Source organism: Pedococcus sp. P2_E2 (genome assembly GCF_056403955.1).
Map to the genome: position 1 here is coordinate 1 of NZ_JBFUEM010000004.1, position 57,026 is coordinate 57,026.

Below are 57,026 nucleotides of genomic sequence, written 5' to 3' on the forward strand. Positions count from 1 at the left end.
GGCCACTCGCAGTCCATCGAGGCGTCAATCAAGTCAGGGGATGAAAAATGACCAAGCAGCTCGCAAAGCTCCACACCACCATCTTCCACGCCCGCACGTCTGAGCGTGGTGCCACGGCCGTCGAGTACGGCCTCCTGGTCGCCTTGATCGCGGCCGTCATCGTCGCTGTCGTCGCCACCCTCGGTGGCAAGATCAACGACGCGTTCACAACCGTCAACACCGCAGTCTGAGGAAGTCGACGTGATGAGGATCAGCCGTCAGCATTTCGTGGAGCGTGGCGCAACCGCCGTCGAGTACGGCTTGCTGATGGCCCTCATTGCCGCCGTCATCGTGGCAACCGTCGCCCTGACCGGCGACAAGGTGTTGGCCCTGTTCACCTCGGTCAACTGGTGGTTGTGACAACCATGCACAACGTCAAGCGAGGTCGAGAGCGGGGAGCGGCTGCGGTGGAAATGGCCATCGTGCTCCCCGTCCTCATCGCGCTCGTTTTCGGAATCATCGACTTCTCCCGCATCTTCAGCGGCATCATCGCCGCGCAGCAGGGTGCCCGCGAGGGTGTGCGGCTCGCCGCCCTCGCCCCGAACTACACGAGTGCCCAGGCCAAGTCCCGGGCCGAGCTCGCTGGGGCCAACCCGATGGCCGGCAACATGACCGCCGTCGTCACGATGTGTCCCAATGCCAACGACTACGCGGCAGTAGCCGTGACGTTCCACTTCAGCGGCATCTTGTGGCAGGGCGGCGCAGGCAAGGACTACACCGAGACGGCCCAGATGAGATGCGGAGGCTGAGGATGCGACACACCCCACGCTGGTTGAGTGCGCGCCGCGAACGCGGCGCCGTCGCCATCATCGTCGTCGTCCTGTTCGGGACCGGTGTCCTGCTCGGCTGTGCCGCCCTGACGGTCGACCTCGGTCACATGAAGAGCGAGCGGCAACAGCTCCAGAACGGCGCAGATGCAGTGGCACTTTCGGTGGCCATCGACTGTGCCAAGCTGGCCAGCTGCCTCGCCGGTGACGCCACCAAGCGCCAGAACCTGGCCAACGGCAACGCCATGGACGGCACGACCTCGATCTCCCGTGCTGACGGCAACCCGGCCATCTGCGGCACAGCAACGGGCCTGCCCACCTGTCCCGCGCTGACGACGTCGCTCACCGACTGCGTCGCTCCCGCCACCATGCCCGCGAAGTGGGTGCGTGCCTACACCCGCACCCGTGAGGTCGGCGGTGGCACGATCCTGCCCTACTCCTTCGCCAAGGCGCTGAGTGGCCAGTCGAGCGGTGTCGAGGTGCAGGCCTGCTCCCAGGTGGGATTCACGGCAGGGTACGACCCGCTGAAGGTCATCCCCATCATCCAGTCGCTCTGTGCCTGGCAGGCCGCGACGAGCGGCGGCACGTCGTTCCCTCCGTTGCCGCCGTACACCCCGGCCGCCAGCCTGGGCGCCAACCCACTGCCCAAGATCCCGAGCGTCGTCGACTCCGCCCAGGTGGCCACGATCCAGATCATGACCGACCCCACAGCCGGCTCAGCGAACTGCGGCAAGTCCGGGCCGGGCCAGTACACCCCCGGTAACTTCGGGTGGCTCGACCAGGCGGGCGACTCGAACAGCACGTGTGTCGCGGAGGGTCTGAACGGAGTCATCGGAGGGACTGGCGGCGTGTCCTCCAGCCAGGGGTGCGCTGACATCCTGCCCCTCAAGGTGGGTTCGATCGTCTACATCCCGATCGCCCAGTCGAGCTCGGGTACCGGCCAGGGCACCACGTACACGCTCGCGGGCATCGCCGGCTTCTACCTGGCCGGCGTGGACTTCGAGGGCAACGCGGCCAACAAGCTCTTCAACGGCTACGACCCGGTCATCACGGACTCGAGCGGCAACGTCACGGTCGGCTGCACCAAGGACAGCCAGGGCTGCCTGTGGGGCTGGTACGTTGCGCCCCTTCTCCCTGGCGGCACTCCGGACCCGTCCGGTGGCAACGCCGGCCCCAAGACGATCAGCCTCCTCGGCTGACCACACCACGCCTCCCCGGCTGGACACCCCACGCCTTCTCGGCTGAACACCCAACGATCGAAACGAAAGACAGGCCCTCATCATGGGACGCAGGTTCCTCGCCATCATCGTCGCCGCAGTCGTGGCCCTCGTCGGGGTCGTCTCCGTCATGCTGTACGTGCGTGGCGCCGACGCCAGGGCGGTCTCGGCCCAGCAGCCAACGCTGGTCTACTACGCCAAGAAGGTCGTTCCTGCGGGCACGACGTTGAAGGACGCCAACCGCGAGGGACTGATCGAGCAGACCACCGTGGCTGCCAAGGGCGCGCCGGCAGGAGCCCTCAGCCAGGTGACCGACGCGAACAGCCCGTTGATCGCCCTCAGCGACATCCAGGCCGGTGAGTTCATCACCTCCGCCCGCTTCGGTGTGACCCCCGTGGGCGAGAAGGCCATCGAGGTGCCGGCCGGGAAGGTGGCCGTCTCCGTCGAGCTCAGCGACCCGGCTCGCGTCGGCACGTTCGTCACGCCCGGCACCCACATCGCCATCTTCACCTCCTACAAGATCAAGGCGATCGGCGACGACTCCAAGTCCAAGGCCCTCAACGAGGCCGACGTCCAGGGAACCAGCCTGCTGCTCCCCGATGTCCTCGTCATCGGCATGGGGCAGACGGCCCTCAACCCGGGCAACGCCAAGCAGGACTCGGCAACCGACAAGGGCACCGCAGAGTCGACGGCCCCGAGCTTCCTCGTCACCGTGGGTGTGACGCCGGCCGAGGCGGCCAGGCTGATCCACGGGATCAACAACGGCAACCTCTACGCCGCCCTCCGCGGCAGCGACCTCAAGATGGACGGCCTCAAGATCGTCACCGACCTCAACCTCTTCGACCTCTCCGGCGCCCTGCGATGACGATCCTCTGGGACACCGACCCCACGGCGCCGGACCGGCTCGGCTTTGCCGTCGGCGGGAACCTGGTCCGCGTCGAGAACGCTGCCGCCGTCAACCGCGCCATGCTGGACCACCCCGATGACCGCCTGATCGTCATCGGCCCAGAGGTCGACATGCCGGCTGCCTGCGACCTCGCCGAGCAGTGCCGGGTCGAGCGTCCGGACCTCGGGGTGATCCTGCTCCGTCGCCGGGTGGACGTGACGGTTCTCGCCCAGGCGCTGCGCGCCGGCGTCCGGGAGGTCCTCGCAGCTGACGACCTCACCGGCCTTGCCGATGCAGCCCGGCGCAGTCGGGACTTGTCGCAGAAGGTCACGGGCTACAGCACCGACGCAACCCGCGAGGGTCGGATCATCACCGTCTTCTCGGCCAAGGGTGGGGTCGGCAAGACCACCTTCTCGACCAACCTCGGCGCCTACCTCGCGTCCACGGGGGCCAAGGTGCTCGTGGTGGATCTCGACCTTGCCTTCGGCGACGTCGGGATCAGCCTCCAGATGCTCCCGCAGAACTCCATCTCCGACCTGATCAGCATGGCCGGCCACCTGGACGAGGCGGGCCTGAGGTCGATCGTGACGCACCACGAGTCCGGCCTCGATGCCGCGTGCGCGCCGGCCGAGCCCAGCGACGCCGACAGGGTGCCCGGCACCCTGATCGCCGAGGCGCTGCGCGTCGCGCGTCGCGCCTACGACTACGTCGTGATCGACACGCCACCGGCCTTCACCGAGCACGTCCTGGCCGCGTTCGACAACAGCGACCTGCTGGTGCTGATCGCGACCCTGGACATCCCGGCGGTCAAGAACCTGCGCCTCACCCTCGACACGCTCGACCTCCTGGGCAACCCGAAGGACTCGCGACTGGTCGTGCTCAACCGCTCGGACGCCAAGGTCGGCCTGCGGGCGGAAGACGTCGTCACCGCCATCAAGCAGGAGATTGCCGTGAGCGTGCCCAGCAGCACCGCGGTGCCGGCGTCGGTCAACCGTGGCGTGGCCATCGTCCTCGACGACCCCAAGCACCCCGTCAGCGTCGCGTTCCGCCACCTGGCCGACGAGTACCTGCGCCAGCGGGACGGAGCCGGCGTGCTGTCGGACGAAGGCGGCGCCGGGCAGCCCAAGCGCCGCAACGAGCGCTGGTCCCTTTCACGTGGAGGTAAGCGATGAGCCTCGCCGACCGGCTGGAGAGTGTCCGTCGCGGCCAGCAGCAGCAGAGCGCCGCGGCTTCGCACAACGCACCGGCAGCCCACGGCGAGAAGCTCCGCATCGCTGACCCGTTCGCAGCAGTCAAGGCCAGCGTGCACCAGGCCCTGCTCGACTCCCTGGGGCCCCAGCTCTACGACCCGCACCTGGACCAGAGCGAGCTCGAGAGCAAGGTCCGCCACACCCTGCAGGAGGTGATGGACTCCGAGGAGACCCCGCTCTCGCTGGCAGACCGCACCCGCATCGCGCAGGAGGTGGCCGACGAGATCCTGGGTCACGGTCCCCTGGAGCCACTGCTCCGCGACAGCGAGATCACCGAGATCATGGTCAACGGACCTGACCGGATCTACGTCGAGCGGGCTGGCAAGCTCTACCCCGTCGAGGCCCACTTCAGCAGCGAGGCGCACCTGCGCCGCACGATCGACAAGATCGTCGCTCGCGTCGGCCGACGCGTGGACGAGGCCAGCCCACTGGTCGACGCCCGACTGCCTGACGGCTCCCGTGTCAACGCCGTGATCTCGCCGATCGCCATCGACGGCGCGATGCTGACGATCCGAAAGTTCTCCACGGACCCGTTCACGGACAAGGACCTGATCGCGTTCGGGACGTTCACCCCTCGGGTGCGCGACTTCCTGATCGCCTGCGTCAAGGGTCGCCGGAACATCGTGATCTCGGGAGGTACCGGCTCGGGCAAGACGACGCTGCTCAACGTGATCTCCTCGTTCATCCCCGACGACGAGCGGATCATCACGATCGAGGACGCCGCCGAGCTGCAGCTGAAGCAGGACCACGTCCTGCGGCTGGAGGCGCGACCGTCCAACGTCGAGGGTCGCGGCGAGATCGCCATCCGCGAGCTCGTCAAGAACTCCCTGCGTATGCGTCCTGACCGCATCGTCGTCGGTGAGGTCCGTGACGGCGCCGCGCTGGACATGCTCCAGGCCATGAACACCGGTCACGATGGTTCCATCACGACCGTTCACGCCAACACCCCGCGCGACAGCCTCTCCCGACTGGAGACCATGGTGCTCATGGCGGGCGTCGACCTGCCGGTGCGTGCCATCCGCGAGCAGGTTGCCGGCGCCGTGGACCTGATCATCCAGCAGGCTCGTATGAAGGACGGATCCCGCCGGATCGTCGCCATCACCGAGGTTGCCGGCATGGAGACCGACGTCATCACCATGCAGGACCTGTTCACCTTCGACTACAGCGCGGGACGGGACGAACAGGGCCGGTTCCGGGGCTCGCTGGTCAGCACCGGACTCCGTCCCAAGTTCACCCAGGACCTCGTGGACCAGGGCATCACCCTGGCGGCGGACATCTTCGTGAGGGGCATGTAGGTGCGCATCAACATCCGTCCGACGGTGACGTTGGGCATCGCGGCGGTGGCCCTCGTGGGCCTGACCGTCACGGCGACGTCCGCCGGTGCGGCCCAGGACAACCCGGCGTCGGTCAGCTCGACCAAGGTCACCGGAATGACGGTCTCCGGGGTGCTCACCGTGCGTGGCGCCAAGGGCACCGGCTCGATCGAGGCCGCGAGTCTCAAGGCCACGCTCGCGGGACGTGAGGTGCCGATCACCGTGGTGCCGGTCGCCGCCACCAAGCGGGCGACGATGCTGGTCGTCGACACCAGCGGGTCCATGGGTGAGACCGGGATGGAGACCGTTCGTTCGGCGGTGAGTGCCTTCCTCGCCGAGGCGCCCAAGGATGTCGCCGTCGGGCTGGTGTCGTTCGCCGGCACCGCAGGTGTCGACGTCGCGCCGACCCTCAACCGCGCGACGGTCCAGAAGTCCGTCAATGCCCTCCGCTCACGCGGCGAGACGACGCTCTACGACGCCGTGGCGATCGCGGCCCGCGCCATGGGGCCCTACGCCGACCGCAGCATCATCCTGCTCAGTGATGGTGGCGACACCGCCAGCTCCAAGGCGACCAAGGCGTCCGCGACGGCAGCCCTGCGGGCCAGCGGAGTGCGCGCCGAAGTCGTCGGCTTCAAGACGGGGGAGAGCGACAACACCGTCCTCGCCGGTTTCGCGTCCGCAGGTGGCGGAACGGTGGCCGCCGCGGGCAATGCCGCGGCGGTGCGTGCTGCCTTCGACGCTGCCGCGAAGGCGCTGGACTCCCAGGTGAACTTCACCGTGGACGGCAAGGGCATCGCCAGCGCGAAGCAGGACCTCGTCCTGACCGGAGTCGCCGACGGCAAGCCCTTCACAGCCAACGCTGCCCTCGACTTCGGGGCACCTGCACCGGTCGTGCAGCAGACCCCCACCTCCGATGCCGCTCCTGCCGCTCAGGCCGCTGCCCCGAAGTTCTCCGGTCCCGGTGGCCTCTCGCCGCTGCTGATGGCGGGGTTGGTCGCGATCTTCGTCGGCATCATCGGCCTGGCGATGGCGTTCGTCATGAGGACCCCGACCGGCGGTCGGCGCAGCCGGGTCGCCGGCATCGAGCAGTACGTCGCGGGGCCGACCGTCATGTCCGCCACCGCCGCCAAGGCGTCCCCCAGTGCACTGTCCGAGGGTCTGGTGAGCCTGGGCGAGCGCGTCATGGAGGGTCGTGACTCGACCACGAAGACCATGTCGCTGATCACCCGCGCAGACCTGCCGCTGAGGGCAGGGGAGTGGTGGGTCCTGCGGCTGGTCGCCCTGGTGGTGGCCATCAGTGGCTCGGTGATCCTCTTCCGTGGGGGCACCATCGCGACCATCCTGGCGATCGTCCTCGGCTTCGTCGTGGGGTACTTCCTGCCGGCTTTCGTGTTGCGCTTCCTGGCCAAGCGTCGGGCGAAGAAGTTCGAGAACCAGCTCCCCGACCTGCTGATGCTGGCAGCGAGCAGCCTGGGCACCGGGTTCTCCCTGGCCCAGGCGGTCGATGCCATCGCCAAGGACGCCTCCGAGCCGTCGGCCAAGGAGTTCTCCAGGGCGCTCGCGGAGACGCGCATCGGCTCGGAGATCAGCGACGCGCTCGAGCGGGTGGGCGAGCGGATGGACAGCGAGAACATGCGCTGGACCGCCCTGGCCATCAACATCCAGCGTCAGGTCGGCGGAAACCTCGCCGAGACGCTCAGGACGACGGCCAAGACCCTCAGGGAGCGCGAAGAGCTCAAGCGGCACGTCCGGGCGCTGTCGGCGGAAGGCCGCTTGTCGGCATACATCCTGATCGGTCTTCCCATCGGCCTCTTCTTCTACATGCTCAAGGTCAACTACCTGTACGTGTCCCTGCTCTGGACGAAGCCGATGGGCTGGGCCATGTCGGCAGTGGGGCTGACCGCCATGGCGATCGGCGTCTTCTGGATGAAAAAAGTCGTGGACGTGGAGGTCTGAGGATGCTGCTCATCATTGGAGTTGGAGCCGTCTTCATGGCCCTCATGACCCTGGTGCTCGCCTTTTCCCTGGGGAGCGGCCAGACCACCGGTGTCGCGCGATCGCTCGCCATCATCGAACGTCAGCTCGACCCGCACGAGGTGGCCCGCGAGGAGCTGCCTGCCATGGAGCGGCTGGCGCTGCCCATGCTGGCCCAGACGCGCCGGCTGGCTCAGCGACTGTCTCCGTCGGGCACGACCGACCGGATCCACCGTCGCCTCGACCTCGCAGGCAACCCCCCAGCGTGGACCCCCGAGCGCATCATGGGCGCCAAGGGGCTCGGGCTCTTCATCGGCGCGCTGCTCGGCCTGGCCATCGGACACCTGACCCTGCGAGGCCTCGGGTTCGCCGCAGGTGGCGGCGCCTTCATGTTCTTCCTCCCCGACATCCTGGTCTACAACATGGGCTTGAAGCGCCAGAACGAGCTGCGGATGGGCCTGGCCAACGCGCTGGACATGCTCACGGTGTGCGTCGAAGCGGGTCAAGGCTTCGACGCGGCCCTGCTCCAGGTCGCTCGCTCGGCCGAGGGTCCGGTCGCCGGCGAGTTCGCCCGCGTCCTGTCCGAGATCCAGATCGGCAAGTCACGTGGCGATGCGTTCAGCTCCCTTGCCCAACGCACGTCGGTGCCGGAGGTGAAGACCTTCATCACGTCGCTCGTGCAGGCCGACCGGTTGGGTCTGCCGATCGCCTCGGTGTTGCGCGAGCAGTCGGTGCAGATGCGCCTGATCCGACGTCAGCTGGCCGAGGAGAAGGCCCAGAAGGTGCCCGTCAAGATCCTCTTCCCCATGCTCTTCTGCATCTTCCCGGCCCTCATGATCGTGGTCATCGGCCCCGGCATCATGCGCATGATGGACGCGTTCGCCGGGAAGTTCTGAGGCAGGCGCTCGCCTTCCGACACGCCAACAGGCGGCATTGCTGAGACTGCTCAGCGGTGCCGCCTGTCGTGTGAGGTGACTCGGCTCAGCGGCCGCCGCGGCCGATCGACTCGGACTTGACCAGTCCCAGGCGCAGGGCCGACATCACGGCCGAGGCACGGTTGTGGGCGCCCAGCTTCTCGTAGACCTTCGACACGTGCGTCTTGACCGTCGACTCGCTCATGTAGAGCTTCTTGGCCACGGCGGCGATCGAGTCGCCGGCGACCAGCCGGTCCAGCACCTCGGCCTCGCGGGGCGTCAGCCGCGGCTTGTCACTGGAGTCGCGACGACGCAGGGCTTCGGCCAGGCCGGTCGCCATGAAGGCGTCCGGTGCCACGGCGGCGCGACGGACTGCGGCGATGACCTCGTCCGACGGGGCGGACTTCAGGACCAGGGCCGACGCACCGAGGTCGAGGGCCTCGAGCAGCGTCTCGTCGTCGTTGTGCATCGTCAGGACGACGATGCCCAGTCGTGGGGACGCCTCGCGCGCCGCCCTGGCCATGACCAGGCCGGAGCCGTCGGGCATGGACACGTCCACGACGAGGACGTGGATCAGGCTCTGGGCCAGCACGGTGCGGCCTTCGGCGATGCCACCGGCCTGCCCGACCACGGACAGGTCCGGCTCGCTGTCGATCATCCTGCAGACGGCTTCGCGGACCAGGGTGTGGTCATCGATCACCACGACGTTGATGGTCATGAGGGCTGGGGGATCCTTTCGTTGGACAGCGTGGCGGAAGGGGCTGCGCCGCGGGCCCGCATGCGCATGCGGAGGGAGACTCCGTCTCCCGCATAGGGCTCGACGGAGATCTCGCCACCCAGGCCGTTGAGGGGGTGGTCGGCGAAGTCGCGTTCGGTCAGTGAGGTCGTGCCGTCGTGCGACATCCAGAGCTCCACCCTGGGTGCCGCGACGTTGAGGCGCACCTCGACGGTCTGCGCGTTGAGGGAGTGCCGGGCATCGGCCAGCATCCGCAGGAAGAGTCGGTAGATGAGCACCTCGGTGTGCGCTGGCAGGCGGAAACCGGTCTCGCTCAGGTGCATTCGCGTCGTGACTCCTGACGACGAGCCGAAGTTCTGGAGTCGGGCACCGATCATCGCGCCCAGTCCGGTGTCGGGACGCACCGCGATCCGCAGGTCGCCGATGTGCAGTCGCAGGTCGGCCAGCACGCGGGACACATCGACTCGGAGCGCGTCCAGCTCCTCGGCCAGGGGCGACCCCTGGGCGCGCGCGTTGCGACGCACCGCGTCGATGCCGAAGCCGAGCGCCACCATCTCCTGGGCGATCCCGTCGTGCATCTCGCGCGCGAGGCGCTCGCGCTCCTCCAGGCCGGCGCGCTCGCGCAACCCGGCGAACAGCACGGAGAGGTCGATGTTGGCCGCGTGCCGGCTGGCAACCGCGCCCGCCGCGGCGAGGTCCTCCTCCGTGAAGGGCGTGACCAGGGGCCGGTCCGCGACCATCAGCCCGAGCCGGTGGCCGTCGCCGTCGTGGAGCGGGACGACGATGACCGAGCGGGCCACCAGGTCGTCCTTCCACTGCGCGAGGGTGGGCACGCCCTGGTGCCACGCCGGTGCGAGGACCGAGTCCCGTTCCATCGGGTCGGGCCAGGGGGTGCGGTCCGCCCCACGGATCGCGAGCGGCACGGCGGGGTCGTCGCCGTAGCCCACCAGGATGGCGCTGCGTGCCGCGCGCATCTGGTTGCTGAGGTCCTGGAGGGCCATCTCGGCCGAACCGGGGGCGTCGAAGCCGGTGTCGAGGGTGTCGGCGAGCTCGTGCAGGCGCCGCAGCAGCAGGCTGGCCTCAGCCGCGACGTTCGGGTCGACGGGTAGCGCCACGCCCTCCATCCGGTGCGACCAGGCTCCCAGCAGCCCGAAGACGAGGGCGACCATGGCAGCGAGCAGGATGGCCTGGCCCTCGGCCAGGTCCAGCCGGGCCAGCCACCACGCGGTCGCGAGGCCGGAGGCCAGGCCGACGGCCGAGATCTCCAGGGCGCCCCGCCGACCCAGTCGCAGCCCAGCGTGGAACGCGGGGACGAGGATCAGGATCTTCGACCAGGGCCCGGTGTAACCCATCGCGAGCCCGGCCACCACGGCACCAGCGACGAGCAGCCCGGTCATCTGGATGCGGCGGGTGGCAGTGTCCTTGGGACTGAGCACAGGCAGGGCCGAGGCCGCGAGGTCGAGCGTGACGGTCAGGAGGATCCAGGGAAGGCCTCCGAGGATGTCGTTGCTGACCGACGCGAACATGGCAGCCACGAGCGCGATGCCGATGCGAATCCGGGTGGAGACGGCGAGATGGGGCAACCACCGCATACCCGCCTCCCGTCTCGCGTCCCCGGCACCCAGCAGTTGTCCACAGGCCAAGGCCCAGACTAGTCGTGTCCACAGGCTTCTGCCTCCGAATCGACGCCAACACACCGCGCCGCCACGATGGGGGACATGGCGCCGCCCACCCCTGTGCCTGGGGCGATGAGGGCCCTCACGGACCTGGCCCTGCCGGTCAGCTGCGCGGCCTGCGGCCAGCCTGACGACGCTGTATGCCGCGGGTGCCTGGAAGCGCTCGAGCGGAGCCTCTGGTTCGGGGGCCCGCGACAGGTCCATCCGGACCCCTGCCCCTCCGGCTTCCCGCCTGTCTCAGCGAGTGGTCCGTACGGTGGGCCGCTCGCCGCAGTCGTGACGGCCTACAAGGACGACGGTCGGCGCGACTGCGGGCTGTTGCTCGGGGAGCTCCTCGGCCGGGCCCTCGATGCCGCTGTCAGCGCCTGCCGGTCAGGGGTCGAGGTCCTGGTGCGCCACAACGGTCCACTCCTGGTCGTGCCCGTCCCCTCGTCCCGGACCTCCGTACGCGCTCGGGGCGACGCGCCACTGGTGTCCGTGGCCGCCCACGCGGTCAGTGGCTTCGCCGCCGACGAGGCCGTCGTGGCCCCGGCGCTGCGACTCCGGCGCCGGGTCGCCGACCAGGCCGGGCTCGGCGCGCGCGAGAGGGCGGTCAACCTCGAGCGCTCCATGGCCGTGCGGCGGCACTGGGCGCAGGTGGTCGAGGGTGCCGTGTGCGTCGTGGTCGACGACGTGCTCACCACGGGAGCGACGCTTGTCGAGGCGGCCCGGGCGCTGCGCTCGGCCGGCGCGGCGACGGTCGTCGCCGCGACGATCTGTGCCACCCAGCGGCGGAACCCGACGCCCAGCCAGCGCACCACCAACWCCCGGTAAAGGCTCAGCCAATCCCTGTGTCGCAATCGCCCGGCGTGGTCTAAGTTCGACGTATGGCCCCCCTGGCCCCCGTGCACGTCACGCAAACAGGGCGCCTCGGACGCGGTCCGACGGGCGCCCTCTGGCAGGGAGCGGAGCCCGCACCGCCGACGTCCGAGTCCCCGACGTGGGCGACCACCGGGTTGCTTCCCCTCGTGTCGTCAGAGCGTGGGTGGTGCCGCGGCTGAACCCGGGCCACGCCGCCCGATTCGAACTCCCGCCGAAAACCATGGAGGACACCGTGGAGATTGTCGTCACCGGACGCCACATGCAGGTCTCAGACCGATTCCGTGACCACCTCGACGAAAAGCTGGCCAAGATCCCACAGCTCGCGCCGCGCGTGCAGCGCGTCGACGTGATCGTGAGCCACGAGTCGAACAAGCGCCAGGCCAAGGCCTGCGAACGGGTCGAGATCACCTGTCACGTGAAGGGCCCGATCGTGCGGGCCGAGGCATGTCTTGACGACAAGTACGCAGCGCTCGACGTGGCGCTGGACAAGCTGATGGAACGGCTGAGGCGGGCCCAGGACCGCAAGCGCGTGCACCGCGGGAGGCACGCGCCCGAGTCGGTGTCCGCCGCCACGGCGCGGATCCAGGAGCCGGCGCAGGGCGGGGGCGAGGACCACGTCCACGAGGTCGGTGGTGAAGGGGACCCCTTCGGCGCCCAGGGCAACTCGCCCGTGGAGATCCGCGAGAAGATCCACGCGACCGTGCCGATGGCACTGGACCAGGCGGTCCGCGAGATGGAGCTCGTCGGGCACGACTTCTACCTCTACCACGACGAGGAGACCGACCAGCCGAGCGTCGTTTACCGCCGCAGGGGTTGGTCCTACGGCGTCATCCACCTCGACGTCACCGACGACGAGGGTGTCGCCCGCAAGGTTTCCTGATTCCCACGCTCGACGACGCCGGGCGAGCCCTCGCGGCTTTCGCCCGGCGTCGTGGCACCGTCATGACAGTATGTGGCTCGTGACGAATGGGAATGGTGGTGTGACGAGCGGGGCGGACCCGATCAGGGTCGTCATCGCCGATGACCACGTCCTCTACCGCCGTGGCCTGCAGATGGTCGTCTCGCAGGACCACGACATCGAGATCGTCGGCGAGGCCGGCGACGGCAAGGAAGCGGTGGACCGCACCGTCGAGCTGCTGCCCGACGTCGTCCTCATGGACGTCCGGATGCCGCACACCTCGGGCATCCAGGCCTGCCAGACCATCAAGGCGCTCGTGCCGTCGACCAAGATCATCATGCTGACGATGTCCGACGAGGAGTCCGACCTCTACGAAGCGGTCAAGGCAGGAGCCAACGGCTACCTCCTGAAGGACGTCCCGGGCGAGGAGATCGCCGACGGGGTGCGCGCGGTCTACAACGGCGACTCGCTCATCTCGCCCTCGATGGCCTCCAAGCTGCTCGCGGAGTTCGCCCAGATGAGCAAGCGCCAGGGGGAGCGACCCACCGGGGTCGGGGCGCCTCGGCTCACCGACCGCGAGCTCGAGGTCCTGCGGCTCGTGGCGCGGGGGATGGCCAACAAGGAGATCGCGCACCAGCTGTTCATCTCCGAGAACACCGTGAAGAACCACGTGCGCAACATCCTCGAGAAGCTCCAGCTCCACTCGCGCATGGAGGCGGCTATGTATGCCGTCCGCGAGAACCTCCTCGAACCCGGCGAGTGACCAGCGGCGCACGTGCTGTGACGACACCTCCGTCCCTGCGGCTGACGCGCGCCCAGGCGCGCCGGATCGCCTTGGCAGCACAGGGATTCACCGACCCCAGGCCCGCCCCGGGGGCGGCCACGATGCGTCACGTGCAGAAGGTCATCGACCGGGTGCAGATCGTCCAGATCGACAGCGTCAACGTCCTCACGCGCAGCCAGTACCTGCCCTTCTTCTCGCGGCTGGGTCCCTATGACACCGCGCTCCTCGACCGGGCGCGCGACCGGTCGCCCCGACGGCTCGTCGAGTACTGGGCCCACGAGGCCAGCCTCATCCCGCCCTCGACGTGGCCGTTGCTCGACTTCCGCATGCAGCGCGTGCTGCACGACGCGTGGGGTGGCATGCAGCGGGTGGCCCGGGAGCACCCCGAGCTGGTCGCGGCCGTGCTCGCCGAGGTCACGGCTCGCGGACCGCTCACCTCACGCCAGCTGGAGGCAGCCCTCGAGCACGACCTGCCGCGCCAGCGCGACGAGTGGGGCTGGAACTGGTCGTTGGTCAAGAGCGCCCTCGAGCACCTCTTCTGGGCGGGACAGGTCAGCTCCGCGGGCCGGACCAGCCAGTTCGAGCGACGGTATGCCGCCGTCGACCGCGTGCTGCCCGGCCACCTCGCGGCAGCGGCCGCGGACCCGGCAGGCCGACCGCCGCACGACGTCGCCTTCAAGGAGCTGATGCTGATCGCCGCCCGCGCCCACGGCGTCGGCACCGAGCAGTGCCTGAGGGACTACTTCCGGCTCAAACCGCACCAGTCCCGCCCGGCTCTGGATGCGCTCGTCGCGGAGGGGACGCTCGTTCCGGCGACCATCGAGGGGTGGAAGCGACCGGCCTACCTGCACGTGAAGGCGCGTCGCCCCCGCACGGTGAGTGCCCAGGCGTTGCTCAGCCCGTTCGACTCGCTGATCTGGCAGCGCGATCGCACGGCGGCGATCTTCGGGATGGACTTCCGCCTCGAGATCTACGTGCCGGCGCCGATGCGGGTGCACGGCTACTACGTGCTGCCGTTCCTGTTCGGCGAAGAGCTCGTCGCGCGGTGCGACCTGAAGGCAGACCGCGCCGACGGAGTGCTGCGGCTGCAGGCGGTGCACTGGGAGCCGGGGGCGCCGCCGGAGGCGCGTCCCGCCCTCGACGACGAGCTCGCCCTGATGGCCGGCTGGCTCGGGCTGGCCCGCGTCGCCTGACGCGGGGGCTCTCGCCAAGGGCCGACGCTGGCGGGATCCGGCGGACGGTTGTCCGGAAAGCGGTGTCCACGGGAACCTTCTGGCAGATATCCTGCGGCGGTGACGATTCCTGCCGCGACTGAGGCCACGACAGCACCCCGACGTCCGCAGGTGCACCGCGCCTGGTGGGTGGCCGCCGTGATCCTGGGAGCCCTCGTGGCCGCGGCAGGGTTCCGCTCCTCGACCGGCGCTCTCCTCGAGCCCCTCGAGTCCGAGTTCGGATGGTCTCGCGCCACCACCTCGGGGGCGGTCACCGCGAACCTGGTGATCTACGGCCTCACCGCACCCTTCGCGGCGGCGCTCATGGAGCGGTTCGGCCTGCGCCGGGTCGTCAGCCTCGCGCTGGTCCTGGTCGCAGTCGGCAGCGGTCTCACGACGGTGATGACCGCGCCGTGGCAGCTGTGGCTGCTGTGGGGTGTCTTCGTCGGGGTCGGTGCCGGTGCGATGGCGCTGGTCCTGGGTGCCGTCGTGGCGAACCGGTGGTTCGTCGAGTCGCGGCGGGGGCTGGTGACCGGCATCTTCTCCGCGGCGGGGGCAGCCGGACAGCTGGTCTTCCTACCGGGCATCGCGGCGCTCGCAGCCGGTCCCGGCTGGCGGTATGCCGCGCTCGTGGTCACCGGCGCCGCGCTCCTCCTCGTGCCCTTGGTGGTGTTCGTCGTCCGTGACAGGCCTGCCGACCTCGGCCTGCGCCCGGTGGGCGCGCAGCCGGGCGACGTGCTCGACGAGCCGGCCACGCGGCATACCGGGGCACACGTCGGACCGGCGGCCCTCGCCATCCGCACCCTGAGGGCCAGCGTGCGGTCACGGACCTTCTGGATCCTGTTCGGCACCTTCTGGATCTGTGGCTGGTCGACCAACGGTCTGATCGGCACCCACTTCATCCCCGCCGCCCACGACCACGGCATGCCACAGACGACGGCTGCCAGCCTGCTCGCCCTCGTCGGGGTCTTCGACCTCGTCGGCACCATCGCGTCCGGCTGGCTCACGGACAAGGTCGACCCGCGGCTGCTGCTGTGCGGCTACTACGGCTTCCGGGGGCTGGCGCTGCTGTTCGTCCCCGCCCTGCTGGGTCCGGACATCCACCCCAACCTGTTCATCTTCATCGTCTTCTACGGCCTCGACTGGGTGGCCACGGTCCCGCCGACGATCTCCTTGTGTCGCAGGCACTTCGGCGTCGCGCGCTCGGGCGTCGTGTTCGGCTGGGTCTTCGCCGCACACATGGTCGGGGCCGGCGTCGCGGCGAGCTACGCCGGCTGGGTGCGGCAGAGCACCGGCGACTACTTCACGGCCTGGCTCACGGCCGGCGGCCTCTGCCTGTTCGCGGCGCTGGCCTGCCTGGCCATCGGGAAGTCGCCGGAGCGCGGCTCGTGGAGCTCCGAGGGTGAGGACGCCGAGGTCGCCGCCATCGCCTGACCCGCGCGACGCTGCGCGCGCAGCGGCCCCGGTCGGGGCGAGCCGGACGAGTCAACCGAAGGTAGGAGCCGGGTCCGCATCCTCCGCGCGACCTCCTCAGCCTTGCTACCGTGCCGCGGGAAGCCTCCGCCTCCGGATGGCCCATGGTCTCGAAATCGGCTGCAGTGGAAGGGGCAAGGATGACCACCCGGATCGCCGATTCCGCCGATGTGGCCGACACGGCTCGCATCGGTGACTCGACCTCGGTCTGGGACCTCGCCCAAGTGCGCGAGGGTGCGACGCTGGGCAGCGGTTGCATCATCGGTCGAGGGGCCTACATCGGACCTGGGGTCAGCCTGGGCTCGAACTGCAAGGTGCAGAACTTCGCGTTGGTCTACGAGCCGGCTGTCCTCGAGGACGGCGTCTTCATCGGGCCGGCGGCCACCTTGACCAACGACCGGTATCCGCGGGCCGTCAACCCGGATGGTTCCATCAAGGTGGCTGCTGACTGGCAGCCGGTCGGGGTGCTCTGCCGAACCGGCGCCTCCGTCGGTGCGGGGGCCGTCTGCGTCGCCCCCCTCGTCGTGGGGCGGTGGGCGGTCGTGGCGGCCGGCGCCGTGGTGACGCGGGACGTGCCCGACTTCGCGCTCGTCGCCGGGACCCCCGCTCAGCGCGTGCGCTGGGTGGGACGAGGAGGCGTTCCGCTGGTGGAGGAGGGCGGTGGCGAGTGGGTCTGTCCGCAGACCGGTGAACGCTTCACCGAGTCCGAGGGGATGCTGAGGGAGCGTCAGCCTGATGAATGAGTTCATCCCCGTGGCCCGGCCGGCCATCGGCGACGAAGAGTGTGAGGCAGTCGAGCGGGTCATGCGCAGTGGGATGCTCGCCCAAGGCCCTGAGGTGGCAGCGTTCGAACGCGAGTTCTCCGAGCACTTCCAGCTCCACCGGGCCTGTGTCGCGGTCAACTCGGGCACGTCCGGGCTGCACCTCGGACTGCTGGCAGCCGGGGTCACGGCAGGAGACGAGGTGATCGTCCCGTCCTTCACGTTCGCCGCCACTGCCAATGCCGTCGCCCTCACCGGTGCGACCCCCGTCTTCGCGGACATCCGACCGGACGACTTCTGTCTGGATCCCGAGGCCGTCGAGCACCTCATCACCGGGCGGACCAAGGGCATCATGCCCGTCCACCTCTACGGCCACCCCGCGCCGATGGCCGAACTGCTGGAGGTTGCCGATCGCCATGGTGTGTCGATCTTCGAGGACGCCGCCCAAGCTCACGGCGCGTCCCTCCACGGACGGCCGGTCGGGGCGTTCGGCGAGATGGCCGTGTTCTCCCTCTACCCGACGAAGAACATGACGTCCGGCGAGGGAGGCATGGTCTCGGTTGCCTCACCGACCGTGGAGCGCCGGCTGCGCCTCTATCGAAACCAGGGAATGGAAATGCCCTACCGCAACGAGATCGTGGGGTTCAACGCCCGGATGACCGACATCCATGCGGCCATCGGGCGCGTGCAGCTGCGGAAGGTCGCCGCGTGGACCGAGCAGCGACAACATCATGCGTCGTACCTCACGGAGCACCTGGAAGGTGTGGTCACCCCGGCGCGCGCTTCGGGGGCGGTGCACGTCTACCACCAGTACACCGTCCGTATTCCTGAGGACCGCGATGGGTTCGCGGCGGCCCTGCGTGAGGAGTACGCAGTCGGGAGTGGCGCCTTCTATCCGGTGCCGACCCATCGCCTTGCACCTTTTCGCGGCGGATCGGATCTTCCCCACACGGACGCCGCGGCGCGCGAGTGCCTGTCCCTGCCGGTGCACCCCGCGCTCTCACCGGACGACCTGGAGCGGATCGTCACAGGCGTCAATACCCTGGCCAGGGCGGGCGCCTGACATGGCCGACCTCCGCGCAGGGCTCATCGGGCTCGGGATGATGGGCCGCCACCACGCCCGCGTGCTCCGGAGCCTTGACGGCGTCGAGCTGGTCGCGGTCCTGGACCACGGCGGAGACCAGTACTCGGCCGCCGGCGACCTGTCGGTCCTCACGGACATCGAACGCCTGCTGACCGAACGCCTGGACTACTGCGTCGTCGCGGTGCCCACGTCCTTCCACGAGGAGATCGGCGTGAGGCTCGCGGCTGCCGGCGTGCACGCACTCATCGAGAAGCCGCTCGCCGAGGACGTGCCGTCTGCCATGCGCATCGCCGCGGCCTTCAGGGAGGCTGGTCTGATCGGTGCAGTCGGGCACATCGAGCGCTACAACCCGGCCCTGCAGCAGGCGCGGGCCAGGCTTGAGGCCGGAGAGCTCGGAGACGTCTACCAGATCGCCACCCGGCGCCAGGGGCCGTTTCCGACGCGCATCGTGGACGTGGGGGTGGTGCAGGACCTGGGCAGCCACGACATCGACCTGACCGCCTGGGTGACGCAGCGCGAGTACGTCTCGGTGTCGGCGCGCACCGCGCACCAGAGCGGCGGCCAGCACGAGGACCTCGTGGCCGTGCTCGCCCAGCTGTCGGACGGCACGGTCGCGAACCACCTGGTGAACTGGCTGTCACCCCTCAAGGAACGGGTCACGATCATCACCGGCGAGCGAGGGACCTTCGTCGCGGACACCCTCGCCGCCGACCTCACGTTCTACGCCAACGGAGAGAACCCGCAGGTGTCGTGGGATGCGATTGCCAACTTCCGAGGTGTGTCCGAGGGTGACGTGATCCGCTACGCCATCGCCAAGCCCGAGCCCCTCCGGGTCGAGCACGAGAGCTTCCGCGATGCGGTGCTCGGCAAGAGCCACAACATCGTGACCCTGGACGAGGGCGTCAACACGGTGCGCGTTGCCGCGGCCTGCCTCGAGTCCGCCGAGACGAAGACCACCGTCCACCTCACCTGACGCGCCGCGAGAGGGTGGCAAACCGATCCTTCCCTGGGGGGAGGCGACGGTTTGCCACCCTCTCGACGCGAGCCGGCTGGAGCCGTCAGTGCAGCCCGCGCAGCCGCAGGACGACACCGGCGTGGTCGGAGGGCCACAGGCCGGTGGCCGCGTCACGGTCGCGCACCTCGTTGCCGGTGACGGTGCCGCGGTCCACCGCCGAACCACCCGCCGCGGTCCGGGCGAACACCATGTCGATCCGGTGGTCGAAGCCGGCCGCGGTAGCGTCGGTGACACCCTCGGACAGTCCCGAGGTGCAGCCGTCGTCCCGGGCGTCCACCGGGCAGCTGCCCGGCCGCCAGCGCAGCCACTCGTCGGTGAACCCGTTGGCCACGACGAAGTCGTACGGGCCCGAGTGGGGCGTGCCGAGCGGGTCGGTGCGCTTGACGCTGTGGTCGAGCGGGTCGGAGTTGCAGTCGCAGACCACCACGGTCGGCTTGTTCGAGGGCGCGGCCGGACCGGCCAGGAGCTCGTGGGCCTGCCCCAACGCGATGTCGGAGCTGGCCGACTCGAGGTGGGTGTTGACGACGCGCACCACGGTCGACCCCGACCGCACGTCTGCCCAGTTGTAGCCGCGGATGAACACGAACGGCACTCCGCCGACGCTGACCGAGAGGCGGGTGACGTACTGCCCACCTCCGCTGGCCTGCACGGTCAGGCCGGGGTCGACCCGCACGAGCATCGCGTCACGCATGGTCAGCCGGACGTCGCGTGCGTTGGTCATCGTGCCGTTGAACGGGCTGCCCCTGAAGGCGGGGCCCTCCACGTCGGACTCCTGCTGCACGTTGGCCACGCGGTACTGCGCGCCCGTCGCCGCGAGGTCGCTGGTGAACGTCGCCAGGAAGTCGTAGTCGGGGTTGCTCGCGTTCGCGGTGCCGATGGCCCCGAGCTCCAGGGGTCCGCTGCGCCACAGGGCCACCTCCTGCAGGCCCACCACGTCCGGGCGCTGCGAGGCGATCTCGGCGGCCAACAGCTTGCTGCGCACGGGGAAGCTGGTCTGGTCGACCACGGCGCGCAGCTCGTCGTTGGAGTTGCCGAAGGCCACCAGGGCCGCGGCCCCCGTCTTGCCTGCCGTGGCCACCAGGGGCCGGTTGATGTCCCCACCGAGGTAGAGGTTCCGTGTCATCACGGTCAACGGCCGGCCCGGGGCCGCATCCGGGGGAGCGGCCACGGCCGGGGTCGCCACGAAGGCTGCGAGCGCGCTCGCGAGCGCTGCCGTTGCCGCCCAGGCGACAGCCCGGAGAGCGGGACGGGACGGGTGGATGGACATCGTTGGCCTCCCTGCGTCAGGTGTGTGGGCTCATGCTGGTCACTGGCCCACGCCGCGGCAAGGGTCCAATGGCGTAGTTCCGCCGACGGGAGCGCGCCACCAGCCCGGTCATGCAGCCGGCGGGACCACTCACGACCAGCGTTGACAGTCGTGCTTGGCTGGGGCCATGACGGACGCCGTGATCACGGACAACCCCTCCAAGCACCGCTACGAAGCCCACATCGACGGCGTGCTCGCGGGCTTTGCGGCCTACCGGTTCAAGCGCGACCACATCGTCTTCACCCACACCGAGGTGGACGACGCGTTCGCCGGGGAGGGCGTCGGCGCGGCGCTGGCGAAGGGAGCGCTCGACGACGTCCGCGCCAGGGCGGAGCACGACGTCGTGGCGCTCTGCCCGTTCATCTCCGCCTGGATCGCCCGCCACCCCGACTACCAGGACCTCGTGGCGCCCTAGCGGGCCGGTCGGAACCGCGGAGGGGCCCGGCACGTTCGGCCCTGGGGAGCGTTCCCCAGCCCGCGCGTCCACGTCGTCGCGTCGACTCGACTAGCCTAGGTCGGGCCGTTGCCACCCGGATGTCCACGGCTGCGAAACTTCAGGAGATATTGCGTGTCCAAGATCGTCGAAAAGCTGCTGCGTGCCGGTGAGGGCCGCATCCTCAAGAAGCTCCACGGGATCGCCGCCCAGGTGAACTCGATCGAGGAGGACTTCGCCGCCCTCACCGATGCCGAGCTGCGGGCGGAGACCGACGTCTTCCGCAAGCGCCTCGCCGATGGCGAGACGCTCGACGACCTGCTGCCCGAGGCCTTCGCCGCGGTCCGTGAGGCGTCCAAGCGCACCCTCGGCAAGCGCCACTTCGACGTGCAGCTGATGGGTGGCGCCGCGCTCCACCTCGGCAACGTCGCGGAGATGAAGACCGGTGAGGGCAAGACCCTGGTCGCCACCCTGCCGTCCTACCTCAACGCCCTCGAGGGCAAGGGCGTGCACGTCGTCACGGTCAACGACTACCTCGCCGAGTACCAGTCCGAGCTGATGGGCCGCGTGCACCGCATGCTGGGGCTGGAGACCGGCGTCATCCTCGCGTCGATGACGCCGGAGGAGCGTCGCGTCGAGTACGCCAAGGACATCACCTACGGCACCAACAACGAGTTCGGCTTCGACTACCTGCGCGACAACATGGCCTGGTCGGTCGACGAGCTCGTGCAGCGCGGCCACAACTTCGCGATCGTCGACGAGGTCGACTCGATCCTCATCGACGAGGCCCGCACGCCGCTCATCATCAGCGGCCCGGCCGACGCGGCGACCAAGTGGTACACGGAGTTCTCCAAGATCGCCCAGCGGCTGACCCGTGGCGAGCTCGAGTCCGGCGAGGGCGACTACGAGGTCGACGAGAAGAAGAAGACCGTCGGGGTCCTCGAGGCCGGCATCGCCAAGGTCGAGGACTACCTCGGCATCGACAACCTCTACGAGTCCGTCAACACCCCGCTCATCGGCTACCTCAACAACGCCATCAAGGCCAAGGAGCTGTTCAAGCGGGACAAGGACTACGTCAACATGAACGGCGAGATCCTCATCGTCGACGAGCACACCGGCCGCATGCTCGCCGGGCGTCGCTACAACGAGGGGATGCACCAGGCGATCGAGGCGAAGGAGGGCGTCGAGATCCAGAACGAGAACCAGACGCTCGCCACGATCACCCTGCAGAACTACTTCCGCATGTACGACACCCTCTCGGGCATGACCGGCACCGCCCAGACCGAGGCCGCCGAGCTCAACTCGATCTACAAGCTGGGTGTCGTCCCGATCCCGACCAACCGCCCGATGGTCCGCAAGGACCAGGCCGACCTCGTCTACCGCACCGAGGAGGCCAAGTTCTCGGCCGTCGTGGGCGACATCGCCGAGCGGTATGCCGAGGGGCAGCCGGTGCTCGTGGGTACCGTCTCGGTCGAGAAGAGCGAGTACCTCTCCGATCAGCTGCGCCGCAAGGGCGTCCCCCACGAGGTGCTCAACGCCAAGCAGCACGAGCGCGAGGCCGCCATCGTGGCCCAGGCCGGCCGCAAGGGCGCCGTCACCGTCGCCACCAACATGGCCGGTCGAGGCACCGACATCATGCTCGGCGGCAACCCCGAGTTCATGGCGGTCGCCACCCTCAAGCAGCAGGGGCTCGACCCGGTCGAGACGCCGGAGGAGTACGAAGCCGCCTGGGACGAGGCACTGGCCAAGGCCGAGGAGGCCGTCAAGGCCGAGCACGACGAGGTCACCGGCCTCGGTGGGCTCTACGTCCTCGGCACCGAGCGTCACGAGTCGCGTCGCATCGACAACCAGCTCCGTGGTCGCTCCGGCCGCCAGGGCGACCCCGGCGAGTCGCGGTTCTACCTGTCCCTGCAGGACGACCTCATGCGCCTGTTCAACGCCGCCATGGTCGACCGGTTCATGACCACGGCCAAGATGGAGGACGACGTCCCGATCGAGTCCAAGATGGTCAGCCGCTCGATCCAGAGCGCGCAGGGCCAGGTCGAGGGCCGCAACTTCGAGATCCGCAAGAACGTCCTCAAGTACGACGACGTCCTCAACCGCCAGCGCACCGTCATCTACGACGAGCGGCGCCGCGTGCTCGAGGGCGAGGACCTGCACGAGCAGATCCGCCACTTCATCAACGACGTCGTCGGTGGGTACGTCGATGCCGAGACGGCCGAAGGCTTCGCCGACGACTGGGACCTCGACCGCCTGTGGACCGCGCTCAAGACCCTCTACCCGGTGTCGGTGACGCCACAGGACGTCATCGAGGCGGCGGACGGCTCGCTGACCCCCGACAGCCTGCGCGAGGTCATCACCTCCGACGCCCACCACGCCTACGACGAGCGCGAGGCGCAGCTCGGCGAGGAGGTCATGCGTGAGGTGGAGCGACGAGTCGTCCTGTCCGTGCTCGACCGCAAGTGGCGCGAGCACCTCTACGAGATGGACTACCTCCAGGAGGGCATCGGCCTGAGGGCGATGGCCCAGCGCGACCCGCTGGTCGAGTACCAGCGCGAGGGCTTCCAGCTGTTCGAGGCGATGAACGAGTCGATCAAGGAGGAGTCGGTCGGCTACCTGTTCAACGTGCAGGTCGACGTGGACCAGCCGCAGGCCGAGGCGCCGGCGGTCCAGCCGGTCAGCGTCTCCGAGATGCTGGCGGGTTCGGGGCTGTCCTCGGCTGCGCCGCAGGACGACACGGCCCCGCCCGCCACGACGGCTGCCGGCACCCGCGCCAGTGCCTCGTCCGACGGTGCCTCGTCCGATGGGGAAACCGCGGACAGCGTGGAGCGCGTGGGCTCAACCGTCGGTGCGGTCGACCATGCGGTCGACAAGCACCCGACGTTCCGGGCCAAGGGCCTCGAGCAGCCTGAGCGTCGCCCGCAACAGCTGCAGTACTCCGCGCCCAGCGAGACCGGTGACGTCGAGCACCGAGCGGTGGGCTCGGTCGGCGACACGCTCACCGCGGAGCAGCTCAAGGGTGTCTCCCGCAACGGCCCGTGCCCCTGCGGTTCGGGCAAGAAGTTCAAGATGTGCCACGGGAAGTCCTGACGCGACGCTGATCGCGAGGCCCGGCACCCCTGGCCACCGAGATCGGGTGTCGGGCTCGCGGGCGCTCGGGAAGCGGACGATCGGCCAGAAGTCGGTGGTGCGCGTCAGCCGACCTGGAGGGCCTCGACCCGCCACCGACCGTCGAGGCCGACGAGCCGGAACGCCAGCGCACGCACCCGGCCGCCGTCCACCACGACGGCGCTCGCCTCGGCGACCCCGTCCGCAGGCTCGCAGACCCTCACCCCGCGCACGACGGTGCGTCGCGTCGACGCAGCCCCGCGCCGAGCCGAGACGGCGGCGCGCCGGGCCACTGCGGCATACACCTCGGGGGTCGTCCAGCGGAGCACCTGTGGTGCGGGGCGGGCCCCGGCCATGACTTCCACGAGCCCCTGGGCGATGTGGCCGGCCCACTCGCGGGGATCGGGCAGGTCGTCCCGGCGGGTGGGTCGCTCCCCGAAGAGCTGGTCGTCGGTCAGGCTGTCGAAGTCGATCGCCAGGGCGTCCTGGACGTAGCTGTGCGACCCCAGGTCGTCGGGCACCCACGACTCGGTCTCGGACAGCACTGGCGGTCGGGTGCGCGGCGCCGGCACGATGCGCAGGGGCGTGAGTCGCCCGACAGGTGGTCGACCTGCCGTTGTGCTGGTCGCCCCGGTCATCGCCCGGCTCCGGACTGCTCGCTGGCTGAGGCTGCGGCCGGGTTCGGGGGCCGCAGGATCTGGCCCGGCAGGATCAGGTCGGGGTCGTCGCCGATCACCGTGCGGTTGGCGTGGTGCCAAGCCGGCCACGCGTCCGCGACCTCCGCGTCGGAGGCGTTCGGCCCGAGCTGGCGGCGGACGATGTCCCACAACGTGTCGCCGCGGTGGACGACGACTTCAGCCGCCGGGTGCGAGTCGACGCTTCCCGTCACCAGGCTCAAGGCGGGTTGGGGTCGCTGGAGGGGCCGAGAGGGAGTCCACCCCGGCGCCGGAGCGGGGGAGGTGGCCACGGCTCGAGCCGGAGCCGGGGCCGGGGCCGGGGTGGTCGAATGAGCTGAGGAGGTGGCCGTGAAGGCGGGGGCCAGGGTGGCCCGGGCTGCGTGCGGTGCAGTCGAGCCATCAGCGATGGCGGCCACCGGCGTCAGGGAGGCTCCCACGACAGCGCCCACGACCGCGGCGGCGAGCCGTCGGGAGACGGCCGGCGCCCAGGCGGCGGCGCACCGGTCGGCTGCGTCGCCGAGCTTGCCCGGCAGGTGCGCCAGCACCGCGGCGCCAGTGCTGACGGCCAGCCAGGCGCCCAGTACTGTCGCCGCCGTCAGGACCACGAGCGTCAGTGCCTCGGGGAGGCTGGCAGGCCCCGGTGCGACCACGACCCGCCATTGCGCGCCGACGGAGAGGAACAGCAGGACGTCGACGAATCCGAGCACCCCCAGTGCTGTCATCGTGCCCAGTGCGATGCGGATACCGCGGCTCATGATCCCCCCGGGAGTGCGTTTACCTGCGTTTGCGTTGGTTGAACCATAACTAAGTGCACTTGCAGATGGCAAGGGGGTGCCGCGCTAGAGTCGGTCGGCACCCGGGTCTCGCCCTCGGGCGAGTCCCAGGGGAACAGCGGCGAGAACAGGCACGAGGGGGACACACAATGCGTTGGGACGCCCTGTTCGCGGATCTGGCTGCCCAGTGGGAGGCAGAGTCCAGGCGAGAGCTGGACGCCGAGGTGGCCGACCGGACCCGGCGCGAGCGCGCGTCGGTGGGCCTCTACGAGCGGCTGGCAGCGGCGGGGGCCGACCCGGTGACGGTGTCGCTGCGCAGCGGCGCCGTCGCGCGGGGTCGCGTCAGCGATGTGGGCAACGGGTGGCTCCTGCTCGCGGCCGAGGCGAGCGTGCCACAGGCGGGGCCGTCCGCTGGTCCGGCGCTCATCCCGTTCGCGGCCGTGACGGCGGTGGCCGGGCTGTCGGCGCGCGTCGCAGGGACTGCCACTGGGCGCAGGTTCGGGTTGGGTTACGCCCTGCGCGGGCTGAGCCGGGACCGTTCGGTCGTGCTCCTGACGGACCTCACGGGCGCCGTCGTCGCCGGTACGATCGACGCGGTCGGCCTGGACGTGCTCGAGCTGAGCGAACACGCCGCGGACCTGCCGAGGCGTGCCGAGAACGTCACGGGGCGCCGACTCGTCCCCTTCTCCGCCGTGGTCCTGCTGCGCCCTGCGTAGGCCTGACCTCCACGACCCCCATCCCCCCGGACGGCGGCCTGCGCAGGGCGCAACGACTCAGTCCTGACCCTGGCCGAAGGGGTGCGCCGCGACGAAGGTCTTCGTCTCGCTGTACATCCGCTGGATGTACCCCTCGAGCTCGGCGACCTCGACGCGCCACTGACCGCGGCCGCCGACCTTGATGGCCGGCAGTTCGCCGGATCGGACCAGGGCGTAGGCCTGGGCGGATGAGATATCGAGCACTTCCGAGACCTCAGCCAGCTGAATGAAGCGCTTAGCCACGTCAATCCCCTCTACTTTCCGCCAGCCGACTTGACTGGATGCAGACGTTCTCTTGACCGAATTTTTACCATGTTCTTGTGGCTGCGTCTGGTCGATGAGCAGATTCTGGCATCTATAGCCGTTTGGGGGAGTTGGCCTGCCGACCATGTGGATGACCCGCGAACCTGTGGATTCACCCGGCGCTGGACCACCTCGTGCGTCATGATGTCCCGGCGGGTGCGGCCGACGTGGCTGGAAAAGGCTGATCGAGGGGACATCGCCATGACCGACCTGCCCATGCCGACGGCTGCAAGGCTCCAGAAACCGCGCTGGCGAGACACCCGGCTCGTGGTGGGCCTGCTGCTGGTGCTCGCGTCGGCGGCCCTCGGCTCGTTCGTGGTCGCCCATGCCGACGACCGCACTGCCGTGTATGCCGCGCGCGGGCCGCTGGTGCCCGGGCAGCACCTGGGTGAGGACAACCTCACCCGGGTCGACGTGCGGCTGGGTTCCGAGCTGTCGCGCTACCTGCAGGCCACGGCGGAGCCGGCGCCCGACCGGTACGTGCTGCGTGAGGTCGGCGCCGGCGAGCTCGTTCCCGCCGCGGCGGTGGGGGGCAGGGACCAGGTCGGCGTCCAGCCGCTGACCCTCTCGGTCGACGGCGGCGCTGCGGCGGCGCTGCGTGTCGGCTCCCGGGTCGACGTCTACGTCAACCCGGTCGATGCGGGCGCGGCCCCGGGGGGCAAGGCCTTCGCCGGGCCCGCGCTGGCCCTCGAAGGTGTGTCGGTCTCGAGCCTGCCCAAGACGAGTGGGGGCCTGGGAGGCGGCGCATCCGGCGATCGTCCCATCCAGGTGATGGCTCCCACCGCGCAGATCAAGGAGCTCATCGCAGCGGTCGACCTCGGCGCGCGCATCACGGTCGTCCCCGTCGCGGGGACGTCGCTGCGGGTCGACCAGTGACCCGTTCGGTCATCGCCGCGCTCAACGGCGCGTGGGAGTCCGAGCTGGTGACGGCCCTCGAAGCCACTGCCGGCTACACGATGGCAAGACGCTGCGCCGACCTGCCCGACCTCCTGGCCGCGGCGGCTGCCGGGTTCGGCCAGGTCGCGCTCGTCTCGGCCGACCTGCGTGCCCTCGACCGGCCGGCGCTGCACGAGCTCGCCAGCCATGGTGTCGACGTGGCAGGGGTTGTCGCCCCCGGCGACGACCAGGGGGAGCGACGGCTCCGCCAGCTCGGTCTGACCGTGGTGCTCAGGGCCGACCAGGCCAGTCACGAGATCGACGACGTCCTCGACTCCCTCGACCTCCCGGGCGCACTCGATGCCGGTGAGGTTGTCTCGGTGGTCCTCGGGGACGACCCGGAGGCGGCCGGGCCGATCGTGGCGGCCAAGGTCATCGCCGTCTGGGGACCCACGGGCGCCCCGGGTCGCAGCACTGTCGCGCTCAACCTCGCGGCGGAGCTGGCTCGCAGCGCGTCCACCCTCCTCGTCGACTGCGACACCTACGGCTCGTCGGTCGCGCAGTCCCTCGGCCTCCTCGACGAAGCTCCTGGGGTGGCGGCCGCGGCGCGAGCGGCTGACCAGGGCGCCCTCGACCTCGCAGCACTGGCTCGTATCGCTCCGGTGGTGTTTCCTGGCCTGCGGGTGCTGACCGGCATACCTCGCGCCGAGCGCTGGACCGAGCTGCGGGCGCCGTCGGTGGCGCACGTGCTCACCGTCGCACGGCAGCTGAGCCAGTTCGTCGTGATCGACTGCGGCTTTGCGATCGAGGACGACGAAGAGCTCTCCTACGACACCCTCGCCCCCCGACGCAACGCCGCCACCCTCACCGCTCTCGGGTGCGCCGACGAGCTCGTCGTGGTCGGTTCGGCGGATCCGGTGGGCCTGCAACGACTGGTCCGGGCCGTCCAGGACCTCGCGGCCGTGCCGTCGCCGCCCCCGCGAGTGGTCGTCAACAGGGTGCGTGCCTCGGCAGTCGGCACCCGCCCCGAGCGGCGGATCGCCGAGGCCCTCGGCCGGTTCGCCGGCATGGACGGCCTCACCTACCTGCCCTGGGACCAGGACAGCCTCGACGGAGCCATGTTCGCCGGGGCGTCGCTGGCCGAGTTCGCCCCCCAGAGCGAGCTGCGCCACGCGATCGCGTCGCTGACCACCGCGTATGCCGGGTCCGCACCCGAGCGCCGGCGCCGCCGGCGCCGCTGACCTCAGGAGCTGAACAGCAGGGTGAGACCCCCGACGGTGTAGCCGACCATCAGCACGAGCAGGGGTACCTGGCCCAGCACGGCGGCCCGGCGGGGAAACAACGAGACGGCCCGCTCGTGGGCGGCGACGACGCCCAGCACGTGGCCGGTGATGATGGCGACGACCTGGATTCCGGCCACGAGCCCGGGCGCGATCAGCGACGCCGACGGGGTCACGCCCGCAGTTCCGAGCCAGTTCGCGCCGGTCCCCAAGGGGTCTGACATCTTGGCGAGGCCGTTGGTGCCCTCCCAGACCCACAGCGACCAGTAGTGCGCGACGAGGTACCCGGCCGCGATCGGGATGAGCGAAGGCGCGAAGGCCGAGGCCACCCCACGCACGCTGACTCCGGCGAGCCGCGCGGAGAGGACGGCCGCGACATACAGGGTGGCGGCGACGACGAGGCTGAACGTGACCAGTGCGCCGGTCTCCCACACCCTCGCCGGGAGGCTGGAGGACTGGACGAAGGTGTACCAGCGGGTCTCTCCCGAGAAGCCGTCGTAGGCGGTCGTCCCGAGCATCACCGAGCAGACCGCCAGCAGACCTGGCGCGGCGCCGAGCTCGAGGGGGCCGTGCAACGGGGTGCGCAGCACCCATCGACGGTCGGCCCGCCGCCCGAGCGGGCTGAGGGTGCCGTAGAGGGAGGACCACGCGGTGAAGGGGTCGCCGCGACGCAGGTAGGGAGCACCGAACGCCATCGCCAGCACCAGGCTCAGGACGAGGTAGCCGAGGATCGCCACCCGCAGCACGGGAAGGTCCGCGTTGTTCGGCGCGATCAGCTCCAGCCAGGCGAAGGCGAGCAGTCCCGTTGCCGCAGGCCAGTACCCGAGCCGGTACTCGGCGAGCGCGAAGTCCGGCTCGATCCGCAACAGGGCCAGGATCCCGCGGTGCAGCCACCGCACGGGGTTGACGAGGCGCCAGATGCCGCCGAAGACCATCGAGATGAAGGCCAGCCCCACCCACAGCCAGACGTAGACGACCGACGGCACCGGGTTGTTCGCGTTGTCCTTGCCCAGGCTGAGTGCCACGAGCGCCCAGCCGGTGATCGCCAGGGACGCGATGACGAACAGTCCGCGCACCGCCGCGCTGTCGAGGGCCAGGGCGAGCATCATCGGCAGCAGTCGGCCGTCCTCGGGCCGCAGCCTGGGTTGTTTCCACAAGGCGCCGAGCGCCACGAACGAGACGACGAGCGCCAGACCCGCGCCGATCAGCAGGAGGGTGAACGGCAGCGGAAGGTCCTCGCGTGACCCGACCCCGTGGGCCGGCAGCGCGGCGAGTGCTGCCAGGGTCACTTGACGGCGATCTTCAGGAGGCGCAGCTCGGGGTGGTGGGTCTCGACGTCGTAGACGCCTGGCTGGGCTCCGGTGACGGTCACGGAGAGCGGCTTCCCGGCGACCAGGTCCTTCTCGATCTCGAACCCGTGGAGGTGCAGCTGGTCGGCGTGGTCGCTGGTCACGGTCAGCGTGAGCGACTGGCCGACGCCGAGGTCGACCGTGGTCGGGGGTGGCGACACCTTGTTGCCCGTCACCGTGATGTCGATCGTGCGAGCGGCGGTGCTCGATTCGCTGGACGTGCTCGAGGACGACGTGCTCGAGGACGACGAGCTCGACGACGAGCTGCTCGTCGTGCCCACGACCGGGTCGTCGCCGGCCCCACCGCAGGCGGTGAGGGATGCGGCGATGGCCAGCCCGGCGGCATACGAAATGGGCCGGCGCAGAGTCATCTTCGTCACGAACCCGAGTCTAAACAGCGCCATCTGACACGATGAGCGGGTGCCTGACCGCCTGAACTCCCTCGACGCGTCGTTCCTCTACCTCGAGGAGGCGACCACGCCGATGCACGTGGGTTCGGTCATGGTGTTCGACCCGCCGAGCGACGGGTTCGACTACGACCGGCTCGTGCAGCTCATCTCGACGCGGATCGCGTTCGTGCCGCGCTACCGCCAGCGGATCCGCCAGGTCCCCGGGCGGCTCGCCAACCCGGTGTGGGTCGACGACGAGAACTTCGACGTGACCTACCACGTGCGCCGCTCGGCGCTCCCGAAGCCGGGCAACGACGAGCAGCTCCAGGAGTTCGTCGCCCGCATCCAGCCACGGGCCCTCGACCGCAGCAGGCCGCTCTGGGAGGTCTACCTCGTCGAGGGGCTGGACGAGGGCCGCTTCGCCATCGTCACCAAGTCGCACCAGGCCCTCGTCGACGGCATCAACGCGGTGGACATCGCGCACGTCATCGTCGACGGCGACCCGGCGGCCGAGGGGCTGGTCACCGACACCTGGCGCCCGTCGCGTGAGCCCAGCGACATCGAGCTGCTCACCGGCGCCCTCGTCGATGCGGTGCGTCGTCCGAGCGAGGTCGTCGAGAACATCCGCGGCGGCATCGTCGACGTCAAGGCCGTGGGCACTCGCGCCCTTACTGCCGCAGGCGATGTCGTGGCGACGCTGGCTCGCACCGCCGCCAGGCCGGCGCCGCACTCACCGCTCAACGCCTCCGTGGGCGAGGCGCGTCGCTACGTGATGATCGGCACCGACCTCGAGGACTACCGCAAGGTTCGCAGTCGGCTGGCGCGCGGCAACTACGCCGACGACGTCGCCATCAACGACGTGGTGCTCGCGACCATCTCGGGCGCCTTCCGCACCTGGCTGCTGACCCGGGGCGAGTCCGTCCACTCGGGCACGACGGTCCGGGCGATGGTGCCGGTCAGCGTCTACGACGCGGACGCACGACACCTCGGCAGCCGCCTCACGGCCTGCTTCGTCGACCTTCCCGTGGGCGAGCCGGGTCCGTCCATGCGGCTGCACCAGATCGCGTTCGCGATGCGTCAGCAGATGGAGGGCGGCCAGGCGGTCGGTGCCGAATCGCTTGCAGGACTGGCAGGATTCGCGCCCCCAACCCTCCACTCGCTCGGCGCACGCCTTGGCTCCGCCATGTCGCGACGCCTGTTCAACGTCGTCATCACCAACGTCCCCGGACCCCAGCACACCTTGTATGCCGGTGACGCGCGGATGTTGTCCACCTATCCCGTGATGCCGCTCGCCAAGGGTCAGGCGCTGTCGATCGGGCTGACGTCCTATGACGGCGGGGTCTACTACGGCCTCAACGCCGACCGCGACTCGATGCCCGACATCGACGTGCTCGGGCAGAGCATCGTCGACTCCCTCGGTGAGCTGCTCGACAGCCACCGGTCCAAGGCGCGATGACCAGCTCCCGCCCAGGCGCCGCGCGTTCCGGCAGCAAGGGTCCGCGCCGAGGGCTGGTGCTCGGTGGCGGTGGCGTGCTCGGTGCCGCCTGGATGGTCGGCGCGCTCAAGGCCCTCGAGGACGAGCTCGGCGTCGACGCGCGCGAGTTCGACGAGTTCGTGGGCACGTCGGCCGGTTCGGTGCTCGCCGGTCTCCTCGCCTCCGGTGTCTCGGTCTCGGACCTGCTCGTGCACCAGCTCGAGGGTGCCATCGGCCTGGGCCCCCTGGCGGGATACTCCTGGGACTACGAGAAGGACACCGGTGGGGACCGTCCCGGCCTGCCCAAGGTGGGTTTCGGATCGCGAGAGCTGTTGCGGCGCAACGCCCTCAACCTGCGGCACCTGCCGCCCACGGCGGTCCTGTCGGCCATCCTCCCCGAGGGTCGCGGCAGCATCGAGGCGGTCGGCGCCCTCGTCGGCCACGTCGTGCCGCGCGGATGGCCCAAGCGGTCCGGACTCACGGTCGTCGCCCTCGACTTCGACACGGGGGAGCGGGTGGCGTTCGGTCGGGCGGGTTCTCCGGTGGTGGACCTCTCGGCAGCGGTGATGGCGTCGTGCGCCATCCCGGGCTGGTACCAGCCGGTGCGGATCGGAGAGCACCGGTACATCGACGGCGGTGCCTGGTCGTCCACCAACCTCGACCTGATGACCGGCCTCGGGCTGGACGAGGTCTACGTCCTCGCGCCGCAGGTCAGCTTCGTCCGCGACGCGCCGACCCACTGGCGCACGCGGGTGGAGCGCCAGTGGCGCAACCGGGTGACGCTGCGGGTGCTGCGCGAGCTGGCCAAGGTCCACGGCGACGGTGCCGAGGTGACGGTGCTCGGTCCCGGCGAGGAGGACCTCGAGGCGTTCGGCTCCAACCTGATGGACGTCAGCCGCCGCCCCAGGGTCATCGCCACGTCCCTGCGCACCTCCGCCGTCGCGCTGCACGACCCTGCCCCCCTGCCCGACCGGTCCGCCTTCGAAGATGTTGGATGAGAGAACAATGACGCAGACCCGGATCTACGTGCCGCTCCTCCCCGACGCCTTGCGTCGGCTCGCCGCCGAGCGGCAGATCGGGCCCGCGCCGGTCGCCGCCTTCGGCGTCACCGAACGCGTCGAACGTGCCGACCCGACCGGCCTCGAGGAGGAGTGGGAGTATGCCGCGCTGACCGAGGCCGTCGAGGCCGCGGCCGGGCTCCAGGGCACCAGTGTCGCCAAGCGGGTGGTGGCCGCCGCCGACGTCGACCCGGGGTCGGTGTCGACCGACGGTGCTCGAGAGGGCCTGGGGGCGGTGACGGTGTCGACCCCGGTGCCGCTGTCGCGGATCGTGTCCTTCCACCTCGACGAGACTGCTGGCGACCAGGGCATGGAGGACCTCCTCTGGTACGACGCCACCGAGCTCGACGAGGTGCTTCGCCTCCTCTGACGGGGTCGGCACGGCTGGGCGGATACGGAAAACGCTGGTTCCACGGGCCGTCCGACCACCCCGATGCTCGTGGCAGGGAGTCGGGAGGCGATGTTTTGGGCGACGCGGAGCGCCAGTCCAGGCTGTCCGAAGCCATGGCCGCAAACCTCGCAGGCTCGACGATCCCGCACGTCGTCGTGATCCTCCCCGCCTTCAGCCTGGCCGACAGCCTCCTGGCGCACTACGCGACCCGCCTCGGCGCCTACGAGCACCGCTACCTGCTCACCGCCCTGATGATCCCCAGGATTCCCGGCTGCGAGCTGGTGTTCGTGACTTGTCAGGCCCCGGAGCCCGAGGTCCTCGAGTACTACGACCGCCTCGGGTCGCCTGACCGCCCGGGGGGCATGCTCGAGCGGCTGCACGTCGTCACCGTCAACGACCACACTGCGCGCGGCGTGTCGGCCAAGCTGCTCGACCGGCCGGACGTCATGCAGCAGCTGCGCCGGCTGACCGAGGACCGACTCACCGTGATCGAGCCCTGGAACGTCACCGACACCGAGCTCGAGGTGGCGCGGGCGATCGGGGCGCCGATCAACGGCACCGATCCAGGGCTGTGGCCGCTGGGCTTCAAGAGTGCCGGGCGCAGGCTCTTCCACGAGGTCGGCGTGCCCACGCCGGCCGGCATCGAGGACGTCCACGACGTGGCAGGCGTTGCCCGGGCGGTCGCGGAGATCCGCCGGACCAGACCCGAGCTCTCGTCCGTGGTCGTCAAGCACGACAACAGCGGAGCAGGTGACGGCAACGTCGTGGTCGCCGTCCGTGACGCGTCCGGCCACGCCATCGAACCCGCCGATCTCGTCGTCGCGCTCGAGCAGTCCCTCCCGCCGTGGTACCTCGCCGACCTCGACGCCGGTGCAGTGGTCGAGGAGCTGCTGGTGGGTCGTCGCGTGCAGAGCCCCAGCGCCCAGGTGGACGTCCTGCCGGACGGCTCCGTGCGCGTGGTGTCGACCCACGAGCAGATTCTCGGTGGCGACAACGGTCAGGTCTACTCGGGCTGCCGCTTCCCGGCGGACCCCGCCTACGCCGCGCGGCTCGGCGAGTACGCCGTGGCCGTGGGTAGGTGGCTGGCCGACCGGGGAGCCCGTGGTCGGCTCGGCATCGACTTCCTCGCGGTGCGGCGCCGGGGCCAGTGGGACGTGCATGCGCTGGAGGTCAACCTGCGCAAGGGCGGCACCACACACCCGTTCGCCGCCCTGCGCCACCTGGCGCCGGGGACCTACGACGCCGCGACCGGGACCTACGACCTGCACGATGGGACCGGCCGGCGATGCTACCGCTCCTCGGACGGGTTCATGGACCCGTCGTGGACCAGCCTCAGGCCGAGACAGGTCATCGACGCGGTCGCCGCTGCGGGCCTGGAGTTCGACCCGGTCCGACGAGTCGGTGTCGTCCTGCACATGCTCAGCTGCCTGCGCGTCGACGGCAGGCTGGGGGTGACAGCCATCGCCGCCGATCCCGGCGAGGTCGAGCGCCTCTATGGGGCGACCGAGCAGGTCGTGTCGTCCCTCGTGAAAGCCTGACGCGTCCTCCGAACAACGGGGGATCGGGCCGACGCTCAGAACTGGTCGGCGAGCCAGGGGTCGACCAGCGCGTGGAAGGCGTCCGGCACGTCCCGGCGGACGCAGTGGTCGGCGTCCAGCACCTCGATCCGCACGTGCGGGTTGCCGATCGCCTTCGCACGCAGTCTGATCGGCTCAGGCAGCAACGTCGAACGCTCGCCGATGACGACCAATGTCGGCACCTCGATCGCAGCGACGAACTCCTCCCACGGCCGCGTGAAGGAGGCGACTCCGAGGCCCAGGAAGTCGAGGTCGACCTCGGTCTTGGCCTGCGCCCACGGGGCGAACTCCTCCTCGGGCCAGGTGGGGTTGTCCTCCCGACCCTGGGCGAGCTGGCCCTGGGGGTCGTCGACGAAGGCCCGACAGTCTGCGATCCGCTCGGCGACGACAGACGGGCCCTGCACCCGGAGCTCAGGGTCGCGCCAGGCGGGCTCCTCGAGGACTGCGGCCCGCACGAGGTCGGGGCGGCGAGCGGTCAGGGCTGTCGCGATACCGCCACCCATCGAGTGCGCCACGAGGGCCACGGGACCACTGGCCGAGGCGAGGTGCTCCAGCGTCGCGAGCGCGGCGGCATACATGTGCTCGATCGAGTCCTCGGAGGCGCGCTGCTCCGGCGTGAAGCGTGGGGAGCGGCCGTGGCCGAGCAGGTCCAGCCCGACGACGCGGTAGCTGGGTGACCAGCGGCGCACGGCATCGGGCCAGCAGTCGGCGGAGTCGCCCAGCCCGTGCAGCAGCACGATCGTCGGGGTGGCTGGGTCGGCGGATCCGGACCAGCGGTAGGCGAGGTCGGCGGCGTCGAGGGCGGGCGGCATACGTGACACCATAGGTGGGCGCTGCGCTGCCCCAGAGAGCTGTTTGGACTGCAGCCGCGCCCGAGCCACCGAAGCGACCCCGAGGAGCCTGCCCACATGGATGCCGTCACCCAGGTGCCCGTCCCCGTCAACGAAACCGTCCTGGACTACGCGCCGGGCAGCCCCGAGCGCGCCTCGCTCGAGGTCGCCCTCGCAGAGCTGGGCAGCGCGAGCATCGACCTGCCGCACACCATCGCCGGCAAGCGGGTCATGGGGGCGGGCAAGAAGATCGAGGTGCGGCAGCCGCACGCCCGGCGCAAGGTCCTCGGCACGATGCGCAACGCCACGGTCGGCGACGCCCAGTCGGCGGTCGACGCGGCGAAGGCGGCGGCCCCCGGGTGGCGCGCCCTGTCCTTCGACGACCGGGCGGCGATCCTGCTCAAGGCCGCCGAGCTGCTGTCCGGACCGTGGCGGGCCCACCTCAACGCCGCGACGATGCTCGGACAGTCCAAGACGGCCTACCAGGCGGAGATCGACGCGGCCTGCGAGCTCATCGACTTCTGGCGGATCAACGTGCACTTCGCGCGCCAGATCCTCGCCGAGCAGCCTCCGCTGAACTCCAAGGGCATCTGGAACCGCACCGACCACCGGCCGCTCGAGGGCTTCGTCTACGCGATCACGCCGTTCAACTTCACGGCCATCGCGGGCAACCTCCCCACCGCACCGGCCCTCATGGGCAACACCGTCGTGTGGAAGCCGAGCCCGACCCAGCAGTTCGCCGCCAACCTGACGATGGCGCTGCTCGAGGCAGCGGGCATGCCGCCCGGGGTCATCAACATGGTCACCGGCGACGGCCTCAACGTCTCGAAGGTCGCGCTGGCGGACCGTGATCTCGCCGGCATCCACTTCACCGGTTCGACCCCGACGTTCCAGCACCTGTGGCAGGAGGTCGGCGCCAACCTGCCGAACTACCGCACCTACCCGCGCCTGGTGGGCGAGACCGGAGGCAAAGACTTCATCCTCGCGCACCCGTCGGCCGACCCGGATGTGTTGCGGACAGCCATGATTCGCGGTTCGTTCGAGTACCAGGGCCAGAAGTGCTCGGCCGCCTCACGTGCCTATGTGCCCCGGTCGCTGTGGAAGAAGATCAAGGCAGACCTGGTGTCGATCACCAATGGCCTGACCCAGGGCGACGTCACTGACCTGTCCAACTTCATGGGTGCGGTCATCGACGAGCGGGCCTTCGCCAAGCACAGCGCCGCGATCGACCGGGCCCACGCGACTCCCGGCGTGGACGTCGTCGCCGGTGGCACCTACGACGACAGCGAGGGCTGGTTCGTCCGCCCGACCGTCCTGGAGATCGACGACCCCACCGACGAGTCGTTCCGGACCGAGTACTTCGGCCCGATCCTGTCGGTGCACGTCTACCCGGACCGCCAGTACGACAAGGTGCTCGACCAGATGGAGAGCTTCGCGCCGTTCGGCCTGACTGGCTCGATCATCGCCCAGGACCGCATGGTCATCGCCGACGCCACGCACCGGTTGCGCTTCGCCGCGGGCAACTTCTACGTCAACGACAAGCCAACGGGTGCCGTCGTCGGGCAGCAGCCGTTCGGTGGCGGACGCGCGTCGGGCACCAACGACAAGGCCGGCGCGGCCCAGAACCTCCTGCGGTGGACGAGCGCGCGCTCGATCAAGGAGACCTTCAACCCGCCCACGCAGCACGCCTACCCGCACATGGGCTGAGGACTCGCCAACACACGGAAGGGCTTGGAACCGTTGTGGTTCCAAGCCCTTCCGTATGCCGCGCGCGGACACGCGGCGTTCCTCACCGCTAGCGGGCGAGCCATTCCTGCGCGGTCGTCGCCTCGATGTCGATGGCCTCCTCGATCGGCGGGGCGGCAGCCTTCTCGATCTTGCCGCCGATGAGCGGGACCTTGGCCTTGAGCTCGGCCTCGAGCTGCTCGACCGTGCCCGCCCCTCCAGGAGCGATCGCCAGCGTCCCCGTGAGGGCGATCGGGGCCCCGGCAACGGCCATGGCGACGGTGCCGCGGCGGCTCCCGTCGGGCCCTGCCGGGCCCCAGTCCTGGGTCTCGGTGACCTTGAGGGTCTCGCCCACCATCGACTTGGCGAAGTCGGGCAAGCCGTCGCTCGGCAGGATGCGCATGGTCGTGATGACGGTGTGGTCCCCGACGGTCTCGACGCCTGCGGAGTGCTTGATGGCTGCCGTGGCGGCGCACTTCGCCTCCTGGAACTTCACGTCCGACAGGACCGCGAACACCTCCTCCGGGCTGGCGGCGTACTCGATCGACTTGGCGATCTTCATGCGTCTTCTCCTGTCGCGGGTCTGTGCCCGCCGTGCGGCGGACGTCGCGTCGTCAGCGTAGCCACGTCATCGTGAGGACCGCGACGACACCAGCCGCAGACGCACGGGCTGACCGGGGACGAGCTGGGCGGCTGCGTCGGCGGAGCGGGACGTGAGGACTCCGACGACGGGGTATCCACCGGTGACCGGGTGGTCGGCGAGGAACAGGACCGGATGCCCGTCGGCCGGCAGCTGCACGGCTCCGCGGACGACGCCTTCGCTGGGCAGCTCTCGGCCCTCGAACCCGGCCGCACGGCTGAGGGTGGGGCCGTCCAGACGCACCCCGACGCGGTCACTCGCGGCGTGCACGAGCCAGGCGGGTTCGGTGAGCGCGGCGAGGTCGCCGAGCCAGTCGCTCCGGGGTCCCGGTGCCAGGTCGAGCGTCGCGGTGCCGGCGGAGGGCGCAACCACGGGTGCGACGTCGACGAGGGGTTCGCCCACGGGGGACCCGACCGGGAGCTGGTCGCCCTCCCGAAGTGGGACCGGGCCGATGTGGGAAAGCGTGTCGTACGAACGGGATCCGAGGACCGATGACACTGTGATGCCGCCCCGGACGCTGACATAGCTGCGCACGCCAGTGGTCGGGGTCCCGACCGTCAGGACCGAGCCGTCGCGCACGAGGAACGGCGCGGCATACCCGACGGGGGTCCCGTCGACGGTGGCCGGGCCCGGCGCACCGGTGAGGACCATGGTGACGCTGCCGTGCGCCCGCAGGGTGAGCCCGCCGTGGTGGCACTCCAGCGCGGCGCGGTCAGTGGGTTGGCCGAGGAGCCGCGCGCCGAGCGTGAAGGCGCCCAGGTCGGCCGCGCCCGACGGGCCCACGCCGAGCGATGCCAGGCCCGGCCGGCCCAGGTCCTCGACGAGGGTGAGCGGCCCCGGCGCCACCACCTCGAGGCGGGCGTATGCCGGGTGCCCGCCTTCCGTCACCGGTCGCCTCCGGCGTCGACGAACCTGACGAGCAGCCCAGGTCGCAGCAGCGCCGGGGGTTCGCGGTCGAGGTCCCACAGGACCTCGTCGGTGTGGCCGATCAGCTGCCACCCACCGGGGGAGGACCGTGGATAGACCCCGCTGAACTCGCCGGCCAGTCCGACCGCGCCGGCCGGGACCCGGGGCCGAGGGGTGGCTCGCCGCGGGACGTCCAGCCGCGGGTCGCCGTCGACGAGGTAGGCGAAGCCGGGGGCGAACCCGGCGAAGCCCACCCGCCAGGGCCGACCGGTGTGGGCGCTCACGACCTCGTCGGGCGTCAGGCCGGTGAGCCGGGCCACGTCGTCGAGGTCGGGCCCGTCGTAGTGCACCGGGATCTCGACGACGTCGCTGTCGTCGGCGTCGGTCAGCACCGACTCCGACGGCAGCTTCGGGTCCCCGGTCCGCGCCGGGAGGCGGTCCGCTCCGGCCAGGAGGCGGTCGACCTCGGGGCGCACGCCGGCGAGGTCACGGGCCGAGGCCGTGACGAGCAGGAGGGTCCGTGCCCCGACCACGGCGTCGAGCAGACCGGGTGGCCGTTCCCGGACCCACAGGTGGTGGTGCAGTGCGAGCACCTCGTCGAGGGAGTCGAGCTCGACGAGGACCGCGTGCTCGCCGCTCGGCAGCACCCGCCCGTTCACGACGTCCTAGCCGGCGACCGCGACGAACGGCGCCAGCCTCACACCGGCGGCCTCGAGACCGGCGCGGACCGCGGTGGCCATGGACACCGCTCCGGGGCTGTCGCCGTGGACGCAGAGCGAGGCTGCGTCGATCCGCAGCGGCGCTCCATCGGCGGCCTCGACCTCGCCGGTGACGACCAGGCGCACCGCCCGCGCCGCGACCGTGTCGGGGTCGTGCAGCACGGCTCCGTCGCGGCTGCGCGGGACGAGGCTGCCATCGGACAGGTAGGCGCGGTCCGTGAAGGCCTCGGTGACGGTCGGCAGCCCGGCGGCGTCGGCCAGGCCGAGCAGCACCGAGCCGGGCAGCCCCAGAAGCGGCAGCGACGCATCGACCCTGCGCACCGCCTCGACGACGGCGGCGGCCTGGGCCTCGTGGTGGACGAGGGCGTTGTAGAGCGCCCCGTGGGGTTTGACGTAGCGCACGACGGTGCCGGCGGCCAGGCAGATGCCCTGCAGCGCACCGATCTGGTAGATCACGTCGGCCATGAGGTCAGCGGGATCGACGTCGATGAACCGGCGACCGAACCCGGCGAGGTCCCGATAGCCCACCTGCGCCCCGATGACCACGCCGCGTCCGGCGGCCTGTTCACAGACCCGGAGCAGCCCGCGAGGGTCACCGGCGTGGAAGCCGCACGCGACGTTGGCACTCGTGACCACGTCGAGCATCGCCTCGTCGTCGCCGAGGGTCCACCGCCCGAACGACTCCCCGAGGTCTGCGTTGAGGTCGATCGTCGTCATCGGCGCAGCGCTCCGGCGTGGGCGGCGAGCACGCCCTGCGACTCGCGCAGGGTCGTGGCCAGACGTTGGCGGCGCTGCCCGACCATGGCGGCGACCGCGTCGAGCTGGGCCTGCAGCTGCTCGCGATGGGCCTCCTGGCGGGCACTCGTCGTGCCGTCCGCGAGACCGCTGACGCCCCAGGCGGGGACGAGCTCACCGTCGGCGACGCGCAGTCCCGCTGCCTCGGCGCGGTCGATGAGCAGGCGAGCCTGGGCGATGGCTTCGGCGAGGTCGCTCGCATGGGCCTGGAGGGCCGAGCCGATCCCGTCCGTCTCGCGGGCCGCCGCCGCGGCGGCGGCGTCGAGTAGGTCGACGCGACGTCGGGCCGGCACGAGCGCCGCTCGCGGGCGGGCGCCGTCACCAGCCTCGAAGGAGTCCTGGTCGAAGGCGTCGTGGGCCGCTCGGCCGGTGGTGCGCAGCCGCGTGGCCAGCCGCCGCAGGGTGCCGCCGAGCTGGGAGCACGACGCCGGGTCGCCGATGACCGTGCTCGTCACCGGGACACCTCACCGAAGGTGCGGGTCGACGTGCGTGACCCGTCGGCGTCGGACCCCGAGCCACCCACGTTCAGCGCCGCGACCCGCAACACGTCGGCCAGGTCGGATGCCGTCGCGTCGATCTCTCGCAGCAGGTCGGCTGCCTGCTCCACCCAGGCGTCGAGAGCCGACTGCGTCTCACGGTGGCCCACCTCGGGGAACTGCGCGAGAAGCTCCTCCGCACCCTGTCCGGCGCACTCGCGCAACGGCCCCAGGGCCGCGCCGAGGGAGCGGAGACGGTCGGGATCGGCCGGAGCGGGCGGCATACCCATCACTGTAGTGAAGGCATGGCAACGGCCCCCGGAGATACCCACATGCTTGGAAGTGGGCACTCCGGGGGCCGTTCGTCACGAACTGAGTCCGATCAGTACCAGTGCTTCCGGCCACCGATGGCCCGACCGGTGCCACCCAGGACGGCCAGCACCAGCCCGACCACGATGAGGATGGCGCCAATGGTCACGAGGACCTTGAGGCTGGCGACCAAGAGGCCGAGAATCAGCAAGACGATGCCGAGGATGATCACGTGGAGCTCCTTCTGTTCGTGTTATGCAAACACCCCACCTCACCATAGATTCCGAAAAAACACACCTTGACCTGCGCAAACAAGCGGTGCGAGGGGCTGGTGGGGCGGGGTGTGCCGCGTGCGTGCGACGAGCGCTAGTCTCGGTTGCGGCGCACATCGTGGTGCGGCCACGTGCATGACGATCCACCGTGCATGACGAACCACCGAGCATGACGATCCACGTGAGGGTGAAGTCGACAGCCATGTCCGTGTCGTTGGAGCAGTCCCGTCAGCAACTCCTGCACACCGCCGCCGAACGCGCGGACCACGGGGGTGGTGAGGCGGTCGAGCAGTTCCTGCGCACCTACTACCGACACGTGGCCACCGAGGACCTCCTGGCGCGGGCGCCCGAGGACCTGCTGGGTGCGGCGATGGCGCACCGCGAGCTGGCCCAGGACCGCCCGGTCGGCACCGCCAAGGTCGAGGTGTTCAACCCCGAGGTCGAGGAGCAGGGCTGGGCCAGCGGCCACACGGTCGTGCAGATCGTCACCGACGACATGCCCTTCCTCGTCGACTCGGTGAGCGCCGAGCTCCAGCGGATGGAGCGCTCGGTGCACCTGGTCGTGCACCCGACGATGCGGGTGCGCCGCAACGCCACGGGTGAGCTCGAGGAGCTCGTGCTGGGTGACGCAGACGCCGCGTCGACCGCGGGGTCCTACGGCTCGGGCGACGGCGGTTTCGGGTTGGTCCGCGAGTCGTGGATGCACCTGGAGATCGACCGCGACAGCGACCCAGCACAGCGCGCCGAGGTCGCCGAGGGGCTGCGCCGCGTGCTGGGCAACGTCCGCGAGGCGGTCGAGGACTGGCCCAAGATGAAGGCCACCTGCTCCCAGGTGGCCAAGGACCTGGTGGACTCCCCGCCGACCGGCATAGCCGACGACGAGGTCGAGCAGGCCCACGGGCTGCTCGAGTGGCTCGCCGACAACCACTTCACCTTCCTCGGCTACCGCGAGTACGCCCTGGAGCGCGGCGCCGACGGCGACCGGCTCGAGGCCGTCCAGGGCACCGGGCTCGGGCTGCTGCGCTACGACCGCCCGGGCGACGGCGTGCTGCTGAGCGAGCAGGCCAGCGTCGTGGCGCGGGCCCGTGAGCTGCTCATCATCACCAAGGCGAACTCGCGGGCGACCGTGCACCGCAACACCTACCTCGACTACGTGAGCGTCAAGCAGTTCGACGTCTCGGGTGAGGTGACGGGGGAGAAGCGCTTCCTCGGCCTGTTCACCTCGAGCGCCTACACCGAGTCGGTGACCCGTGTGCCGGTGTTGCGCGACAAGGTCTCCGCGATCTTCCAGCGCACCGGGTTCCTCCCCGACTCGCACTCGGGCAAGGACCTCCTCGAGGTGCTCGAGAACTACCCGCGCGACGAGCTGTTCCAGGCCGACGAGGAGGCGCTCTACGACAACGCGACCTCGGTGCTGCACCTGCAGGAGCGCCGCAAGACCAAGCTCTTCCTGCGTCGCGACCGGTTCGGCAGGTTCGTGTCCTGCCTCGTCTACATCCCGCGCGACCGCTACAACACCGCGGTGCGACTCAAGATGGAATCCATTCTGCGGCAAGCCTTTCCGGGTGCCACGGTGGACTTCACCACCCGGGTCTCCGAGTCCGTGCTGGCGCGGCTGCACTTCGTCGTCCGCGTACCGGCGGGCGAGTCGATCCCGCCGATCGACGAGGCTGTGCTCGAGCGCCAGCTCGTCGACGCGACCCGCACGTGGGACGAGGACCTCAGCGAGGCCGCCCGCACCGAGCACGGCGAGGAGGCGGCTGCGCGCCTGACTGGTCTCTATGGCCGCGCCTTCCCCGAGGCCTACAAGGAGGACTTCACCTCCCGCATCGGAGTGGCCGACATCCGGCACATGGACGCGCTCGAGGGCGACGACTCCACCGGGCTCAACATGTACCAAGAGCCCGGCGCCCCGGCCAACGAGCGTCGCTTCAAGCTCTACCGCCGCAGCCCCCTGTCGCTGACCCAGGTGCTGCCGATGTTCACCCACATGGGGGTCGAGGTCGTCGACGAGCGGCCCTACGAGATCTCGCGCGGCGACGGCGTGAACCTCTGGGTCTACGACTTCGGCCTGCGGGTCCGCAACGACAAGGTGTGGTCCGGTGACGGAGGTCGCGACCGGTTGCGCGAGCTGTTCCAGGACGCGGTCGGCGCCGTGTGGCGCGGTCAGGCGGAGTCCGACGGGTTCAACGCGCTCGTCCTCGGGGCCGGGCTGACCTGGCGCCAGGTCGTCATCCTGCGCACCGTCGCCAAGTACCTCCGCCAGACGGGCTCGACCTTCTCGCAGGACTACGTCGAGTCCGCGCTCGCGTCCAACCTCAAGCTCGCGGGCAAGCTCGTGGCCCTCTTCGAGGCCCGTTTCGACCCGAGCCGGTATGCCGGTGCGGCAGGTCCCGAGCGCGAGGCTGCGCAGAGCGCGTTGTGCGACCAGATCACCAAGGACCTCGACGACGTCAAGAGCCTTGACCACGACCGGATCATCCGCGCGTTCCTCGGCGTGATCACGGCGACGCTGCGCACGAACTTCTACCAGGCCGACGCGTCGGGCGCGGACAAGACCTACGTCTCGATCAAGCTCAACCCCAAGAAGGTCCCCGACCTGCCGGCTCCGAGGCCGCAGTTCGAGATCTTCGTCTACTCGCCGCGCGTCGAGGGTGTGCACCTGCGGTTCGGGCCGGTCGCCCGGGGCGGGCTGCGCTGGTCGGACCGCCGGGAGGACTTCCGCACCGAGGTGCTCGGGCTGGTCAAGGCCCAGATGGTCAAGAACGCCGTCATCGTGCCGACCGGGTCCAAGGGCGGTTTCTACGCCAAGCAGCTGCCCGACCCCACGGTCGACCGGGACGCCTGGCTGGCCGAGGGCATCGGGTCCTACAAGGTCTTCATCTCGGGGCTGCTCGACCTCACCGACAACCGCGACGGGTCGCAGATCGTGCCCCCTGCCTCGGTGGTGCGGCACGACCCCGACGACTCCTACCTCGTGGTCGCGGCTGACAAGGGCACGGCGACGTTCTCGGACATCGCCAACGGCGTGGCGCAGTCCTACGGCTTCTGGCTCGACGACGGGTTCGCGTCGGGAGGGTCCGCCGGCTACGACCACAAGGCCATGGGCATCACGGCTCGCGGGGCCTGGGAGTCGGTCAAACGGCACTTCCGCGAGATGGGCCATGACACCCAGACCAAGGACTTCACCGCCGTCGGGATCGGCGACATGTCGGGCGACGTCTTCGGCAACGGCATGCTGCTCTCCGAGCACATCAGGCTGGTCGCGGCCTTCGACCACCGTCACATCTTCATCGACCCCGATCCCGTCGCGGCGACGAGCTTCCCGGAACGCCAGCGGCTGTTCGACCTGCCCCGCTCGTCCTGGGCGGACTACGACACGTCGCTGATCTCCGCGGGCGGAGGGGTGTTCGACCGGTCCCTCAAGTCGATCGCCATCACCCCGGAGATGACCGCGGCGCTGGGCCTGCCCAAGGACGCCACGTCGATGACCCCGGCCGCGCTGATGAAGGCGATCCTCCAGTCGCCGGTCGACCTGCTGTGGAACGGCGGCATCGGCACCTACGTCAAGGCCGCCAGCGAGGTCAACGCCGACATCGGTGACCGCGCCAACGACCCGATCCGCGTCGACGGTGGGCAGCTGCGCTGCAAGGTCGTCGGCGAGGGCGGCAACCTCGGCCTCAGCCAGCTCGGCAGGATCGAGGCGGCCCTGCACGGTGTGCGGGTGAACACCGACGCGATCGACAACTCGGCAGGCGTCGACACCTCGGACCACGAGGTCAACATCAAGATCCTGCTGACCGCACTCGTCAAGGCCGGCGACATGACGCTCAAGCAGCGCAACACGCTGCTCGCGTCGATGACCGACGACGTCGCCCACCAGGTGCTGCGCGACAACTACGAGCAGAACGTGCTGCTCGGCAACGCCCGTGCCCAGGAGCACCCCATGCTCCCGGTCCACCAGCGGCTGATCCACTGGCTCGAGGAGCGCGGCGACCTCGACCGTGCCCTGGAGTTCCTGCCGACCGACACCGAGATCGACCGCCGGTTCGCAGACGGCCTGGGCCTGAAGTCGCCGGAGTTCTCGGTGCTCGTGGCCTACGCGAAGCTGGCTCTCAAGGAGGACCTGCTCCCCTCGGAGCTGCCCGACGACCCCTGGTTCCAGGCGACCCTGACCGAGTACTTCCCCGCCGCCCTGCGAGAGCAGTTCGCCGGCGAGCTCGCCGAGCACCCGCTGCGGCGCGAGATCATCACCAACTCGGTGGTCAACTCGATGGTCAACCGGGGTGGCATCACGTTCGCCTTCCGTGCCATGGAGGAGACCGGCGCGACGCCGGAGCAGATCGCCCGGGCCTTCGTGGTCTGCCGCGAGATCTTCGACCTGCCGGGCTTCGTGCACGAGGTCGAGGCCCTCGACAACGTCGTGTCCACCGATGTGCAGAGCCAGCTGTACCTCGAGTTCCGGCGGCTGATCGACCGGTCGATGCGCTGGTTCCTCACCTCGCGGCCCTCGCGCCTCGACGTCGCCAACGAGGTGGCCCGGTTCGGCGAGGTGGTCGGCCAGTTCGCCCCCCAGATCCACGACCTGCTCAAGGGTGCCGAGCTCAAGCGCTTGCAGCGCAACGCCTCGAGCCTGGAGAAGCTCGGTGTGCCTGAGGCCCTGGCGCTCAAGTCCGCGAGCCTGCTCGACCAGTTCTCGCTGCTCGACATCGTCGACATCGCCACCGACACGGGGGAGGCGCCGACCGACGTGGCACCCCTCTACTTCGTCCTGTCCGAGAGGTTCGGCATCGACGCGATGCTCACCCGCGTCACCAACCTGCCGCGTGACGACCGGTGGGACGCGCTCGCGCGCGGCGCCCTGCGCGACGACCTGTATGCCGTGCTGGAGAGCCTGGTGCGCTCCGTGATCGACGCGTCGACGTCGGGCGCGACACCGGTGGAGCGCTACGAGCAGTGGGCCAAGGCCAACGCGGAGAGCCTGGCCCGCGCCAAGACTGCTCTGTCAGGCATCGAACGGCTCGACAAGCCCAACATCGCCGCGCTCTCGGTCGCCCTGCGCACGCTGCGCTCGGTGATCCGCTCCGGGGCAGCCAGCTCCTGACGGCTTTGCCGAACCGACAGCCCTGCCCGGGTCCTAGGGGCTCAGGGCGCTGACGACCTGCCCGACGACGACCACCGCCACGCACAGGGCGGCGAAGCCGAGCACCACCCACAGGCACCCCATGCCGGGACGGGGCTGCTTGGTGAACCCGATGTTGCCCCTCGCGAACTGGTGCAGGGGCGAGGCGTACCAGACCTCGACGACCTGACCGGGGGCCACGGTCGTGTCGAGGGACGCCTGGCCGTAGGTCCGCATCCACTGGGCCTGCATGTCGAGGTGGTTGGGCCCGGCGTAGACGGGCAGGTCCTGGGTGCCGTAGCGAGTGGGCACGGGGTATCCGTTGATGCGGAGCGTGGGCGTGAGGGCGTTGCTGGTCATCACGTTGCCCTGGATCGTCAGCCGGATGGTGCCCAGCGACGCGGCCGGCGGAACGGGAGGCTGGTCGGTCATGGTCCGCGAGACTAGGCGGAAATGGACGGCGATGTGGCGTGATCGTGCGGTTAGGGTGACCCGGGTGACCGCTGAGCTGACGAAGTACCAGGTGGTCCTGGTGACCCGCTACCCGGTGAAGTCCATGGGTGGCGAGACCCTGTCGACCGTTGAGGTCGGGCGCGAGGGGCTGCTCGCCGACCGCGAGTACGCCGTCTACGGCGCCGACGGCAAGCTGGCCAGCGGCAAGCACACCCGGCGCTTCCGCCGGATGGACCCGGTCTTCGAGCTTGCTGCCGTCAAGCTCGGCAGCGACACCGTGGTGCGGTCGGCCGACGGGAGGGAGGTCCTTGTCGGGCAACCGGATGCCGACGCGGTGCTGTCGGAGCACTTCGGCGAGCCGGTCACCCTGCGACGCGAGACCGACGTGATGCACCAGGACCAGGCGCAGCTGTCCATCGTGGGCAGCGCCACCCTCGCCGAGCTCGGTCGTCACGAGGGCGACGGTCGACCTCTGGACCCGCGGCACCTGCGCGCCAACATCGTGGTTCGGACCGATCAGCCGTATGCCGAGGAGTCGTGGGTCGGGCGCGAGGTCGCCATCGGGACGGTGCGGGTGCACGTCGCCGAGCCGATCGAGAGGTGCCGCATGGTCGGGGTGGCGCAGGTGGGCCTCGCCGCCCGCGGCGGCATGCTGAAGGCGATCAGCGACCACCACGACCTCAACGCGGGTCTGTACGCCTCGATCCTCCACCCCGGCACGATCTCGGTGGGGGATCCCGTCACGCTCGCCTGACCCTGCAGCCGACAACCCCGGAAGTCGCCGGCCCTGCCCGACCCGAACCGATGAGCACGGTACGAGCCGGGCGGGCGCACCGAGGGTGGCAACGTCTCGCCGATTAGGCTTCCCGCGTGCCCACCCTCAACGAGGTCCTCCAGTCAGCGACCGACCTCGCGCCCGCCGAGGTCGAGTGGCTGCAGCTGCTCGTCGGTGACTGGCAGCTCATCTCCGACCTGTCCTTCGCCGACCTGGTGCTGTGGGTGCCGGGCGGGATCGAGGGCTGGCTCGCCGTCGCCCACGTCCGCCCGACGACGGGACAGATGGTGTTCTTCGAGGACGTCGTGGGCCGTCGCACGCATCGCGGGCGCCAGTCGTTGCTGGACCAGTCCTACCTCGACCTCCGCATCGTCCGCGAGAAGGACCCGATCTTCCGCGACGACATGCCGGTCCGCGAGGAAGCCATCCCCGTCGTGCGGGGAGGGCGTGCGCTCGCGGTGATCACGCGGCATACCAACCTGGCGGCGATGCGGACGCCGAGCCGGCTGGAGCTGACTTACCAGGCGCTCGCCGACGCGTTGGCGCGGATGATCGCGGCAGGGGAGTTCCCCAACACGGCAGCGCCCACCGGGCAGCGGCGTGGCGCGCCGCGCGTGGGGGATGGCGTCATCCGGCTCGACGTCAACGGGATCGTGTCCTACGCCAGCCCGAACGCCCTCTCGGCCGTCCACCGCCTCGGGCACGTCGGCGACGTCATCGGCGAGCTGCTGGCCCAGGTCGTGGCCGACCTCCTGCGGGACGAGTCACCGGTCGACGAGTCGCTGGCGCTCGTCGTGACCGGGCGGGCGCCGTGGCGCACCGAGGTGACCTCGCGTGGCGCGAGCGTCTCGATGCGCGCGATCCCGCTGACCGAGGGGGGCCACCGGATAGGCGCGCTGCTGCTGCTGCGCGACGTGTCCGAGCTGCGGCGCCGCGAGCTCGAGCTGCTCACCAAGGACGCGACGATCCGCGAGATCCACCACCGCGTGAAGAACAACCTCCAGACCGTCGCGGCGCTGCTGCGGCTCCAGGCGAGGAGGCTGCCCGAGGGAGAGGCCGGTCGGGTGGCGCTCGAGGAGGCGGTGCGACGCGTGGGGGTCATCGCGCTGGTCCACGAGACGCTGAGCGCGGGCTTCGATGAGACGGTCGACTTCGACGACATCGCGGTGCGCGGGCTGCAGGCCATCACGGAGGTGGCCAAGGTCGAGCACCCGATCACCTCGGCGGTGCAGGGGTCGTTCGGCACGCTGCGCGCCGAGGACGCGACCGCCCTGGCCATGGTGCTGTCCGAGCTGGTCCAGAACGCCGTCGAGCACGGCCTCGCCGAGACCGGTGGAGGCACCGTCGAGGTCGAGGCCCACCGCACGACGGACGACCGCGGCGACGAGCTCCTCACCGTGACGATCACCGACGACGGGGTGGGTCTGCCGGGCGACTTCAGGCCGGGTGGCTCGGGGCTCGGCACCCAGATCGTGCAGTCGCTCATCCAGGACCTGCGGGGCCGGATCACCTGGGAAGCAGCAAAGCCGCACGGGACGCGGGTGCGTTTCATCGCGCGGCTTCGGCCACTGGGGAGGGAGCTCGCCTGACGGCGGTCCCTGTTCTGTGCAGTTGTGGGGGTCGTGTTGGTGCGGCCGACGTGAGTCGGTGGAGGAACGCTCGGGTCAGCCGGCGCGACGGGCGCGAGCGTTGCGACGCTTGAGGGCGCGGCGCTCGTCCTCGGACATGCCGCCCCAGACGCCGGCGTCCTGGCCGGACTCGATGGCCCACTTGAGGCACACGTCGACTACGGTGCAGCGTCGGCACACAACTTTTGCTTCCTCGATCTGGAGGATCGCCGGGCCGGTGTTCCCGATCGGGAAGAACAGCTCAGGGTCCTCGTCGAGGCAGGCAGCGCGGTCGCGCCAGTCCATGAAGATCGTGCTCCTTGCGGTGACAGGGGGGGTTCGCGTCCGTGTGGTGGGCCCTGGGTTGCGGACCTCACGGCACGGACGCGTCATTGCGGGGTGTGCGGGGTCGTTCACCTGAGAGTCAGGGCCGACCGGCAAGACTAGCCGACCCATGTCCACACAGGGAGAAACACGTGCGCACCCATTTTGGTGGGGTGGACGCACTTCTGCCAACGGGTTGCCGGGTGTTTCTGTTCCAGCCTCACAGATCGGGCTCAGTTTCGGGCGTCTGAGCACAAGATATCGCCCGTGTAACAGTGAGGTGTTGGTCACATGTCGGACGGAGACGGCCCGCAAGGGCCATTTCGCGCGTCCGAATCCCGGTCATCCGCGCCCAGCGGGTGGCCTCGACAGCCCACGTGTGGCATGGCCGGCCCCCTGTTGGCTGACCTGAGGGCACGTTCGGTATGCCGCGTGCGCGCCGTCCGCGCGCGGGCCTAGCCTGAGTCCCGTGACCAGCCCGGCCCCTGCCCCGTCCCGCCCTCGCGACGTGTTCCGCTCTGTTGCTGCAGGGGTGTGCGCCGTGCAGGTCGTGACGCTGCTGGGGTTCGTCGTGTTCTACCTCTGGGAGCTGACCCAGGACTCAGCCGGCGACGTCACGCGCGTGGTCATGTCGGCGCTGCTGATCGCGGTCTTCGCCGTCGGCATCGGCGTGATGGCCCGGGGCTGGCTGCGCGGCGACAACTGGCCGAACACCCCGACCGTCGTCTGGAACGCGCTGCTGCTCCCCGTCGGCTGGAGCCTCGTGCAGGGCGGTCGAGGCCTCGTGGGTGCGCTCCTCATCGTCGTGGCGCTGGTCGGCATCGTGGCGGCGATCCGGGCCAACACGACAGACGCCGAGGACACCGAAGACGTCTCGACGGACTGAGCCGGCCGCGCCGAGGCCGGGTCTGGGCCGCGCCCGGGCCGGTCCGAGCCCTCGCTCAGGCGGTGTCAGGCGCCGGAGTGATGCGCAACATGACGCGCTGCGGGGCGCCGCGGCGGAGCAGCCGCTCGATCCCCATGACGAGGCGGTACTCGAGCCCGTACTTGGCGCCCATCACCTCATCGAGTCGGGTCGTCGCGTGACTGCCCTCCACGACCTCGGCCATGCCTGCCACCGGCGGGACGGAGTTGTCGATGGTCCCGCGACGGCTGGACGGCTGCAGCTCGATGCGCCCCTCGTTGCGCACCCGCTTGACCTTGCCACTGCCGCTCGGCGTGGTCACGACGAGCGAGTCACCGTCGCGGCCGACCCACACGGTGGTGGGCACGCCTTCGCCGGACTTGYGGAACGTGGTGAGGGAGACGAACTTCTCGTCGCCGAGGGCGGCCAGGTCAGGGGTGAGAGTCACCTCCTGACCCTAGTCCGGACCCGCCCCGCGCGCAGGGCGGGCTCGTGCCGCGGCGAGCTTCGCGTAGATGGCTGGTCGGGGCTTGGTAGGGGGCTGGTCAGGGTTGGTCTGGGGCTTGGTCGGGCATCGCGACCTGCAAGGCCGTCGCGACGCCGCCGTGCACGAGGTAGCCCCGACCAGGGAGGGCAGCGCGGTCGACCGGCACCCGGACACCGAACACGTCCGCCCCGGCCGAGGTCTCCGGTCCGAGCAGGACCCCCGTGCGGTGTCGGGCCAGCTCCACGGTGAGGCCGCGGTACTGCGCGGCGAGGGTGCTCGCGTCGCAGCCAGCCACCACGAGGCCGTCGTCGCGGTCGACCAGTGCGGTCACCTGCCTCAGCGCGGCTTCGACTGCGGAGTCGAGCAGCTCGTCGGCGTTGTCCACCAGCACGGCCAGGTTCGGCACGTCCCGGCGCAGGGCCACGAGGTCTTGGGGCTGGGTCGGGTCGTCGCACCACGCGACCCGCGGGTCGCAACGCACGGCGCCCCATGGACCCGGTCGGGTTGCGACGACGGCCAGACGTCGCCCCCGCCTCAGCAGCTCGGTGGCGATCATGGCGAGCGTTGTCGACACACCAGATCCGTTGCTGCCGGCCACGATCCAGCGTCGGCCATCTCGGTCGGGGGAAAGGCCCTGCACAGCGAGCTCGTCGCCACCCACACCGATCGGCACCAGGTCGTCGTGCCCGGAAGGTCTCTGCAGGGACGCGGCGCCCACCCGATTCGGGAGGGCGTCGACCCGCCAAGGCAGGCGGGTCGGGCGCTCTTCGTCCGCGAGCGAGGCCGATGGCCCCCTGCCGCGGGTGTGGGTCTTCCTCGGGTGGGTCGCGCCCGCCGCGACCGGCGCACCCGACGTGACCGCCGCCACCGCCGCTACCGGCGCGACCGCAGATGGGCTCAGTCGCGGCGACGCGAGGGCGAGCTGGACCTCGGTGCCGTCCAACAGGATGCCGCGGCCGGGCGGCTGCGAGCGGGGCACGGCCCTCGTTGGGAGGCCCGCGAGCAACAGGTCGGCCGGTTCGGCAAGCCTCAACAGGACCCGATGGGCCACGGCCGAGGCGGCGCGTCCGACCAGGAGGGCTCGCTCACCCGCCAGCGCTGCGGTGAGTCCCACCCCGGCTCCCTCCCGAAGCAGCCCCAACAGTCGCTCCACCACGGTGCCGTGCGCCACCTCGTCGGTGCGCTGGGCCAGCACGTCCCAGTCGTCCACGACGACCAGCAGCCCGGGAGGCGCGAGGTGGTCACCCGCCTGCCACCAAGCGGCCATTGTGGCGTGACCGCTCGCAGCGAGTCGCTGCCTGCGGTCGGCCACGTCGCGGGACAGCCTGGCGACCAGGCGCTCCAGCCTGGGCAGGTCGTCCCACCCGACGTGTGCGCCGCAGTGGGGCAGCGCCTCGAGGTGGGACAGCGAACCCCCGCTCACGGCATACAGGTGCAGCCGGGTGGGGTCGAGCGCGGAGGTGGCGCCGAGGACGACGGCCGCCAGGGCACTGCTGCGTCCGCTCCCCGCGGTGCCGACGAAGCCCCAGTGACCCGGCGCAGCGAGATCGACCGCCAGCGGAAGCTGTCGCTGTGCTGCAGGCTGGTCCGCGAGCCCGATGGGAATGAGGTACGCGGCCTCGGCAGACAAGGCCTCTGCGTCCAGCCGACTCGGCAGGGGAGGCAACCACGGACTGCGTGCCGCACGTGCGCCGATCTGCGCGACAGCTTCCGCCACGACCTCGATGATGTCCGCGAGGTCCGAGCCCACCGCCTCCTGGTCGCCGGGCGCGACAGGCCACGGTGCCGGCCCGTGGTCCCACTCGACAGCCCTGACGCGTATGCCGCTGGGCGCGGCCGGGCGGGAACGTCCGCCCGCGTGGGCTGCCTGGAAGGTCACCAGGGATCCGCCTCCGGCCCGAGCGAAACCACGCCCCGGCACGGCGCGATCGAGTCCCGCGGCATCGGGAGCGTCGATGACGTCGTCGGAGTCAGCGCGGTCGCGGACGCGCAGGGCGATGCGCAGGTTGACGTTGGCCTTGATGTCGGCCGTCACCACCCCCGCCGGTCGTTGCGTGGCGAGGATGACGTGGACGCCGAGGGACCTGCCCAGGGCGGCGACGCGGACGACCCCGTCGACGAACTGGGGGAGCTCTTCAGCCAGCGCCCTGAACTCGTCGACGACGATGACAAGTCGCGCAAGCGGGCACGCTGCAGAGGTCGACGAGGACTGGTACGCAACGAAATCCGTGACCGCAGCCTCGGCGAGCAGCCGCTCACGCCGCGTGAGCTCGGCCAGGAGAGATGCGAGGGTGCGGTCAGCGAGATGGTCATCGAGGTCGGTCACCACGCCGGCCACGTGGGGCAGGCCCTGGCACTCGCGGAAGGCTGCGCCACCCTTGTAGTCGACGAGGACGAACGAGAGGTGCTCGGGACGGTTGTGGAGCGCGAGAGAGGCGACCAGGGTCCGCAGCAGCTCCGACTTGCCGGCGCCGGTGGTGCCGGCCAGGAGAATGTGCGGCCCGTCTTCGGCAAGGTCCACGGTGAAAGGGCCCTCGGCGGTGACGCCGATCGGCACGGCCGTGCGGTGTGGTGTCCGTGCCCAGCTGCGGACCAACGCGGCCGGGGCGTCGTCGGGTGCGTCCCTGTCCTGCGCGATGCCCAACAGGTGGGCAAGGCCGAGGGCTGTCGGCAGCGACTCGTCCCTTCCTCCGGGTGTCGCGTCCCGCAGCGGAGCGAGCCCCCGGCTGAGCCGGTCGGCCCACCAGGCGCCGGCCCGGTCCACGACGAGGTCGGTGGCGGCACCGCCCGGGAGGTGCAACGAGGCGCGGGCAGGGGTGGTCAGGTCGAGAACGGCCCCGGACTCGGACGGCAGCCCGGCGCGGTCCTCGTTGAGGGCGACCACGCAGATCCCGACGGACGGACCGTGCTCGAGCACCTCGGCAAGGTCGGGGAGGCCACGCAGGGCAGAGGCTCCGTCGAGGACCACCACCGTGCGAGAGCCGGACCACCGGCTGGTAGCGACGGCCGGAGCCGAGCGGCGCGCCCGGACTCGTTCGGCCAGCTGGACGACGGCGGCACGGGCGGTGCCGTCGTCGTCCAGGCCGCTGACCCACTGCCGGTTCGTTTCGCCATCCGGTTGGCGCACGTGGGGGAGTCGACTCATCCATGACCAGGCCGGGTCAGCTCGCAGTGCCCCGGCGACGAGGACGAGGTCGAGATCGAGGGGGGAGTGCAGGGCGACGAGCTGGCCGAGGACGACGCGCAGCACGCCCATCACAGCGCTGCGCTCACCGCAGACCCCCAGGACCCCGATGCCGGCCAACGAGACGGCGCACGGAACCTGTTGCACCGCAGGATGTTCCGCGCCCTGGTCGCCGGGCGGTCGGATGACCCGCACGGTCGCTGCTGTCGTGCACTGGCCGATGCTCACCGTGAGTGCGTCAGCGTCTCCGCGACGTCGCTCCCAGAGACGGGCGCCTGGCAACGTCGCGATCGCGAGGATCTCGGAGGGGTCGGGTAGCGCTCGTCGGAGTGAACGCGACTCCTCGGCGCAGGCCGCCGCCACGCGCTGTCCGGCGCTGGCAAGGTGACGTTCGTATGCCGCGTGCTCCGCGGCATACGTCCGCTTGCTCCCGAGGCGGTCGCTCAAGGCGGTGCCCGCCATCAGGAGGGGGCTCATCACCGCGAACGCAAGCATCATCGGACCGAAGAAGACCGCCATGACGGCTGCGAACGGGACCGGGAGCAGCATCGCGATCCAGGGCACGCGGGCGCGGCCGGGCGCCTCCGGCGGTGACGGTAGCGCGATCGACACGGAAGCAGTGGGCGAGAGCAGCCGGGGCCGCCTGTTGACGGCGCGGGTCCCGTCAGGTCGAGCACTGAGCGCGGCCGGAACCGCGGCCGCCGGACGCAGGACCAGCACGGTGTCGCCGACCTTGACGGTCGTACGGACCACCAGGTGAACGGGTTCTGAGCCGACAGGGGCACCATCGAGGTCGGTGCCGTTGGTCGACCCGAGGTCGGCAAGGGTGATGTCGTCGACCGTCACCCGGACAGCAGCGTGCAGCCGAGACAGTCGCTGGTCGTCGAGACCGATGGTCGCCTCGTCGGAGCGACCCACGGTGTAGTACCCCGGTGCCAGCTCGACCGTCCGACCGGCGTCGGGTCCATGGGCGATCGCCAGGGCGACCGGGGTGCGCGGGGAGCTGCGGGCAGGGGGCCCGAGCGGACGCCTGGAGGCGAGGGCGATCGCCGCACCGTCGACGAGCAGCCCCAGCCCCAGCAAGGCGTCGTCGGCGACGGGGATCCCGCCGATCCAGATGACCGGGTCCCGCAGCTCGTCGCGCGTCTGGTCGGCCACGAGGTGCGGTGCGTGGTCGGCCAGGAGGTCCCCCAAGGCGGTGGCCAGGTCGGACGAGGTGGCACCCACGGGAGCCTCGACCTCGACCTCGACCTCGACGGGTCGGGGCGACGGCGCGACCCGTCCTGTGGAACGGCGCACGACCGTCAGCTGTAGTCGCATGCCACGACCGTAGGCAGGGAGCGGAAGGGGTCCATGTGGTTATCCACCACTGTGGACGACAAGGACCGAGCCGGTACGTTACCCCCTAGTGTTCCGTGGACGTCCGCAACCGGAGGCAGACGAGGGGTTTGCCGACCGGGGTCTGGGACGTTGTCGACGTGTTCACGCCGGGGGATGGCCTGAGCTCGGTCGCCTGCCTGCACCCCTCTGACCTGCGGCGTTGCTCGATCACGACGGGCGCGCCTGTTAGCCTGACCGCGTGCGGGCGGTCGCCATCCCGCGGTGGACACGGGGGGTGGGGCGCCCTCCGCCGGGACCGTGCGTTCTCGCGTTCCTGCTGACCGTGGTCGGCGCCACGCCGCTGCTGTGGAATGGTCGATACTTCTTCCGCGGCGATACCCAGATCGCGTACCTGGGCTGGTGGTACCACTTGGGCGAAGCCGTGCGCGAGGGCCATCTCCCCCTCATGGAACCCTTGGCCTGGGAGGCCGGAAACTACGCCGCGGAAGGACAGTGGGGACTGTTCAGCCCCCTGACGATCCTCATCGGCGTGTTGGCCACGGTCGTGCCCGACGTCGTCGTGTTCGTCACGGTGTTGAAGATCGGGCTCATCGTTCTCGGTGGCGTCGGCACGTACCTGGTCGCCACCAGCTACGGCGCCCGTGAGCCCTTCGCCCTCGTGGCCGGACTCGTCGTGGGGCTCTCCGGCCAGTCGGTGTTCCAGGACTGGCCCTCGTGGGTCAACGGTCACATGGGGGCGGCACTCCTGCCCTGGGCGTGGTGGTTCATCCGGCGGGCGATGGCGGGGCGCAGCCCGGCGGGCGCGCTGATCCTGTGCTACCTGGTTGCCGCCGTCGGCTACGTCTACTGCGCGATGTGGCTGACGGTGATCTTGCTCGGCTGTCTGGTCGACGCGGCGCTGTCCCGCTCCCGACCAGAGCTGTTCACGGTCGTCGGCCTCTTGACCTTCAGTGGGTTGGTCTCGGTTGCGGTGTATCTGCCTGGCCTGCTGACCTCGCCCGTGACGATGAGGGACTCGTGGGCGGTGGTAGGGCGGGGCGGGTTCACGGTGGACCTCCAAAGCCTCTTCTCGTCGATGTTGCCGACGCGGAAGAGGAGCTACCTCGTCTGGCTCCTCCCAGCGGTCCTGTGGATTGACCTCGGACGGCTCCGGCGCTCGTCGCGCGACCTGGCTGGCGCAGCTGTGGCGACGGCGGTCCTCCTCCTGTGGGTGCTCGGTCCGAGCGCTGTCGGGCCGTTGCGGTGGCCGATGCGCGTCGTGCCGGCCCTGATGGTGCCCCTCGTCGTGCTGCTCGCCGTGGTTGCCTCTCGATGCCTCCCCACGCGGGTCTCGCGGTCTCGCCTGATCCTGTCGCTCGCGTGGGTGTGCGGAGCCGCCTACGTCGTGGTGGCCCGTGACCCGGGCCAAGGCAAGCAGGCAGCGCTGGGTGTGGTGCTTCTGGGTTTGGCGCTGGGGATGACGGCCTGGTCACTCGGCCATCGGGGGGCGCGCACGACAACGGGCGTTGTCCTGGCCTGGACGGTGGCGTTGTTCGTCGTCCTGTTCGCC

The 57,026-nt window shown here is 70.4% G+C and carries 52 protein-coding genes and 1 pseudogene (1 of these 53 running past the window's edge); 33 read left to right on the forward strand and 20 right to left on the reverse strand.

Annotated features, from left to right (window positions below):
- Positions 1–47: 47 nt before the first annotated feature.
- The 9 genes from AC1DWR_RS09785 to AC1DWR_RS09825 all read left to right on the forward strand — a co-directional run bounded on the left by AC1DWR_RS09785 (position 48) and on the right by AC1DWR_RS09825 (position 8,342).
- Entirely contained in the window at positions 48–230 is a 183-nt protein-coding gene (locus AC1DWR_RS09785; protein ID WP_477624333.1) for a Flp family type IVb pilin, read from the forward strand.
- A gap of 13 nt (positions 231–243) precedes the next feature.
- Positions 244–399 carry a Flp family type IVb pilin gene (locus AC1DWR_RS09790; protein ID WP_477615015.1) on the forward strand — a complete coding sequence of 52 codons (156 nt, stop codon included), beginning with the start codon at positions 244–246 and terminating at the stop codon, positions 397–399.
- 5 nt (positions 400–404) lie between these two features.
- A complete protein-coding gene (locus AC1DWR_RS09795; RefSeq protein ID WP_477615307.1) occupies positions 405–788 on the forward strand; it encodes a TadE/TadG family type IV pilus assembly protein in 384 nt (127 codons plus the stop codon).
- Between the two features lie 2 nt (positions 789–790).
- Positions 791–2,005, forward strand: a complete 1,215-nt coding sequence (locus AC1DWR_RS09800) for a pilus assembly protein TadG-related protein (protein ID WP_477615016.1) — start codon at positions 791–793, stop codon at positions 2,003–2,005.
- An 82-nt stretch (positions 2,006–2,087) separates the two neighbouring features.
- A complete protein-coding gene (gene cpaB / locus AC1DWR_RS09805) occupies positions 2,088–2,888 on the forward strand; it encodes a Flp pilus assembly protein CpaB (protein WP_477615017.1) in 801 nt (266 codons plus the stop codon).
- Entirely contained in the window at positions 2,885–4,081 is a 1,197-nt protein-coding gene (locus tag AC1DWR_RS09810; RefSeq protein ID WP_477615018.1) for a CpaE/TadZ family protein, read from the forward strand. The genes cpaB and AC1DWR_RS09810 overlap by 4 nt, the downstream gene beginning before the upstream one ends.
- On the forward strand, positions 4,078–5,454 hold the full coding sequence (locus AC1DWR_RS09815) for a CpaF family protein (RefSeq protein ID WP_477615019.1): 1,377 nt from the start codon (positions 4,078–4,080) through the stop codon (positions 5,452–5,454). The genes AC1DWR_RS09810 and AC1DWR_RS09815 overlap by 4 nt, the downstream gene beginning before the upstream one ends.
- The gene (locus AC1DWR_RS09820; RefSeq protein WP_477624334.1) at positions 5,455–7,428 is read left to right on the forward strand and encodes a type II secretion system F family protein; all 1,974 of its coding nucleotides are present in this window, start codon (positions 5,455–5,457) and stop codon (positions 7,426–7,428) included. It begins immediately after the preceding gene.
- 2 nt (positions 7,429–7,430) lie between these two features.
- Entirely contained in the window at positions 7,431–8,342 is a 912-nt protein-coding gene (locus tag AC1DWR_RS09825) for a type II secretion system F family protein (protein WP_477615021.1), read from the forward strand.
- Between the two features lie 85 nt (positions 8,343–8,427).
- On the opposite strand, the gene AC1DWR_RS09830 is transcribed toward AC1DWR_RS09825, so the two are convergent.
- Both AC1DWR_RS09830 and AC1DWR_RS09835 read right to left on the reverse strand, forming a co-directional pair.
- On the reverse strand, positions 8,428–9,078 hold the full coding sequence (locus tag AC1DWR_RS09830) for a response regulator transcription factor (RefSeq protein ID WP_477615022.1): 651 nt from the start codon (positions 9,076–9,078) through the stop codon (positions 8,428–8,430).
- On the reverse strand, positions 9,075–10,688 hold the full coding sequence (locus AC1DWR_RS09835; RefSeq protein ID WP_477615023.1) for a sensor histidine kinase: 1,614 nt from the start codon (positions 10,686–10,688) through the stop codon (positions 9,075–9,077). Before AC1DWR_RS09835 ends, AC1DWR_RS09830 begins: the two co-directional genes overlap by 4 nt.
- A 126-nt stretch (positions 10,689–10,814) precedes the next feature.
- Here AC1DWR_RS09835 and AC1DWR_RS09840 point away from each other — a divergent pair, with 126 nt between their 5' ends.
- The 8 genes from AC1DWR_RS09840 (at position 10,815) to AC1DWR_RS09875 (ending at position 18,817) form a co-directional block, all read left to right on the forward strand.
- Complete coding sequence (locus tag AC1DWR_RS09840) at positions 10,815–11,585, forward strand: ComF family protein (RefSeq protein WP_477624335.1); 771 nt, start codon at positions 10,815–10,817, stop codon at positions 11,583–11,585.
- Positions 11,586–11,865: 280 nt separating this feature from the next.
- Entirely contained in the window at positions 11,866–12,513 is a 648-nt protein-coding gene (gene hpf / locus AC1DWR_RS09845; protein WP_477615025.1) for a ribosome hibernation-promoting factor, HPF/YfiA family, read from the forward strand.
- 79 nt (positions 12,514–12,592) lie between these two features.
- Positions 12,593–13,294 (forward strand): response regulator, encoded by a 702-nt coding sequence (locus AC1DWR_RS09850; protein WP_477624336.1) that lies wholly within the window; start codon positions 12,593–12,595, stop codon positions 13,292–13,294.
- Positions 13,295–13,311: 17 nt separating this feature from the next.
- Entirely contained in the window at positions 13,312–14,508 is a 1,197-nt protein-coding gene (locus AC1DWR_RS09855) for a winged helix-turn-helix domain-containing protein (protein ID WP_477624337.1), read from the forward strand.
- Between the two features lie 99 nt (positions 14,509–14,607).
- Positions 14,608–15,960 carry an MFS transporter gene (locus tag AC1DWR_RS09860; protein WP_477624338.1) on the forward strand — a complete coding sequence of 451 codons (1,353 nt, stop codon included), beginning with the start codon at positions 14,608–14,610 and terminating at the stop codon, positions 15,958–15,960.
- A gap of 179 nt (positions 15,961–16,139) precedes the next feature.
- Positions 16,140–16,742, forward strand: a complete 603-nt coding sequence (locus AC1DWR_RS09865; protein WP_477615029.1) for an acyltransferase — start codon at positions 16,140–16,142, stop codon at positions 16,740–16,742.
- Positions 16,735–17,823, forward strand: coding sequence for a DegT/DnrJ/EryC1/StrS family aminotransferase (locus tag AC1DWR_RS09870; protein WP_477624339.1), 1,089 nt, complete (start codon positions 16,735–16,737; stop codon positions 17,821–17,823). The genes AC1DWR_RS09865 and AC1DWR_RS09870 overlap by 8 nt, the downstream gene beginning before the upstream one ends.
- 1 nt (position 17,824) lies before the next feature.
- On the forward strand, positions 17,825–18,817 hold the full coding sequence (locus AC1DWR_RS09875; RefSeq protein WP_477624340.1) for a Gfo/Idh/MocA family protein: 993 nt from the start codon (positions 17,825–17,827) through the stop codon (positions 18,815–18,817).
- An 85-nt stretch (positions 18,818–18,902) separates the two neighbouring features.
- Here the strand turns inward: AC1DWR_RS09875 and AC1DWR_RS09880 are convergent, their stop codons facing one another.
- Positions 18,903–20,126: an endonuclease/exonuclease/phosphatase family protein gene (locus tag AC1DWR_RS09880; RefSeq protein ID WP_477624341.1), complete on the reverse strand. Its 1,224-nt coding sequence runs from the start codon at positions 20,124–20,126 to the stop codon at positions 18,903–18,905.
- 166 nt (positions 20,127–20,292) lie between these two features.
- On the opposite strand from AC1DWR_RS09880, the gene AC1DWR_RS09885 reads away from it, so the two are divergent.
- The 3 genes and pseudogenes from AC1DWR_RS09885 to AC1DWR_RS09895 all read left to right on the forward strand — a co-directional run bounded on the left by AC1DWR_RS09885 (position 20,293) and on the right by AC1DWR_RS09895 (position 23,688).
- Positions 20,293–20,580, forward strand: a complete 288-nt coding sequence (locus AC1DWR_RS09885) for a GNAT family N-acetyltransferase (protein WP_477615033.1) — start codon at positions 20,293–20,295, stop codon at positions 20,578–20,580.
- 153 nt (positions 20,581–20,733) lie between these two features.
- A pseudogene (gene secA / locus AC1DWR_RS09890) lies at positions 20,734–23,221 on the forward strand (preprotein translocase subunit SecA); the annotation flags it as partial.
- 68 nt (positions 23,222–23,289) lie between these two features.
- Entirely contained in the window at positions 23,290–23,688 is a 399-nt protein-coding gene (locus AC1DWR_RS09895; RefSeq protein WP_477624416.1) for an SEC-C metal-binding domain-containing protein, read from the forward strand.
- Positions 23,689–23,792: 104 nt separating this feature from the next.
- Here the strand turns inward: AC1DWR_RS09895 and AC1DWR_RS09900 are convergent, their stop codons facing one another.
- Together AC1DWR_RS09900 and AC1DWR_RS09905 are read right to left on the reverse strand one after the other, a co-directional pair.
- Positions 23,793–24,344 (reverse strand): Rv3235 family protein, encoded by a 552-nt coding sequence (locus tag AC1DWR_RS09900; RefSeq protein ID WP_477624342.1) that lies wholly within the window; start codon positions 24,342–24,344, stop codon positions 23,793–23,795.
- Positions 24,341–25,138 carry a LysM peptidoglycan-binding domain-containing protein gene (locus AC1DWR_RS09905; protein ID WP_477624343.1) on the reverse strand — a complete coding sequence of 266 codons (798 nt, stop codon included), beginning with the start codon at positions 25,136–25,138 and terminating at the stop codon, positions 24,341–24,343. Before AC1DWR_RS09905 ends, AC1DWR_RS09900 begins: the two co-directional genes overlap by 4 nt.
- 167 nt (positions 25,139–25,305) lie before the next feature.
- Here AC1DWR_RS09905 and AC1DWR_RS09910 point away from each other — a divergent pair, with 167 nt between their 5' ends.
- Positions 25,306–25,872 (forward strand): hypothetical protein, encoded by a 567-nt coding sequence (locus AC1DWR_RS09910; RefSeq protein WP_477624344.1) that lies wholly within the window; start codon positions 25,306–25,308, stop codon positions 25,870–25,872.
- Positions 25,873–25,929: 57 nt separating this feature from the next.
- Here the strand turns inward: AC1DWR_RS09910 and AC1DWR_RS09915 are convergent, their stop codons facing one another.
- Positions 25,930–26,154 (reverse strand): helix-turn-helix domain-containing protein, encoded by a 225-nt coding sequence (locus AC1DWR_RS09915; RefSeq protein WP_477615037.1) that lies wholly within the window; start codon positions 26,152–26,154, stop codon positions 25,930–25,932.
- A gap of 261 nt (positions 26,155–26,415) precedes the next feature.
- Between AC1DWR_RS09915 and AC1DWR_RS09920 the strand changes: the two genes are divergently transcribed.
- Together AC1DWR_RS09920 and AC1DWR_RS09925 are read left to right on the forward strand one after the other, a co-directional pair.
- A complete protein-coding gene (locus AC1DWR_RS09920; RefSeq protein WP_477615038.1) occupies positions 26,416–27,090 on the forward strand; it encodes a hypothetical protein in 675 nt (224 codons plus the stop codon).
- Complete coding sequence (locus tag AC1DWR_RS09925) at positions 27,087–28,331, forward strand: CpaE/TadZ family protein (protein WP_477624345.1); 1,245 nt, start codon at positions 27,087–27,089, stop codon at positions 28,329–28,331. Before AC1DWR_RS09920 ends, AC1DWR_RS09925 begins: the two co-directional genes overlap by 4 nt.
- A gap of 2 nt (positions 28,332–28,333) precedes the next feature.
- On the opposite strand, the gene AC1DWR_RS09930 is transcribed toward AC1DWR_RS09925, so the two are convergent.
- Both AC1DWR_RS09930 and AC1DWR_RS09935 read right to left on the reverse strand, forming a co-directional pair.
- On the reverse strand, positions 28,334–29,659 hold the full coding sequence (locus AC1DWR_RS09930; RefSeq protein ID WP_477624346.1) for a hypothetical protein: 1,326 nt from the start codon (positions 29,657–29,659) through the stop codon (positions 28,334–28,336).
- Complete coding sequence (locus tag AC1DWR_RS09935) at positions 29,656–30,090, reverse strand: cupredoxin domain-containing protein (protein WP_477624417.1); 435 nt, start codon at positions 30,088–30,090, stop codon at positions 29,656–29,658. Before AC1DWR_RS09935 ends, AC1DWR_RS09930 begins: the two co-directional genes overlap by 4 nt.
- A 49-nt stretch (positions 30,091–30,139) precedes the next feature.
- On the opposite strand from AC1DWR_RS09935, the gene AC1DWR_RS09940 reads away from it, so the two are divergent.
- The 4 genes from AC1DWR_RS09940 to AC1DWR_RS09955 all read left to right on the forward strand — a co-directional run bounded on the left by AC1DWR_RS09940 (position 30,140) and on the right by AC1DWR_RS09955 (position 34,569).
- Positions 30,140–31,564 carry a WS/DGAT/MGAT family O-acyltransferase gene (locus AC1DWR_RS09940; protein WP_477615041.1) on the forward strand — a complete coding sequence of 475 codons (1,425 nt, stop codon included), beginning with the start codon at positions 30,140–30,142 and terminating at the stop codon, positions 31,562–31,564.
- The gene (locus tag AC1DWR_RS09945) at positions 31,561–32,580 is read left to right on the forward strand and encodes a patatin-like phospholipase family protein (protein ID WP_477615042.1); all 1,020 of its coding nucleotides are present in this window, start codon (positions 31,561–31,563) and stop codon (positions 32,578–32,580) included. The genes AC1DWR_RS09940 and AC1DWR_RS09945 overlap by 4 nt, the downstream gene beginning before the upstream one ends.
- Before the next feature lie 7 nt (positions 32,581–32,587).
- A complete protein-coding gene (locus AC1DWR_RS09950; RefSeq protein ID WP_477615043.1) occupies positions 32,588–33,010 on the forward strand; it encodes a DUF6912 family protein in 423 nt (140 codons plus the stop codon).
- Between the two features lie 134 nt (positions 33,011–33,144).
- The gene (locus AC1DWR_RS09955) at positions 33,145–34,569 is read left to right on the forward strand and encodes a peptide ligase PGM1-related protein (RefSeq protein ID WP_477615044.1); all 1,425 of its coding nucleotides are present in this window, start codon (positions 33,145–33,147) and stop codon (positions 34,567–34,569) included.
- A 35-nt stretch (positions 34,570–34,604) separates the two neighbouring features.
- On the opposite strand, the gene AC1DWR_RS09960 is transcribed toward AC1DWR_RS09955, so the two are convergent.
- Complete coding sequence (locus AC1DWR_RS09960) at positions 34,605–35,420, reverse strand: alpha/beta fold hydrolase (protein WP_477624347.1); 816 nt, start codon at positions 35,418–35,420, stop codon at positions 34,605–34,607.
- Positions 35,421–35,516: 96 nt separating this feature from the next.
- On the opposite strand from AC1DWR_RS09960, the gene pruA reads away from it, so the two are divergent.
- Entirely contained in the window at positions 35,517–37,145 is a 1,629-nt protein-coding gene (gene pruA / locus AC1DWR_RS09965; protein WP_477615046.1) for an L-glutamate gamma-semialdehyde dehydrogenase, read from the forward strand.
- Positions 37,146–37,233: 88 nt separating this feature from the next.
- On the opposite strand, the gene AC1DWR_RS09970 is transcribed toward pruA, so the two are convergent.
- From AC1DWR_RS09970 to AC1DWR_RS10000, 7 genes are all read right to left on the reverse strand, one after another.
- Positions 37,234–37,725, reverse strand: a complete 492-nt coding sequence (locus AC1DWR_RS09970) for a DUF2505 domain-containing protein (protein ID WP_477615047.1) — start codon at positions 37,723–37,725, stop codon at positions 37,234–37,236.
- A gap of 66 nt (positions 37,726–37,791) precedes the next feature.
- Positions 37,792–38,691, reverse strand: a complete 900-nt coding sequence (locus AC1DWR_RS09975) for a 5-oxoprolinase subunit C family protein (protein WP_477624348.1) — start codon at positions 38,689–38,691, stop codon at positions 37,792–37,794.
- The gene (locus tag AC1DWR_RS09980) at positions 38,688–39,368 is read right to left on the reverse strand and encodes a 5-oxoprolinase subunit B family protein (RefSeq protein ID WP_477615049.1); all 681 of its coding nucleotides are present in this window, start codon (positions 39,366–39,368) and stop codon (positions 38,688–38,690) included. The genes AC1DWR_RS09975 and AC1DWR_RS09980 overlap by 4 nt, the downstream gene beginning before the upstream one ends.
- Positions 39,369–39,374: 6 nt before the next feature.
- Positions 39,375–40,145: a LamB/YcsF family protein gene (locus AC1DWR_RS09985; protein WP_477624349.1), complete on the reverse strand. Its 771-nt coding sequence runs from the start codon at positions 40,143–40,145 to the stop codon at positions 39,375–39,377.
- Positions 40,142–40,678 carry a hypothetical protein gene (locus AC1DWR_RS09990; RefSeq protein ID WP_477624350.1) on the reverse strand — a complete coding sequence of 179 codons (537 nt, stop codon included), beginning with the start codon at positions 40,676–40,678 and terminating at the stop codon, positions 40,142–40,144. Before AC1DWR_RS09990 ends, AC1DWR_RS09985 begins: the two co-directional genes overlap by 4 nt.
- Positions 40,675–40,983 carry a hypothetical protein gene (locus tag AC1DWR_RS09995; RefSeq protein WP_477615052.1) on the reverse strand — a complete coding sequence of 103 codons (309 nt, stop codon included), beginning with the start codon at positions 40,981–40,983 and terminating at the stop codon, positions 40,675–40,677. The genes AC1DWR_RS09990 and AC1DWR_RS09995 overlap by 4 nt, the downstream gene beginning before the upstream one ends.
- A 98-nt stretch (positions 40,984–41,081) precedes the next feature.
- Positions 41,082–41,240 (reverse strand): DUF6131 family protein, encoded by a 159-nt coding sequence (locus AC1DWR_RS10000; protein WP_170212756.1) that lies wholly within the window; start codon positions 41,238–41,240, stop codon positions 41,082–41,084.
- A 209-nt stretch (positions 41,241–41,449) separates the two neighbouring features.
- Between AC1DWR_RS10000 and AC1DWR_RS10005 the strand changes: the two genes are divergently transcribed.
- Complete coding sequence (locus AC1DWR_RS10005; protein WP_477624351.1) at positions 41,450–46,384, forward strand: NAD-glutamate dehydrogenase; 4,935 nt, start codon at positions 41,450–41,452, stop codon at positions 46,382–46,384.
- A gap of 33 nt (positions 46,385–46,417) precedes the next feature.
- Here the strand turns inward: AC1DWR_RS10005 and AC1DWR_RS10010 are convergent, their stop codons facing one another.
- Positions 46,418–46,834, reverse strand: a complete 417-nt coding sequence (locus AC1DWR_RS10010) for a hypothetical protein (RefSeq protein ID WP_477615054.1) — start codon at positions 46,832–46,834, stop codon at positions 46,418–46,420.
- Positions 46,835–46,898: 64 nt separating this feature from the next.
- On the opposite strand from AC1DWR_RS10010, the gene AC1DWR_RS10015 reads away from it, so the two are divergent.
- A complete protein-coding gene (locus AC1DWR_RS10015) occupies positions 46,899–47,609 on the forward strand; it encodes an MOSC domain-containing protein (protein ID WP_477624352.1) in 711 nt (236 codons plus the stop codon).
- Between the two features lie 116 nt (positions 47,610–47,725).
- Positions 47,726–49,219 carry a sensor histidine kinase gene (locus AC1DWR_RS10020; RefSeq protein ID WP_477615056.1) on the forward strand — a complete coding sequence of 498 codons (1,494 nt, stop codon included), beginning with the start codon at positions 47,726–47,728 and terminating at the stop codon, positions 49,217–49,219.
- Positions 49,220–49,294: 75 nt separating this feature from the next.
- Here AC1DWR_RS10020 and AC1DWR_RS10025 read toward each other — a convergent pair whose 3' ends face one another.
- Positions 49,295–49,543: a WhiB family transcriptional regulator gene (locus AC1DWR_RS10025; protein WP_477615057.1), complete on the reverse strand. Its 249-nt coding sequence runs from the start codon at positions 49,541–49,543 to the stop codon at positions 49,295–49,297.
- A 487-nt stretch (positions 49,544–50,030) separates the two neighbouring features.
- On the opposite strand from AC1DWR_RS10025, the gene AC1DWR_RS10030 reads away from it, so the two are divergent.
- Positions 50,031–50,447: a hypothetical protein gene (locus AC1DWR_RS10030; protein WP_477624353.1), complete on the forward strand. Its 417-nt coding sequence runs from the start codon at positions 50,031–50,033 to the stop codon at positions 50,445–50,447.
- A gap of 55 nt (positions 50,448–50,502) precedes the next feature.
- On the opposite strand, the gene AC1DWR_RS10035 is transcribed toward AC1DWR_RS10030, so the two are convergent.
- A complete protein-coding gene (locus tag AC1DWR_RS10035) occupies positions 50,503–50,913 on the reverse strand; it encodes a PPOX class F420-dependent oxidoreductase (RefSeq protein ID WP_477624354.1) in 411 nt (136 codons plus the stop codon).
- Positions 50,914–51,010: 97 nt separating this feature from the next.
- A complete protein-coding gene (locus AC1DWR_RS10040) occupies positions 51,011–55,456 on the reverse strand; it encodes an FtsK/SpoIIIE domain-containing protein (RefSeq protein WP_477624355.1) in 4,446 nt (1,481 codons plus the stop codon).
- Positions 55,457–55,715: 259 nt separating this feature from the next.
- Here AC1DWR_RS10040 and AC1DWR_RS10045 point away from each other — a divergent pair, with 259 nt between their 5' ends.
- A protein-coding gene (locus tag AC1DWR_RS10045; protein WP_477624356.1) for a hypothetical protein crosses the window boundary here: on the forward strand, positions 55,716–57,026 show its 5' portion. It continues 828 nt past the right edge of the window; 1,311 of the gene's 2,139 nt are visible here — the first part of the coding sequence; it begins with the start codon at positions 55,716–55,718; the stop codon falls past the right edge of the window.

Bases quoted from the DNA above. Each gene is read 5' to 3' on its own strand.
- pruA (WP_477615046.1), top strand. From the start codon at position 35,517: ATGGATGCCGTCACCCAGGTGCCCGTCCCCGTCAACGAAACCGTCCTG.
- AC1DWR_RS09825 (WP_477615021.1), top strand. From the start codon at position 7,431: ATGCTGCTCATCATTGGAGTTGGAGCCGTCTTCATGGCCCTCATGACC.
- AC1DWR_RS09785 (WP_477624333.1), top strand. From the start codon at position 48: ATGACCAAGCAGCTCGCAAAGCTCCACACCACCATCTTCCACGCCCGC.
- cpaB (WP_477615017.1), top strand. From the start codon at position 2,088: ATGGGACGCAGGTTCCTCGCCATCATCGTCGCCGCAGTCGTGGCCCTC.
- AC1DWR_RS09910 (WP_477624344.1), top strand. From the start codon at position 25,306: ATGCGTTGGGACGCCCTGTTCGCGGATCTGGCTGCCCAGTGGGAGGCA.
- AC1DWR_RS09935 (WP_477624417.1), bottom strand. From the start codon at position 30,090: ATGACTCTGCGCCGGCCCATTTCGTATGCCGCCGGGCTGGCCATCGCC.
- AC1DWR_RS09800 (WP_477615016.1), top strand. From the start codon at position 791: ATGCGACACACCCCACGCTGGTTGAGTGCGCGCCGCGAACGCGGCGCC.
- AC1DWR_RS09870 (WP_477624339.1), top strand. From the start codon at position 16,735: ATGAATGAGTTCATCCCCGTGGCCCGGCCGGCCATCGGCGACGAAGAG.
- AC1DWR_RS10040 (WP_477624355.1), bottom strand. From the start codon at position 55,456: ATGCGACTACAGCTGACGGTCGTGCGCCGTTCCACAGGACGGGTCGCG.
- AC1DWR_RS09995 (WP_477615052.1), bottom strand. From the start codon at position 40,983: ATGCCGCCCGCTCCGGCCGATCCCGACCGTCTCCGCTCCCTCGGCGCG.
- AC1DWR_RS09885 (WP_477615033.1), top strand. From the start codon at position 20,293: ATGACGGACGCCGTGATCACGGACAACCCCTCCAAGCACCGCTACGAA.
- AC1DWR_RS09920 (WP_477615038.1), top strand. From the start codon at position 26,416: ATGACCGACCTGCCCATGCCGACGGCTGCAAGGCTCCAGAAACCGCGC.
- AC1DWR_RS09830 (WP_477615022.1), bottom strand. From the start codon at position 9,078: ATGACCATCAACGTCGTGGTGATCGATGACCACACCCTGGTCCGCGAA.
- AC1DWR_RS09875 (WP_477624340.1), top strand. From the start codon at position 17,825: ATGGCCGACCTCCGCGCAGGGCTCATCGGGCTCGGGATGATGGGCCGC.
- AC1DWR_RS09810 (WP_477615018.1), top strand. From the start codon at position 2,885: ATGACGATCCTCTGGGACACCGACCCCACGGCGCCGGACCGGCTCGGC.
- AC1DWR_RS09895 (WP_477624416.1), top strand. From the start codon at position 23,290: ATGCTGGCGGGTTCGGGGCTGTCCTCGGCTGCGCCGCAGGACGACACG.
- AC1DWR_RS09795 (WP_477615307.1), top strand. From the start codon at position 405: ATGCACAACGTCAAGCGAGGTCGAGAGCGGGGAGCGGCTGCGGTGGAA.
- AC1DWR_RS09945 (WP_477615042.1), top strand. From the start codon at position 31,561: ATGACCAGCTCCCGCCCAGGCGCCGCGCGTTCCGGCAGCAAGGGTCCG.
- AC1DWR_RS09905 (WP_477624343.1), bottom strand. From the start codon at position 25,138: ATGAGCCGCGGTATCCGCATCGCACTGGGCACGATGACAGCACTGGGG.
- AC1DWR_RS09790 (WP_477615015.1), top strand. From the start codon at position 244: ATGAGGATCAGCCGTCAGCATTTCGTGGAGCGTGGCGCAACCGCCGTC.
- AC1DWR_RS09865 (WP_477615029.1), top strand. From the start codon at position 16,140: ATGACCACCCGGATCGCCGATTCCGCCGATGTGGCCGACACGGCTCGC.
- AC1DWR_RS09900 (WP_477624342.1), bottom strand. From the start codon at position 24,344: ATGACCGGGGCGACCAGCACAACGGCAGGTCGACCACCTGTCGGGCGA.
- AC1DWR_RS10010 (WP_477615054.1), bottom strand. From the start codon at position 46,834: ATGACCGACCAGCCTCCCGTTCCGCCGGCCGCGTCGCTGGGCACCATC.
- AC1DWR_RS09955 (WP_477615044.1), top strand. From the start codon at position 33,145: ATGGCCGCAAACCTCGCAGGCTCGACGATCCCGCACGTCGTCGTGATC.
- AC1DWR_RS09835 (WP_477615023.1), bottom strand. From the start codon at position 10,688: ATGCGGTGGTTGCCCCATCTCGCCGTCTCCACCCGGATTCGCATCGGC.
- AC1DWR_RS09950 (WP_477615043.1), top strand. From the start codon at position 32,588: ATGACGCAGACCCGGATCTACGTGCCGCTCCTCCCCGACGCCTTGCGT.
- AC1DWR_RS09970 (WP_477615047.1), bottom strand. From the start codon at position 37,725: ATGAAGATCGCCAAGTCGATCGAGTACGCCGCCAGCCCGGAGGAGGTG.
- AC1DWR_RS09960 (WP_477624347.1), bottom strand. From the start codon at position 35,420: ATGCCGCCCGCCCTCGACGCCGCCGACCTCGCCTACCGCTGGTCCGGA.
- AC1DWR_RS09815 (WP_477615019.1), top strand. From the start codon at position 4,078: ATGAGCCTCGCCGACCGGCTGGAGAGTGTCCGTCGCGGCCAGCAGCAG.
- AC1DWR_RS10025 (WP_477615057.1), bottom strand. From the start codon at position 49,543: ATGGACTGGCGCGACCGCGCTGCCTGCCTCGACGAGGACCCTGAGCTG.
- AC1DWR_RS09880 (WP_477624341.1), bottom strand. From the start codon at position 20,126: ATGTCCATCCACCCGTCCCGTCCCGCTCTCCGGGCTGTCGCCTGGGCG.
- AC1DWR_RS09985 (WP_477624349.1), bottom strand. From the start codon at position 40,145: ATGACGACGATCGACCTCAACGCAGACCTCGGGGAGTCGTTCGGGCGG.
- AC1DWR_RS10005 (WP_477624351.1), top strand. From the start codon at position 41,450: ATGACGATCCACGTGAGGGTGAAGTCGACAGCCATGTCCGTGTCGTTG.